The following is a 57,671-nucleotide window of genomic DNA, read 5'->3' as shown; positions in this document are numbered from 1 at the left end:
AAGCGGATGCTGGGGCGCAACGACAAACGCCTGCGCCCCCTCCCCCAGTAGAACAGAGCCGTAGCCGCTGAGCGCCGGGGGGTCGCCCAGCGCGCCGAGCAGAAGATCCGCCCGCCCTTCCACCAGCGTCTGCCAGTTTGCGCCGAGGGTATCGCGGCGGAATTCAAGACGGGTGGCGTGATGCTGGCGATAAAACGCCGCGATCGACGGGGCCAGCAGCGAGAACGGAAAGGTAGCGTCGACGTTGAGTATCAGCGCATTTTCCCAGCCCTGATGCAGCCTGACGGCCTGCTTTTCCAGTTCGCGGGCGGTGTGCAGCACGTCGCGCCCCTTTTCCAGCAGCATCTGCCCGGTACGGGTGAAGCGCGCCCGGTGGCCGCTGCGGTCGAGAAGTTGAATATTGAGATCGCTTTCCAGCTTATGAATGGTATAGCTCAGCGCCGACGGCGTTTTATAGAGCTTCGCCGAGGCGGCGGCAAAGCTGCCCTCTTTGTCGAGGGCATCAAGAATGACGAGCACATCCAGCAGTGGTTTCATCGCTACCCCCTTACGGTACGCGATTCACCGCTGGCGCATTACTCCATCGGCATCACCAGCGGGTCGGGGTACTGGTACTCAAATCCCAGTTCGTTGCAAATACGGCTGCCATCCACGATCTTGCCGCTACCGTTCTCCGGGTTATCAGAGAATACGGGGACGGGAAGCCCAAGCTCGCGGGCCATCTGCGGATAAAAGACGCCGCGCGCGGGATGCTTAGGCGCACATATATTATAGATGCGCCCGCCTTTCGGAGCCTGCAATAACAGTTCGATCGCGGCGATCACATCCTGGAGATGCACCAGATTGACGCCGTGCTGGCCGTCCGGCGCGGATTTCCCGGCAAAGAAGCGCCCCGGATGACGGGACGGCCCCACCAGCCCGGCGAGGCGCAGAATGTCCACCGAGGTGCCGGGAAGGTTATGCAGCCAGTCCTCCAACTCTTTCAGCACCCGTCCGCTGGCGGTTTGCGGGTTACGGGGGGAGTTCTCCTTTAGCGTGCCGCTGGCGTTGCCGTAAACCGACGTTGAGCTGGTGAATATGATGCGCGGCACGTGATGCGCCAGCGCGGTATCAACGATTTCCTGTACCGCCTGAAGGTAAAAGTCCTCGCCGGGACCGGTCCGCCGCGCCGGTAAAGTAATCACCAGCGCGTCGACGTTCATTAAGGCATCCAGATCCTCGGTGTCGCAGACCAGCTGCGGCTCCAGACGCAGCGGATAGCTGTCGATGCCGCACATCCGCGCCGCCTCCACGCCATCCTGCGTGGTCTTACTGCCGGTCACCTGCCATCCCCGCGACATCAACGACAGCGCAAGCGGCATACCCAGCCATCCTAAACCTACAATCGCGACCTTCTTCATCCCCTTGCTCCTGACTTTTCGCTGTGCTGACTTAAGGCTACGCCAGCCGGCGGCAACTGACAATTTCTTCGGTCAATATGAAATGAATTAATGATAGAAAAAAGCCCTTGCTTTATGCGAGTAAAGTGGTTTAGGTTAAAAGGCATCAAATGCATAGTCATTCACAGAGAATTTTATGAACAGCGTTCAATTTAAAAACCACCATCATCACCATCATCCTGACTAGTCTTTCAGGCGATGTGTGCTGGAAGACGTTTGGATCTTCCAGTGGTGCATGAACGCAAAGAGAGCCCCCGGAAGATTCGCTTCCGGGGGCTTTTTTTTGGACCGAATTCGGACAGATTCAGACAGGGTTACAGAGGAAAATAAGAATGTTAGACAACAGCCGTTTACGCATAGCTATTCAGAAATCAGGGCGTTTAAGCGAAGATTCACGCGAATTACTCAGCCGCTGCGGCATCAAAGTGAATCTGCACACCCAGCGCCTGATCGCGCTGGCGGAAAATATGCCTATCGATATTCTGCGCGTGCGAGATGACGATATTCCGGGCCTTATCATGGACGGCGTGGTCGATTTGGGGATTATCGGCGAAAACGTGCTGGAAGAAGAACTGCTGAGCCGCCGCGCTCAGGGCGAAGATCCGCGCTACTTCACCCTGCGCCGTCTCGACTTCGGCGGCTGCCGCCTGTCGCTGGCGACCCCGGCGGATGAACCCTGGGACGGCCCGGCGATGCTTAACGGCAAACGCATCGCCACCTCCTACCCGCACCTGCTGAAGCGCTACCTTGACCAGAAAGGCATCTCGTTCAAATCCTGCCTGCTGAACGGCTCGGTTGAAGTGGCCCCGCGCGCCGGTCTGGCTGACGCGATCTGCGACCTGGTCTCAACCGGCGCGACACTCGAAGCGAACGGCCTGCGCGAAGTGGAAGTGATGTTCCGCTCCAAAGCCTGCCTGATCCAGCGCGACGGCGAGATGGCCGATAGCAAACAGCAGCTGATTGACCGCCTGCTAACCCGTATTCAGGGCGTGATTCAGGCCCGCGAATCAAAATACATCATGATGCACGCGCCGACCGAACGCCTGGAAGAAGTCATCGCCCTGCTGCCCGGCGCCGAGCGCCCGACCATTCTGCCGCTGGCCGGCGACAAGCAGCGCGTGGCGATGCACATGGTGAGCAGCGAAACCCTGTTCTGGGAAACCATGGAAAAACTGAAAGCGCTGGGCGCCAGCTCCATTCTGGTCCTGCCGATTGAGAAGATGATGGAGTAATCCGGCGGGTCGGTCACGGGATAAACAGGGGAAACAACCATGAGCTTCAACACAATTATCGACTGGAACGGCTGTAGCGCAGAACAACAGCAACAACTCTTAACGCGCCCGGCCATTTCCGCCTCCGGGAGCATCAGCAAGACGGTGTCGGAGATCCTCACTAACGTCAAAGACAACGGCGATGCGGCCCTGCGTGAATACAGCGCGAAATTCGACAAAACCGACGTCAAGGCGCTGAAGGTTAGCGACGAAGAGATTGCCGCCGCCGGCGCGCGCCTGAGCGACGAGCTCAAGCAGGCGATGGCCGTGGCGGTCAAAAATATCGAAACCTTCCACAACGCGCAGCAACTGCAGGCCGTGGATGTTGAAACCCTGCCGGGCGTGCGCTGCCAGCAGGTGACCCGCCCTATCGCCTCCGTCGGCTTATATATTCCCGGCGGCTCGGCGCCGCTGTTCTCAACGGTGCTGATGCTCGCAACGCCGGCGCGCATCGCCGGCTGCCAGCAGGTGGTGCTGTGCTCGCCGCCGCCGATTGCTGATGAAATCCTTTATGCCGCCCAGCTGTGCGGCGTGCGCAATATCTTTAACGTCGGCGGCGCGCAGGCGATTGCCGCCCTGGCGTTCGGCACCGAATCGGTGGCGAAGGTCGATAAAATCTTTGGCCCTGGCAACGCCTTCGTGACCGAAGCCAAGCGCCAGGTGAGCCAGCGTCTTGACGGCGCGGCTATCGATATGCCCGCCGGGCCGTCGGAAGTGCTGGTGATCGCCGACAGCGGCGCCACCCCGGATTTCGTCGCGTCCGACCTGCTTTCCCAGGCCGAGCACGGCCCGGATTCGCAGGTGATCCTGCTGACGCCGGATAGCGAGATGGCCACCCGCGTCGCGCAAGCCGTTGAGCGCCAGCTGGCCGCGCTGTCCCGGGCGGAAACCGCCCGCGGCGCGCTTTCCGCCAGCCGCATCATCGTGGCGCGCGATATCGCCCAGTGCGTGGCGATTTCCAACCAGTACGGCCCGGAGCACCTGATTATTCAGACCCGTAACGCCCGCGAACTGGTCGACGGTATCACCAGCGCCGGTTCGGTATTTCTCGGCGACTGGTCGCCGGAATCCGCCGGTGATTACGCCTCCGGCACCAACCACGTGCTGCCGACCTACGGCTACACCGCGACCTGCTCCAGCCTCGGCCTGGCGGATTTCCAGAAACGTATGACCGTGCAGGAGCTGTCGCGCGACGGGTTTGCCGCCCTCGCCTCAACGATTGAAATTCTGGCCGCCGCCGAGCGCCTGGACGCCCACAAAAACGCCGTTACGCTGCGCGTCGCAGCCCTTAAGGAGCAAGCATGAGCATTGAAGATTTAGCCCGCGCCAACGTCCGCGCGCTGACGCCGTATCAATCAGCTCGCCGTCTCGGGGGTAAAGGCGACGTCTGGCTGAACGCCAACGAATTCCCTACCGCGGTAGAGTTCCAGCTGACCGAGCAGACGATGAACCGTTACCCGGAACCGCAGCCGAAAGCGGTCATTGAACGCTACGCACAGTATGCGGGCGTCAAGCCGGAGCAGGTGCTGGTCAGTCGCGGCGCCGACGAAGGTATTGAACTGCTGATCCGCGCGTTCTGCGAGCCGGGCCAGGACGCGGTGCTCTATTGCCCGCCGACCTACGGCATGTACAGCGTCAGCGCCGAAACCATCGGCGTGACCTGCCGCACGGTGCCGACGCTCGCCGACTGGCAGCTGGATCTGCCGGGCATCGCGGCCAATCTCGACGGCGTGAAAGTGGTTTTCGTTTGTAGCCCGAATAACCCGACCGGGCAGATTATCAACCCGAAAGATTTTCGTACCCTGCTGGAGATGACGCGCGGCAAAGCCATCGTGGTCGCGGATGAAGCCTATATCGAATTCTGCCCGCAGGCGACGCTGGCGACCTGGCTGAACGAGTATCCGCACCTGGCGATTCTGCGTACCCTCTCCAAGGCCTTCGCCCTGGCTGGCCTGCGCTGCGGTTTCACTCTCGCCAACGCCGAGGTGATTAACGTGCTGATGAAGGTTATCGCGCCTTATCCGCTCTCCACGCCGGTGGCCGATATCGCCGCCCAGGCGCTCAGCGCGGAAGGCATTGCCGCCATGCGGGCGCGCGTGGCGCAGATCCTCGCCGAACGCGATTATCTGGTAAGCCAGCTGCGCGGCATTGCCTGCGTTGAAGAGGTGTTCGATTCCGAGAGCAACTACGTTCTGGCGCGGATCGTCGCCTCCAGCGCGGTGTTTAAATCTTTGTGGGATCAGGGCATTATCTTACGTGACCAGAATAAACAACCTTCATTAAGCGGCTGTTTGCGTATCACTATCGGTACCCGTGCAGAGAGCCAGCGCGTCATTGACGCTTTGACTGCGGAGAATGTATGACCCAGAAGTTTCTCTTTATTGACCGTGACGGTACGCTGATTTCCGAGCCACCGGTTGATTTTCAGGTAGACCGCTTCGATAAGCTGGCGTTTGAGCCGCAGGTGATCCCGGCCCTGCTCAAGCTGCAGCAGGAAGGGTACAAGCTGGTGATGATCACCAACCAGGATGGGTTGGGAACCGCCAGCCTGCCGCAGGACGAGTTCGACGGCCCGCACAACCTGATGATGCAGATTTTCGCCTCCCAGGGCGTCAACTTTGACGAAGTGCTGATTTGCCCACATCTCCCGACGGATAACTGCGACTGCCGCAAACCGAAAACCAGGCTGGTGCTGCCGTGGCTGGAACAAGGGGTGATGGACACCGCCCACAGCTACGTGATTGGCGACCGCGCGACCGATATTCAGCTGGCGGATAACATGGGCATTACCGGCCTGCGCTATGACCGCGAACAGCTGGACTGGCCGACCATTTGCGAACAGCTGACCCGCCGCGACCGCTACGCCCACGTTGAGCGCATCACCAAAGAGACCCAGGTGGATGTGAAAGTGTGGCTGGACCGCGAAGGCGGCAGCAAAATCTCTACCGGCGTCGGTTTCTTCGATCATATGCTTGACCAAATCGCTACCCACGGCGGCTTCCGCCTGGAGGTTAACGTTGGCGGCGATCTGTATATCGACGATCACCACACCGTGGAAGATACCGGGCTGGCGCTGGGCGAAGCGCTGAAGCTGGCGCTCGGCGATAAGCGCGGCATCGGCCGTTTCGGCTTTGTGCTGCCGATGGACGAATGTCTGGCCCGCTGCGCGCTGGATATCTCCGGCCGCCCGCACCTTGAATATAAAGCCGACTTTACCTATCAGCGCGTTGGCGATCTGAGCACCGAGATGGTGGAACACTTCTTCCGCTCGCTCTCCTATACCATGGCGGTCACTCTGCACCTGAAAACCAAGGGCAAAAACGACCACCACCGCGTAGAGAGCCTGTTTAAGGCCTTCGGCCGCACGCTACGCCAGGCGATTCGCGTCCAGGGCGACACGCTGCCGTCTTCGAAAGGGGTACTTTGATGAACGTGGTGATCCTCGATACCGGCTGCGCCAACCTCAATTCGGTGAAATCCGCGGTGAGCCGCCACGGCTACGAGCCGCAGGTCAGCCGCGACCCGGATGTGGTGCTGCGCGCCGATAAGCTGTTTCTACCGGGGGTCGGAACGGCTCAGGCGGCGATGGACCAGCTGCGCGAGCGCGAGTTAATCGAACTGATTAAAGCCTGTACCCAGCCGGTGCTGGGCATTTGCCTCGGCATGCAGCTGCTGGGAAAACGCAGCGAAGAGAACAACGGCGTCGACCTGCTGGGCATTATCGAGCAGGACGTGCCGAAAATGACCGACCACGGCCTGCCGCTGCCGCATATGGGCTGGAACCAGGTGTATGCCAAAGCGGGCGATCGTCTGTTTCGCGGTATTGAAGACGGGGCGTATTTTTACTTCGTCCACAGCTACGCGATGCCGGTCAACGTCAATACCATCGCCCAGTGCAGCTACGGCGAGGCCTTCACCGCGGCGGTACAAAAAGATAACTTTTTTGGCGTCCAGTTCCACCCTGAACGCTCCGGTAGCGCCGGGGCGCAGCTGCTGAAAAACTTCCTGGAGATGTGATGATCATTCCTGCTTTAGATTTAATTGACGGCACGGTCGTCCGTCTCCATCAGGGCGATTATGGCCAGCAGCGCGACTACGGCAACGATCCGCTGCCGCGCCTGCAATCCTATGCCGCGCAAGGGGCCGAAGTGCTGCATCTCGTCGATCTGACCGGGGCGAAAGATCCGGCGAAGCGCCAGATCCCGCTGCTGAAAACGCTGGTTGCCGGCGTAAATGTGCCGGTGCAGGTTGGCGGCGGCGTGCGGACGGAAGAAGACGTGGCCGCCCTGCTTGAAGCGGGCGTGGCGCGCGTGGTGGTGGGTTCGACGGCGGTGAAGTCGCCGGAAGTGGTGAAAGGCTGGTTTAAACGTTTTGGCCCGCAGCATCTGGTGCTGGCGCTTGATGTGCGGATCGACGCGGAAGGCCGCAAGCAGGTGGCGGTCAGCGGCTGGCAGGAGAACTCCGGCGTGACCCTGGAAGAACTGGTGGAGAGCTATCAGTCCGTCGGCCTGCAGCACGTGCTGTGCACCGATATTTCCCGCGACGGGACGCTGGCTGGGTCGAACGTCTCGCTGTATGAAGAAGTCTGCGCCCGCTATCCGCAGGTGGCGTTTCAGTCTTCCGGCGGCATTGGCGATCTCAATGATATCGCCGCGCTGCGCGGAACCGGAGTGCGCGGGGTGATTGTCGGCCGGGCGCTGCTGGAAGGTAAATTTAACGTAACGGAGGCCATTCAATGCTGGCAAAACGGATAATCCCCTGTCTTGACGTTCGCGACGGCCAGGTAGTGAAAGGCGTGCAGTTCCGTAATCACGAAATCATCGGCGATATCGTCCCGCTGGCTAAACGCTATGCCGACGAAGGCGCGGATGAGCTGGTGTTCTACGATATCACCGCCTCCAGCGACGGCCGCGTGGTGGATAAAAGCTGGGTGTCGCGGGTCGCGGAAGTGATCGACATTCCGTTCTGCGTTGCCGGCGGCATTAAGTCGCTGGACGATGCGGCGCAAATCCTCTCCTTCGGCGCGGATAAAATCTCCATCAACTCCCCTGCCCTGGCGGATCCGACGCTGATTACCCGCCTGGCCGATCGGTTCGGCGTGCAGTGTATTGTGGTGGGCATTGATACCTGGTTTGACGCCGCGAGCGGCAAGTATCACGTCAACCAGTATACCGGCGATGAGAGCCGGACGCGGGTGACGCAGTGGGAAACCCTGGACTGGGTGCAGGAAGTGCAAAAGCGCGGGGCCGGCGAGATCGTCCTCAATATGATGAACCAGGACGGCGTGCGTAACGGCTACGATCTGGAGCAGTTAAGCAAGGTGCGCGCCGTGTGCCGCGTGCCGCTGATTGCCTCCGGCGGCGCGGGCACTATGGAGCACTTCCTGGAAGCCTTCCGCGACGCTAACGTCGACGGCGCGCTGGCCGCCTCGGTGTTCCACAAGCAAATTATCAACATTGGCGAACTGAAAACGTACCTGGCAGCACAGGGCGTGGAGATTAGGGTATGTTAAGTGAACAGCTGGATTGGCAAAAAACCGACGGTCTGATGCCGGTCATCGTGCAGCACGCCGTCTCTGGTGAAGTGCTGATGCTGGGCTATATGAATCAGGATGCGCTGGCGAAAACCGAAGAAACCGGCAAAGTAACCTTTTATTCGCGGACCAAACAGCGTCTGTGGACCAAGGGGGAAACGTCGGGCAATTTCCTCAACGTGGTGAGCATCACCCCGGATTGCGATAACGATACCCTGCTGGCGCTGGTCAATCCGATTGGCCCAACCTGCCATAAAGGCACCTCAAGCTGCTTTGGCGAAACCGGCCATCAGTGGCTGTTCTTATATCAGCTGGAGCAGCTGCTGGCGGAACGCAAGCACGCCGACCCGGAGAGTTCGTATACCGCGAAGCTGTACGCCAGCGGAACCAAGCGGATAGCGCAGAAGGTGGGAGAAGAAGGCGTGGAGACCGCGCTGGCCGCAACGGTGCATGACCAGTTCGAGCTGAAGAATGAAGCGTCGGATTTGATGTATCACCTGCTGGTGCTGCTGCAGGATCAGGGACTGAATTTGACGGATGTGGTGGAAAACCTGCGGAGCAGGCATAAGTAAGTTATCAAAGGGAGGCGGCATAACGCCTCCCTTGCAATATAACCCTCGCCAGCGCGCTGGTTGATATCACCTGTTTAGCGTCGTCATGGCTTTTTTCGCGCCGCTATCGCTTTGACGACCCTTAATGGTTTCGTCATTTTCCATGACAAAGATGAAACCAAATCGCTATAGCGCTGAGTCAGCTCCTGGAGCTCATTGTGGACGCTGAGTAATTTCTGCTGTTGCGTGTGATGCTCGTTCTCTAAACGCGTTTTTAGCTGTTCAAATTCGTGGATAAGCGTGGTTTTATCGCTCACTTGCGCCTTCAGGACATCAATTTCACTTCGCTGAGATAAAGTTGACTGTTTAAGCGAAGTGATTTCTTCCTGCAGCGTTGAATTCAACATATGTGCATGTTCAAGCTCGCGCAACACTCTGTCTTTCAGAGAAAAAATATACTCTTCCGCTGACTGATTAACGATCCGGCCATGCGCAGCTTTAATAAAGTCATCATAAAAGTCATCACGATCGATTTCTAAAGATAGGATGAACGACTTCACATCGTTGAAGAGCAGCTTAAAGGAAGGGCCCGAGATCGTATTTAAGTTCCACTCCAGAAAAACAACGGCGTAATTATTAAAATCACGACTTCTGGACGGCAGTAAATCACGATCTTTCATAAACGAACGTAGCGAAGTTAATGCCTCCAGCGCGCAGTGCCACGAGTGTGCCCTGGTGGCAGAAAGCGACTTCGCACGGTTGATCGTATGAGAGATTAAGATTTCATCAACCAGCGAGATGCGGTTTGCTAACAGCATGAAACCACTCACAAAGTACAGGTCGTTTGTGGTTCTCAGCGGTTGAAACTCCAGGCCCATTGCCAGAATAGCTTCGCGTCTGAAGAGCTTATCCCATGGCCACCATATAAAGGCTCTGAAAAAATCGTCAGCAATATCCCGTGAAGAGAAGACCTCTTTTTCAGGCAGTAAATCCTCCCGCGCGGACAAAGGCATGGGAGAATGAGTATTGGTTTGCAGATCGATTGACTGGCACCGACAGATAACAACATCCGTTTGCAGGGCCGTAGCCCGATCGGACATTCTCTTTAACATCTCTTTATCGGCGTAATCATCATCGTCGAGGAAAATAATGTATTCGCCGGTCGCTATACGTAAGCCGATATTTCGCGATTCGCCACCGCCGACGTTGCTCGGGTTGGTTATCACCCGGACTCGCGAATCCTCATCGGCTATTTTAGCGACAATATCCAGAGTATTATCGGTGGAATTATCGTTAACAATGATAATCTCAATCTCTTTTAAAGACTGGGTTAATACCGTATTAAGCGTTTCGGAAATATATTCCGCGGCGTTATGAACGGGGATGATAACGGAAACAATAACGTTACTTGATTCATCAGACATTCAATCACCTTCAAAATAAGAGGCACGCAATCATTAAACATAAATAATGCGTTTGCAGAGCAGTTACATAGCATAAAATATAACTGCTTCGGAGGTGTTTGATTTACATGAAGCTGTAATCTCTTGCGTTACATCATCCCTGAACCACATCATGATAAGTCTTTAAGGTCTTACTGATTATCATACCGCTAGAAAACTTATCCTGAACGCGTTGCCGTCCTTTGATGCCCATCTCTACTCGTGCTTTGGGATTGGCTAACAAGAATTCAAGCTTATCGGCCAGCTCCTGTGGCGAGTTACTTTTCACGATAATGCCGTTATCGTTATTAATGATCAGGCTATCGCAGCCGCCAACATCGTAGGCAATGCAGGCCCGGCCAACCGAGGAAGCCTCAAGCAGAATACGCGGGACGCCTTCTGAATAGATCGAAGGCAGTGCCACGATGTTCGACTCCTCGATCAAGTCACAGACGTTTGAACTGTGACCTAACCAGTTAATCAGCCCTTCTTTATGCCATTGCTGAATGACCGCAAGGGAAATGGCATCCTTATCGTTTTCAACAAGTATCCCGGCAACGTTTAGCGTAAAATGAATATTTCTGGATTCGAGGATTTTCTTGGCTTCAATTAAATCCCCGAGCCCTTTGCTCCACAGCATTCTGCTGGCAAACAGCACCACCGGAACATCACGCTCCTGCTCCAGAGAATATTTATAGATATCCGGGTTGATACCTGCGCCATCAATGACAATAGTCTGCTGATAGTCAATCCCAACAAAACCCGCAAGTTTTTTACGATCTTTATCATGTTCGAACATAAATATACTGCGCTTATTACTGGCAATATACTTATATGCCATGATAGTGATATTGCGCAATAGCTTAAGCAAGCCCGTATCACAAGAAAATACACGCCCGAGGCCGACAAAACTCACGATGACCGGGCGATTATTTGCCCTCGAAAGAAGCCCACCGATCAGACATGGCTTGATTGTAATACAGTGTAAAAGGTCGGGATTAATCTCTTTGATGATCCTTCGGGAGGCAAAAAAGGCCCGAAAGAAAGTTAATGCATTAAATGATTGAGCATCAAGTGGGACGTTATGACACTTAAAACCAAATGTTTTAAATTTATTCAGCACTTTACCATCGACAAAATGACTGATGATGTGAATCTCATAACCAGCATCTCGGGCGGCGATTGCACGATCTATCCAGTGCAAATCAAAATACCAATCCGAGTTTATGAAATAACACAGTTTTTTCATTGCTATATCCACTTAATGATTCTTACCGCTGATTCCTTTTACACCATGGATAACTCCACGACGCAAGCATTTAAAATATAACAATTTATTGCGTTGCCATGGCAATATTGACACATATTTAATCAACCGCAAAAGGATTGAGAGACGGCTAAAAATGGCAACTCGCGGAAAAATTCTCTTCGCCAGAATAAGATTTCGACTAAGGTAATAAACCTTCCATTCGGGAAAGACGCACTTCCCCTGAATACTTACATCGTGCGAGAAGACAACCTCAGGCGAATAACGAATCTCTTCGCCATCGAGCGTCAACTGATAGCCAAAGTAGAGATCGTCAAAATATAAAAACAACTCATCGTGAATATTGTGTATATTCTTTCGCAGCAAATCTCGCTGAATAATCATCCCGACAAAGGATACCGTTTGTACCGCGGTCGAACGGGAAATCAACGGTAGAAACTCGGCCGGTTTTTTGATGTAGCGTAATGTGTCGATAAACGATGACGGTACTTTAGCAAAAGGGATGTTCATCGAACAAGGTTGCCCCCGGAGATCTTTTACCAAAGCGGTGAACACCCGACAGTTAGCCTTATCCAGATGGGCAAATTTTTCCAGCGCATCGCTCTCGGGCCAGGCGTCATCATCGTAAAAGAAAACCCAGTCGCTATCGACGTTGTCGCATAAATATTGACTCCCGGCCTTAAAACCACCCGCCCCACCGGTATTAGAGGGTAGATTGAGGACAATCACGCGGGGGTCGCTAAGGGTGGCTAACCACTCCTGGGTCCCATCCGTGGAACCGTTATTGACAACCATTATCGCTGTAAAATTTAATTTCACTGTGTTGGCAATAGTTACTTTTAACTTCTCTAAACGATTATAAGTGACTATTAATGCGGAGCAATTCATCGCACAGAAACCGTGAACACTGGCATAGCTTCATGATTATCAAGGGAAGATAAGTACTTCTCGGCTGTATTTAATGCTTCTGCGATAGTGACATCCATATCCAGATATCGATAGGTTCCAAGGCGGCCAACAAAGGTAATGTTCTTTTCACTTTCCGCGAGGGACAAATACTTATCGAGTAAAGCCATCTCCCCCATCTGCCGAATCGGATAATAAGGAATATCATTTTCTCCGCACTCGCGGCTGTACTCCTTATAGCATACCGACCCTTCATGGGTTTCCCAGGGCGAAAAGTACTTATGCTCAGTGATACGGGTGTAAGGAACATCCAGTGAGCAGTAATTCATCACCGCGCAGCCCTGATAATCGCCCTGCCGGGTGAATTTTTCAAAATCCAAAGTACGATAGCCCAGGCGGCCATATTGATAGGAATAGAAGGCATCCAGCGGCCCGCTATAGAACACATGATCGTACTTTTCTCTCTCTTCAGCGTTGAACGACTGCTGAAGTTCGATAGTGATATTTTCATGATTGGCAATTGACTCAATCATTTTCGTATAACCCAGTTTCGGCATGCCCTGAAATCTGTGGTTAAAGTAATTATCATCGTAGTTAAAACGAACCGGCAGGCGCTTAAGAATCGACGCAGGAAGCTGTGATGGCTCCATCCCCCACTGCTTGATGGTGTAGCCTTTGAAGAACGCCTCATACAGCTCTTTACCAATAAAACGCAGGGCCTGTTCTTCAAACGTCTTCGGTTCCTCGATCGAACTGTCCCCTTTTTCTGCAATAAGCGCCCGGGCCTCATCTGGCGAACAGGTTTTGGCAAAAAACTGGTTAATGGTATGCAGGTTGATCGGCAGAGAGAACACTTGTCCGTTAACGGTTGCTTTGACGCGGTTCACATACGGCATCATCTCAGCGTGCTGAGTCACATAGTTCCACACTGTTTCATTATCGGTATGAAAGATATGCGGACCATAGACGTGGACCATAACGTCCGTTTGCGGATCGCGCGCGTCGTAGGAGTTACCGCCAATGTGGTCCCGCTGGTCGATAATTCTGATACGATGGCCTTGTTCAGCAAGCTGGCGGGCGATAACCGCACCAGAAAAACCAGCGCCGACAATTAAAATATTTTTACTGTTCATAATATTACTCCAGCAGCCTTAACCAAGAATTGAGCGTCTAACTTTATAATAGTATTTTGTTATCGTATTTCGCCTCGGTGAACCGACAGGAGCATATTTATTAAGGAAAGGCATCAACGCTTTTTTGATCCTGGTCTGAAGCAGAACAGGCGTTTGCCCTGCATTATGCGCAGGATTTGATGAATTAATCAAAGATAGCTGACGGAAATAGGCCTCTTTTTCCCATGGCGTGTTGATGACGTTTTCCAGGAAATCGTCATAAAAGTCAACCTTGTCCGTATTCCACGGTTTATTCTCCCCGGCATAGTGAATCATATTCGGGTTCATTCTGGCTTCTAAAAAGCGCATATATGTTGCGAACTGCAGATTGGGGAAAAAGTCATCGGTATTGCCATTACCATGATAGACATTCCACTCCAGCGGTAAAAATTCAACCCGGCCGTAGAAAACTTTGTTCATGATGTCCTGGTCAAGGAACCAGTACTTTTTCTCTTTCAGGGTTTTAATCAGCTCGGAGAAGGTATCTTCCTGCACCATTTGCGTAACGTTGAAAATGATAATCCCCGCCTGGAAATACTCATCAGGATTGGTCATTTTAAGCGTTTTTTGCAGATACTCGCCGGCGGGCATCACGCCATCAGCTGACTCCGACATCGCGCCAAACTTGACGAAGCCTTCCATGACGATATCTTTAACGGCGGCAACAAGGTTTGTGCCGAGTTCGACATTAAGCAAAGTCGCCAGATCGGCCTTCACCACAGTATCGGAATCGATAAAAATGACCTTCTCATATTCACGGAAAAGCTGCGGAATAAACAAGCGAGCATAGGTTGATGCACTAAAGTGCGCACGGGTATGTACGCCATCCAATTCAGTGAAGGCATTCACATCAAAAAATCGAAGTGAAAAGTTTGTATGGGCCGAAACCAGCCTGGTTAAGCGCTGCTTGTTAAGATTGCTAACCTTGTTTTCCAGCACAACAATATCGTAATGGGTGTTTTTATCAGAATGGCGAACGATAGAGTTGATTAAAGCCCCGCCGCTGATGGCGTAGTTATCATCAAAACTGATGACGATTGGCGCAGCGTGAGGAAAGACCGGCATCAGCTTGCCGTTGAAGGTCTCATTCGTCACGAAAGTGCGCTGTAGTTCCTTAACTTTCAGGGCACGATCTTGCTGCTGTTTTATAATGTAAATATTAAACAGGCGCTCTGCGATATGGCCGATAACACGCTTTTCCTGAGCGTTATAATTATTCATCGAGATGCGACTTTCAAGATGAGTCAAAATCGCGAAAAGCCACTCAGAATAGTCTACGAACATATCTTTGTGCATCACAAACATATTCGTGTAATAGCCATCAGTTGCATTATTAAACTGCTGAATAGCCGTTTTATAATCCGGATAAAGCTCTTCGACAATCTCCAGGGCAGCCAGATAGTCCTTAATATGTAAAAACTCCCCTTTCTCATAATGATCGAGGTTATTTTTACTTCCAGCAGAGGTCACTGACCACTTCTTCGGTAACAGCAGGTCAAACCCTGAAATACAATCCTGGATTGCCGTGTCGGTTAAACCAAACTGCTTTTCATAATCTGCATCAATAACGGGTGAATTAACTACGCCCCAATTATCTTCGGGAAAGCTCTGTTCTGAAGAAAAATTCAGATGTCGGCGATAATGCATAAAGCCGACATAATCAGAAAGAGATTCATTTTTCCAAACCCAATAATGTGCGGTTAACTCACAGTAAAAGGGGTTTTTAAACGAAATATTATCTCCTGTATCATCGCCAATACAGCCGATATCATTATAGGAGTTAGCTTTACCTACATGCAATGGTTTTATAATCGATGCATTAAGGAATGCGCTCGGCTTATGATGACAGGTATAGATCTTAATACTATTCATTTAATTACCAGATTTAGGCCATTGCTTGTTTATAAAGTTCGATGATTCTTTCAGCAGAACCGATTTCCCGGAGACGGTGATTTTCGATCCAGACAACCCGATCGCATATTTTTTCCACATCACTCATGTTGTGACTAACGAACAGTATTGTCACACCACGATTTTTGAACTCTTTAATCGTCTTAATACATTTGGCCTGAAATGAAATATCGCCGACGGCCAGCACTTCATCAATAATCAGAATATCAGGCTCAACTTGACTAATAACCGAGAAGCCAAGCTTCGCTAGCATACCGCTAGAATAGACGCGGATCGGCTCATCAATAAACTCCCCTAATTCGGAAAATTCAATGATGCGATCCATTCGCTGTTGAACCTCTTTACGCCGTAGCCCAAGAAGGGTGGCATTAAGATAAATGTTCTCACGGCCAGTCAATTCTGGATGAAAACCACCACCTAGCTCAAGCATTGAGGCCACTCGCCCACGAGTTGTGACCGACCCTTTCGTTGGCTTGATAACACCGGCAACCAGCCCCAAAGAAGTGCTTTTGCCTGCGCCGTTTCGCCCAATGAGCGCAACAGCCTCTCCTTTACCTACCGTAAAAGAGACATCCTGAATAGCAAGATATTTACGACCCTTCAGTAATTGAAAGGCTCTTTTAGGATGAAATATTAAATCTTTAATACCTGAGCCAATATGATGGTAAAGCGGATATTCTTTTGTCACATTATTAAAATCAATTACTGGTTCCATCACAAGATCTCTGCAAATCGATATTTTAATTTATTAAAAATACTTAATCCGATAACTGTCAGCACAATACCAGTCAAATATAACACTGAGATATGCTCGTAGTTTAAAACGCCATCCATAAATAAATTACGCCAGCTTAAAATCATACTCGCCAGAGGGTTATAGTCAATAACCCAGCTATATTTTGCTGGAATCATATCCGATGCGTATAAAATGGGAGTGCAGTAAAACATCAGCATAATACCGAGAGTCACAAATCTTTCTAAGTCTCTGAAGAAAAGATTCAAAGTAGAAAAAATAATTGATATGCCAAAGGTAAAAATCACCTGTCCGATAGCAATGAGCGGTATGCCCCAAAGCCATGAAAGCGAAGGACGCATACCGTACACAAAAAGAAAAGCGACAATGACAGGAATAGTGCATAAGAAGTGCAATCCTTCCATCATCACATTACTAAGTGGAATAACCGAACGCGGAAATACGGTTTTTTTGATAATTTGCGCATTAGCAATAAATGAGAAAAGCGAATTCGTCGCAGAACTTGCAAACCACTGCCAGGGGAAGAGACCCGTTATTAAGAAAAGGGTATAATTTGGAATCTGGACTCGCATGATCAATTTAAAGATAAAATAGTAGATCATCGCAAAAAGTAGGGGGTTGGCAATTGACCATAAATAACCAAATACACTACTCTTATAGCGTACTTTTAGATCTTTATTGGTGATAACAACAAGCAGGTCAAATAAATACCCTAGATTATACTTCATTTTTATACTCATAAATTATTCTACGAAATTTTAAGCATTGGGTTATGCACTTTAGAATTGCGAGTTGTCGCTGACTGACTAAATCAACTGCGATAGCTCTAACGCCCTGACTGATACACTGCCGATAGACGCCGTGGCTTTGGACATACAACGTGAAAACTTAAGTGCATAGGTTAAAGCAAGATTTCCCAATTTTTCTGTACGCTTTAATTCATTGGCAGCAGCCGACCATGGTAGCTCATCCAGGCTAAACGGAGACAAGTGAGAGGCTGACATAAAGATCGCCAGTTAAGACGCCGTTTCTGGACGTAAAGTAAAAACTGTTATTTTTCAGTCAGATACTCCTCCCCCATAGTATTACATGATAGCTTTCAATCACGCTACCGCCCTTGGCTATCGCAACCAAACTGCGTAATGATTCAACAACCCTATCTGTAAACATCTCTAGCGACTGCTTTTACGACAGCAGTAAACTGACACACCCTGTTCTTACGTCAAACGGCTCTCGCAGCGGCTATCGGGTAAGATTACTGCCCGTGACGCTGGGTGCTGCTCACTTGAAATTTAAAAAGATTCAAGCAGGCCCACACTCTCGCTGTTTGCTTAACCCCCATCCATCAGGAATTTCTCAATTAGCACGTTTAGCAAGCCCATTTTTTGAACTCCTGACGAGACTCTTCCCGGTTATCGCCCTATCCATCTTCTGTGAACCGGCGTAAACCGTACGCAATATTGATTGAAATGACGCCAACAATCAGTCTGGTGTCATATTTAACGCTGCGCACAGGATAGCTGATTAAACTGACAACACAATGGTCATGCAAATGAGTTGCCGCATTATAGCGCTGGTCCATGGGAATAAAAATGAAAATACGTTGCCAATCAATTCATATTGCAAATGATTCATGTCGTAAACATAATGTAAAGCAAATACAACAAAAAAACTAACATTTTGATTTTAAACGATAAAAAAAGACATCCCACTATCAATGTGAAAGAATTGTAAATTCATACATAAAATCAATTTTTATCTACGTTAACTTTCGAGGACTTAAGGAGTCGGAAACGCGAGATTATGACAAGACCTCACGCAATTGTTATCTTGCTAATCATCAAGCTTCGATAATGAATCTCATCTCCACCTCAGAATGCCAATGCAAAAGCTCTGATACGGGCGACATCGCTTAGCCATCTAATGCGTGAACATAATCAGCAACGGTAAAGCAGGTGATCCACACGGCAAGCCAGTGTAAAATCGACGAATATATAGCGGGATACAGTCACCCCAGAGGATGAATATGAAATTTTTAGTAACTGGAGCCGCAGGATTCATCGGCTTTCATACCTGCAAGCGCCTTCTGGAGGCGGGTCATGAGGTTGTCGGTCTCGACAACATGAACGACTACTATGACGTCAATCTTAAGCAGGCCCGTCTGGATTTACTGCAGTCTCCCCTGTTCAGTTTTCACAAAATCGATCTGGCGGATCGTGAAGGTATTGCCCGACTTTTTGCTAATGAGAAATTTAACCGGGTGATCCATCTTGCCGCTCAGGCTGGCGTTCGCTACTCCCTGGAAAACCCGTTCGCTTATGCCGACGCTAACCTGATTGGTTATCTGAACATTCTTGAAGGCTGCAGACACAATAATGTTGAGCATTTGCTTTATGCCTCATCCAGTTCGGTCTATGGCCTGAACCGTAAAATGCCGTTCTCTACCGATGATTCGGTTGATCATCCGGTTTCGCTGTATGCCGCCACCAAGAAGGCAAACGAGCTGATGGCGCATACCTACTCTCACCTTTATGGTATTCCGACCACTGGACTCAGATTCTTTACCGTCTATGGCCCATGGGGCCGTCCGGATATGGCGCTGTTCAAGTTCACAAAAGCCATGCTGGAAGGAAAGCCTATTGATGTCTACAACTATGGCAAGATGAAGCGCGACTTCACTTACATTGACGATATCGTTGAGGCGATTGTTCGGATGCAGGATATTATCCCGCAGCCCAATCCTGAATGGACTGTTGAGACAGGATCACCGGCAGATAGCTCAGCGCCATACCGGGTGTATAACATCGGTAATAGCTCACCGGTTGAACTGATGGATTACATCACGGCGCTTGAGGAAGCTGTGGGGATGGTTGCGGAGAAAAATATGATGCCAATACAGCCGGGCGATGTACTGGAAACCAGCGCAGATACCAAGCCGCTGTACGATGCGGTGGGTTTCAGACCGCAGACGACGGTCAGGCAGGGAGTGAAGAACTTCGTTGACTGGTATAAGGCGTACTATAAGGTCTAATCAACCCAGCATGGCGCAGGGTATTTAGCCGCAGTGGGATACGACTGCGGCTTTTTTATATCGAGAATTGTCATTCGGCAATCTTATCCATGCAGATGCTCGTAAAAACACTCTGTTAATACCTATCTCAGCGCAAAGCCCGCGCACCACACAATAACGAAACACAGAATTAACATAAACCAAACAAAATCATCAACAAACTCTGATATAAGCCACTTTCAATACAATCACTGAAGAGCATTCTCGTACGAAGGAAACAATCACCAGCTAATCAAGCTGGTACTATAGTCAGCTACAGCGCTATTGTTCAAACTACTGGTCGCGAAAAAGGGTTTTCCACTTTCCTCAAAAAAAACCACAAACACCATATAGGAATTTTCTTAAATTCAGGATATGTTAAGCAGGCAAAGGCATGCTTTTGCAGAGATATTAGTTCGCAGGCAAATGGATTTATAACATTCCTTTCATTCTGGTACGCATTATGGCAAACATAATTTTCTTAGCAGTTGCTGCCATCCTGTTGATTGTTTCAGTTTATTTTCTGATTTCTTATATTAAAGATCAGAAAAAGACCAAGCTGACTTTTAACAAACGAAAGTGGTGAAAAGAAAACTTAATATAATTATAATACAGGCATAGGAAATAATAATATAAGAATAAAACACTGCCAGCGGTGGGGATGTGTATTGTCTTTTCAGCTGGCATTGGTCGCCACGCCAAACTTAAAAGTTATGCTAATCGGGTACTAAGACCTTAGCATCAACATTATATCCTGGTGACCGTAAATGGCTTGTGCTTGCTATGCCTGCGCCCTTCCCTTGAAAGATCCCGCTCCCTCACCCGTGTCAATTTCAATCAGAACCTTAACTCGCCGCAAGGCAGCTCTCCTGAAAACCAGGGTTCCAGAAACAACAAAAGCCTGCAAGCAGGCTCTGTTTTACCTTCCGGCGCTTATCTCCAGCGTCTACATCACAGTGACGGTAGCTCTTCACAAGGTGAATTAAACATATCCGACCTCGATGGTTGGGACAAGATGATCGATTGAAGAATCTAAGCGAGGTCACGTTTTTTAGGGGGGTTGATCGGGTAAGAGGAGTAAGACGATTTGCCAGGCGAATAGCTGAAGAATTCAGGAGAGGGGAAAATTCTGGCCGACAGCTTATCTCCCGGCCAGAGGGGGTATTTAGTCACTGCCGAACAAATCGCGGGTATACACTTTGTCAGCGACATCCGACAGCTCTTCAGCCATTCGATTTGAGACAATCACGTCAGCTTCTTGTTTGAATGCGTCGAAATCGCGAACCACGCGGGAATTGAAGAACTCATCTTCCTGCATAACTGGTTCGTAGATAATGACCGGAATACCTTTGGCCTTGATACGCTTCATGATGCCCTGAATAGAAGAAGCGCGGAAGTTATCGGAGCCACTCTTCATGATCAGGCGATAGATACCTACGACTTTAGGCTTGCGCGCCAGGATTGAGTCAGCGATAAAATCTTTACGCGTGCGGTTAGCATCAACGATGGCACCGATGATGTTATTCGGTACAGATTCATAGTTTGCCAGAAGCTGCTTGGTATCTTTCGGCAGGCAGTAGCCGCCGTAGCCAAAGGAAGGGTTGTTATAGTGATTACCAATTCGCGGATCGAGGCACACGCCTTCAATGATCTGCTTACTGTTCAGACCCTGGCTTTCAGCATAGCTGTCCAGTTCATTAAAGTAGGCTACGCGCAACGCCAGGTAGGTATTGGCAAATAGCTTAATCGCCTCAGCTTCGGTGGAGTCAGTAAACAGCGTCGGGATATCCTGCTTAATCGCGCCTTCTTTCAGCAAATTAGCGAAACGCTCTGCGCGTTCTGAACGTTCACCAATGACGATCCGAGACGGGTGCAGGTTGTCATAGAGCGCGCGGCCTTCACGAAGAAACTCAGGAGAGAAAATGACGTTATCAATGCCCAGGCGCTCTTTAATATCACGCGTGAAGCCAACGGGAATGGTGGATTTAATTATCATTACCGCGTCTGGGTTAATCTCGGTGACATCACGAATAACGGCTTCAACGGTCGAAGTATTGAAGTAGTTCGTTTTCGGATCGTAGTCAGTCGGCGTGGCGATAATGACATAATCTGCATTACGATAGGCATCATGCTTATCAGTTGTCGCGCGAAAATTCAACGGCTTTTCCGCCAGATATTCCTGGATCTCCTTATCGACAATCGGAGAAATCTTTTGGTTAATCATATCAACTTTGGATTGAATGATATCCAGCGCCACCACTTCGTGGTTTTGCGCAATCAGGATGCCATTCGATAAACCAACATAACCGGTACCGGAAATAGTAATTTTCATTCGATCACACTTTAATCAGTTAACTGGACGGCGGCGTATTAGCCACCCTGGTAATCAACACTTGTGGCGGTTTTACTCTCAGAAAGATGGGAAGTCAAGAAAGAGCCATAAGGTGATGCATCATTCCACGCACCTACCCTATGGCTCTAAGCAGAATAATTTCTATTTCATTAAAGCTAATATTTCTTCTGTTTTAGCCTTCATTAATTCATCGTCTCCTTTTGACTCTACGTTAAGACGCACAACCGGCTCGGTATTCGAGCTGCGCAGGTTAAAACGCCACTCCGGATATTCAATACTGATGCCGTCGGTGGTATCCACGTTCACGGCATCCGGTTCATAGCGTTCACGGATGCGCGCAATTGCCGCCGCCGCATTCTCCAGCTTGCGGTTAATTTCCCCGGACGCCGGGAACGCCGCCTGCCGGTCCGCCACCAGCGCCTTGAGCGGGCTGTTCTTCAGACACAGTAGCTCCGCCACCAGCAACCACGGGATCATCCCGCTGTCGCAGTAGGCGAAGTCGCGGAAATAGTGGTGTGCGCTCATTTCCCCGCCGTAAATCGCATCTTCCTGACGCATCCGCTCTTTAATAAACGCATGCCCGGTTTTCGACATCACCGGTGTGCCGCCGCTGCGGGTCACCATATCCACCGTATTCCACGTCAGGCGCGGGTCGTGAATAATCCGGGCGCCCGGCTGCTTCTGCAGGAACGCTTCCGCCAGCAAGCCAACAATATAATAGCCTTCGATAAATTCTGCATCGTTATCAAACATAAAGCAGCGGTCGAAGTCACCGTCAAAGGCGATCCCCATGTCCGCGCCGTGCTCGCGCACCGCATCCGCGGTGTCCTGCCGGCACTCCGGCAGCAGCGGGTTCGGGATTCCATTCGGGAAATTGCCGTCCGCCTGGTGATGCACCTTGATAAAGGTCACCGGCACGCCTGCCGCCACAAAACGTTTCTCCACTTCATCAATCACGTGACCGGCAGCACCGTTGCCGGAGTTCACCACCAGCTTCAGTGGACGGGTGAAGCTGGCCAGGTTCACGTAGCCCATCAGGTGGTCCACGTACTCCTGCAGCACCGATATCTGACGCAGGGTGCCGCGACGGGACGCGTCCACCGGCGCAAACTGATTCTCTTCCGCCAGGCGCTGGATATCGCGCAGCCCGGTGTCGCCGCTGATGGGCTTCGCGTTTTCACGCACCAGCTTCATGCCGTTGTAGTTCATTGGGTTATGGCTGGCCGTCACCTCTATCCCGCCGTCCACGCCCAAGTGGAAGGTGGCAAAGTAAATCTCTTCCGTACCGCTCAGACCAATATCCAGCACGTCCGTTCCCGCATCCATCAGGCCGTTGGCCAGCGCCAGTTTCAGCGACTCGCTGGTCAGACGCACATCGCCTCCCACCACGATTGTTTCCGGCTTCAGAAATTCGCCATAGGCGCGTCCGATACGGTAGGCGATATCTTCGTTTAATTCTTCGCCCAGTTCGCCGCGGATATCATAAGCTTTAAAGCAGTTTAATTTTGCCATCTATTTAATCCTTAAATACAAATTAGCAACGACCATACTGGTCTTTAATACGGATAATGTCGTCTTCGCCCAGATAGGAGCCGGACTGGATCTCCAGCACTTCCAGCGGGATACGTCCCGGGTTCTCCAGACAGTGTTCGGCGCCAATGGGAATAAAGGTAGACTGATTTTCAGTCAGCAGGAACTGCTTACCGTTGACCGTTATCTGCCCCGTCCCTGCGAGGATCACCCAGTGCTCGGCGCGGTGGTGATGCATCTGCATGGAGAACGCCCCGCCCGGCTTGACGGTGATACGGTTAACATTGAAGCGCGGCGTCTGGACCACCACGTCGCTGCGACCCCACGGACGGTAGATTTCGCGGTGTCGTTTGTATTCGCTGCGCTGGTTGGCCTTCAAGTACTCCACGACCTTTTTCACGTCCTGAGCGCGGTTTTTATTCATCACCAGCACCGCATCCTTTGTACTGACGATCACAAGGTCCTCAACGCCGATAGCCGCCACCAACTTTTCGTCGCTGTTGATGTAGCAGTTCTGGCTATTGTGCACCCAGGCATCGCCGGTCAGCACATTGCCAAGCTCATCTTTCGGGCTGACGTCCCACAGGGCTGACCATGAGCCGACGTCGCTCCAGTCCGCGTCCAGCCCCACCACCACCGCATCGGCGGTCTTTTCCATTACCGCATAGTCAACGGATTCGTCGGGACAGGTGCTGAACACCTCATGCGGGATGCTGATAAAGTCGCTGCCGCTATCGGCCGCATTGACCGCAGCCGTGCAGACTTCGAGAATATCCGGGCGGAATTTTGCCAGCTCGGAGAGATACTTTTTCGCCCGGAACATGAACATACCGCTGTTCCAGTAATACTCCCCGGAGGCCAGATAGGCTTGCGCACGCTCCAGGTCAGGCTTCTCGACAAAGCGGGCGACCTGATAAGGCATATGTTCCCCTTCCCCCAGCGCATCGCCGCGCTGGATATAGCCGTAGCCGGTTTCAGGGGTGTTCGGAACGATACCGAAGGTGACCAGATGGTCAGCATGCGCATACTGCTCAGCAACGCGGATGGCGTCGTGGAAGACCTGCTGATTATTGATAATGTGGTCCGCTGCCAGGACAAGCATCAGCGGGTCATCGCCATTCTGCGTGGCCTGCAGCGCCGCGAGGGCGATGGCCGGGGCGGTGTTGCGGCCCACCGGCTCAAGAATGATATTCTTCGACAGCTTGTTGAGCTGTCTTAGCTGTTCAGCAACCAGAAAGCGATGCTCTTCATTGCAGATAACCATGGGTTCATGAATATCCAGGCCGGAGAGGCGCGAGATGGTTTCCTGCAACATGGAGTTCTGCCCGTACAGCCGGAGAAACTGTTTGGGGTAGAGTTCACGGGACATTGGCCACAGGCGGCTACCGGTGCCACCCGCCATAATCACAGGAAGTAACATGATAAAATCCTTAATAAATATAAAATATTAAATGTGACGTGATGGAAGTAATAACTTCTTTATTTGCAAGCTCAATTAAAAGTGCAAATAGAGAAATACCACATAAACAAGAAAGGTATAACCTATAATAGGTTCAATCAAAAAAATTAAATACGATTTGATATTTTTGAATTAAAAAACAACCTGGCTTTTGCCAGGTTGTTTGTCAGCTAGTTAATCTATCCACTCGGTGTGGAACACACCTTCTTTATCAGTACGCTTATAGGTATGCGCACCAAAATAGTCACGCTGCGCCTGAATCAGGTTAGCAGGCAAGACTGCGGAACGATAGCTATCGTAGTATGCGATGGCAGCAGAGAACGTCGGAACCGGAATACCATTCTGCACAGCATATGCAACTACATCGCGCAGGGCTTGCTGATAGTCATCAGCAATCTGCTTGAAGTACGGTGCCAAAAGCAGGTTAGCGATGCCAGCATTCTGCTCATAGGCATCCGTAATCTTTTGCAGGAACTGGGCACGAATGATACAGCCGGCACGGAAGATTTTCGCGATCTCACCGTAGTTAAGATCCCAATGGTATTCATCAGAAGCCGCGCGCAGCTGGGAGAAGCCTTGAGCGTAAGAGACGATTTTGCCCAGATACAGAGCCCGGCGAACTTTCTCAACGAACTCCGCTTTATCGCCTGCACTCTTAGCCTGCGGTCCGGTAAGGACTTTCGAAGCAGCCACACGCTGGTCTTTAAGAGAAGAGATGTAACGGGCGAATACAGATTCGGTAATAAGTGACAGCGGTTCGCCGAGGTCAAGAGAGCTCTGGCTGGTCCATTTACCGGTACCTTTGTTTGCTGCCTCATCGAGGATCACATCAACCAGGTATTTACCCTCTTCATCTTTTTTGGTGAAGATGTCTTTGGTGATGTCAATGAGATAGCTGCTGAGCTCACCTTCATTCCATTCGGTAAAGGTTTGGGCCAGCTCTTCATTAGAAAGCGCCAAACCACCTTTCAGTAAAGCATAGGCTTCAGCAATCAGCTGCATATCGCCGTATTCAATACCGTTGTGAACCATTTTGACATAATGACCTGCACCATCGGCACCGATATAGGTTACGCACGGCTCACCGTCTTCTGCAACTGCTGCAATCTGCTTGAGAATAGGAGCAACCAGCTCATAAGCTTCTTTCTGACCGCCAGGCATGATCGAAGGACCTTTAAGCGCGCCCTCTTCACCGCCGGATACGCCGGTGCCAATGAAGTTAAAACCTTCAGCTGAAAGCTCACGATTACGACGAATAGTATCCTGGAAGAAGGTGTTACCACCATCAATGATGATGTCACCCTTATCCAGATAAGGCTTCAGAGAGTCAATGGCACTATCAGTGCCTGCACCCGCTTTCACCATTAACAGGATACGGCGCGGAGTTTCGAGCGACTCAACAAACTCTTGCACTGTATAATGTGGGACCAGTTTCTTGCCGGGATTCTCGGCAATCACTTCTTCGGTCTTTTCACGGGAGCGGTTGAAAACGGAGACGGTATAACCCCGGCTTTCGATGTTGAGCGCAAGGTTACGCCCCATCACTGCCATACCGACAACCCCGATCTGTTGCTTGGACATTACATACTCCTGTCAGGTGTGGTCACTGCGACTGTTCGCAGCTTAAAAGTGAAGATTATGTTAGCGCAAAGCAAGTATGACGCATAGAGCATTTCATAAGAATATGTAAGCGTACTAATTAGACTTCATATGAAGTAAAACTTATTTTTCATGTTTAAGTAATAAGGAACTCAATTCTGTTTTATTTGTCCACTCATTAAAATAACCACTATTTTTACCATAAGAATTATCAATAATCTTACTATTCCGATTTACTAAACATGATAGAATGTGCCCATGCATTCGTGATGTGATTATAACATTATACTTAGAGAAATAGCGGGCACTTCTATTAACAACACGAGAAGAATGTTTATCCCATAAAAAATATATGATATTTTTCATGGTGCTAGAATTATATTTATTGGCTATCCTAGATATCTTTTTCAATAAAAATTCATATCTAAACTCATACGGATTAATGAAATCAACCCAATCCACACTTCGGATTTCATTATTATTCGCATAAGTTAATTGCAGGTCATTCTTTTCTTTATCCACACGAAGAAAATATAAAGCCTCATTATTTTCAACATTGCAAATCGGGAGGTTGCCATATAATTGATGAGCCATATCAGGCATTAAAAACACTTTGTCGCTGAAGCGTTGAAACAAATCAAAAGTCTTAGCGTCTCTAGCGAAAAGGATTACATCAGAATGTTTCCTGAATATACTAATGTCGTGATTTAATTTGTCTAAGTCTGAGAAATGCGCAGTTTGAGGAAATATAATGATTCTATTTTCTTTAAAATTTTCGACTAAACTTATGCGAAGATTTTGATGAACATCATATAAGTCACCAAAGTTACCCCCACCGTGGCATATCAGGGTAGTTTCAGCGTCTATACTCTTTTTTAATTCATCAACATTATAGTCAAGGACAGACCTATAAAATTTAACGTGAATATCATTATCGGCAAAAAACTGTTGAGTACCTTGAAAAATCAATAAATCGCCAACGTTATGGTGTAATGGATAATCTAAAAAAACAACATTATTTTTATTTTTTATGTACTTAACGATAGATGACAAGTGATCTTTTAAATTTAACATTTGTTTATTAGCCAGCATGTAAAACTCCAGGAAATTAACGAAGAATAATTTTCTTTGTTTTTATCAAAATAACTATAATGAAAGAATATGTAATTAGACCCACCCCTATCTCTAGGGTAATCGAGACAACATTTGATAGGAGGGATTTCTCTGAAAAAAATCTAAATATTACCATTGTAAATATCATTATAACTGTGACAACAAATGGTAGGAAAATTGGTCGCAATTGCTCAAAGGCTTTTATGTGTATTATCTTGTAAACAAGATAAATCCCAAGAGGAATTGTAATCAATACTCTCATTGAGGACCATGCCAACATTGTCTCATACAATGACAATTTTGCTGTAACCAATGCTGCAAGAATGGCTACGAATGCTGAAGTAAATGATAAAAAAAGAAATCTCCTTGACTCTCCGACAGCCTTCATTAGTTGGCTTACAAATATTCTAGAAAACATTATTGCGTTCATAATGGCAATAATTTGAATTATTGGAACCGCCTCAATCCATTGCGTACCTAATACAATAGGAACCCAGTATTGGCAAGTGAAGGCCAGTCCTACAAAAGCAGGCATCGAAACGATATTAAAAAGCTTCGTAGCATTGAAAAAGAAACTTGAAAGTTTTTGACGATCATCTTGAACCGATGAAAAAACAGGAAGAGCCATTCGACCAATAACAGTATTAAGTATATTTAGTACTGCGTCAGTTAATCTAGTAGAAATATTATAAATACCCAACTGCGTAGTGCCATGGAAATTTAATATTAGCAAACTAAAAACGCGAGTCAGAACAGTCCAAAGCAAGTTTTCCAACATTACGAAAAGACCAAACCTGCAAAGCTCAAAAAAATCTTTAAAACTAAAATAATACCCACGAGGTATTATTTTTCTAGATTGATAAAAAATTAAAATAAACGCCGTGAAATATTGAAAAAGATTTGCAAAAACAATACTCCATAAGCCATAACCATACAAAGCCATAGGGATAGCAATGACAAAGAAAACAATCCTCGAAATAAGGTTCCTTTTAGTTAAAACACTAACATCAAGGTTTTTCAATAACAATCCTGTAGGTAATATAACAAGTAATTGAAGAGCAGCGCCAACTCCCTCAAAAACTAATACTAAACCTACAATTTTACTTCCACCGATAAAATATAAATAGAAAGAGATAGATAAGCAAATACATAGCACAATAACAGCACTTGCACATGATCCCCAAAGAACTGTTAGTTGATGATTAATTGATAGGTTTTTCTTTTGAATAACGGCTTCAGATAGACCCAGACTAAATATTAAAACAAGTAATGCTGCAATTATCTGAGCTGCAGCAATTTGGCCATAATCCTCTGGTTTCAATATCCTGGCTAAAAAAATAATAGATATCACGCTTAAACCAGCAGAGCTTAGCGCTTCAAATGCAGACCAAAGTGCTGCATTTCTAATTTTATGTCTACTTATCAATTATCAAACCTTGTATGATTAATAAATGAACGAGCGTTAGCGAAATAAAATCAATCCTCAACGAGCATAAAACTTGATGCTTTGCCGTTTAAAATATCATTATAACCGAAACTTAGTTAAAGCAACTATATAATTGCGGATTTTCCAAATCGTTATTGTCGCTTTCTTTTTAACTTGGATTGTATATTTATTCTTAAAGAGAAACTTAATTTTCGAAAAAAATGAAACTTCATCCTCAACCTCCGAGTCCCCGTATTTAATTACTCTTTCTTTTTCAATCCAGCTATTACTTAAGTCTAAAGGATGATGAATAAAGGAAGCTAAGAAAATATCATCAATAATACCTTTTCTTTTAAAATAAGCCCACTCATCGGCCACGAAAAAAGATTCCTGAAATTCTGAAAGCATTTTCTCCGCAGTTACTCTGTGTAACATATAGCAGCAGGTTCTAAAAACATATTGCTCACCAGCAACAATTCGGTGGAATATTTGATTGCCAATATATTTAGTACCATTTATCGCACGCACAACCTTATGACGGTTATTAAGACCATCTTGCCCGCCTAAAATATAAACCGCCCCAGGTTTAAGACTACCGTAATCCAATGACTGAATAAACACCTTAAATTTATTGTCAATTATAGCATCATCTTCAAGAATGCATATCCATTCATCAGCAGATTCAAGCAAATCTTTATACACTGCTATGTGACTGAAAGTACAACCAATTTCACCGTCTGTTGGTTTCTTATCTTTGCGCTTTAAAAAAGAGCTGAGAGGAAGATCATTCTTAATTTGTGCTGGAATATCTTTACCATACACTGCATCAGAAAAAGAAAACTCTAAATTGTTCGAAATAAAATCACTCTCGATTTTGATACGTCGTTCTTTATCAAACGGCAAAGATACAACTTTAATTCTCATGTTACCCTCTTAAAAATCATGAGATAGTTTAGACTCGTACAGAAATTTATTTATCAGTCTTGGAACCAAAAAAGCTCTCTACTATTTTAATAGACTTATCATTATTTGAAAGCTGCTTACCTAAATATCCAAAAATTTTATTACGAACCTTAAAGTAAATCTTCTCCAATAAAGCACCAGTATACATTGTGTTATTAGTTTGATTTAAAGCATTATTAGTATGTTCGATTTCTTGGACTAAGGTTAATAGAAGGGGGTTACAAAACACCTGTGAATTCGATAATTCAATTATCTTACTGATCCAAATATCGTCAGTCTTAGGTATCAGCTCGCGGAAGTCGTTAAGCTCAAGGAACTCATCTTTTATATGCTTCCGCATTAAAATACAACCACCAACCCCGGTAATAATGAAGTCAGAAGAAAATAATTGCTGCTCAGAGCATACATGAAACATATTATAACTTTGTAGCTTCCCAAAAAAATTGTTTTTTTTCACTCTGACTCGCGAAGCTACAACATATTTGCGCTCTAACTTTTCAAAGGTGTTTAAAAGCCCTTCAAACCAAGCGTTAGCATATATAACATCATCATCAACATAAACAATCACATCTTCATTTGCAGATGAACGCAATGCGGGAATAATTTTTCGATAAGGTCCAATATTATCAACATAATGTACTCGGATAATGTCATGAATATGATTCAATTCATTAATCCAGTTCGGTAATGCAGCAATACCTTTATCAGCCATAAATGGCTCATGTGATATCCACAGATTGATTCTCTCTGGTAATAGACTTTGATGTAACAGAGACCACAATGTCGCAGAACATAAATCCAGTCGGCTATGAGTTGTAGTAAGGTTGATACTAATCATATAATTCTCTTTATTTTCTTCACAAATAAAGTCACAAGTATTTTCGCAATATCAGTTCTATATTTCCAAAGTTTACTATAGGCCTTGGGAGTGATAAACCAGATAGTAACAACTTTGAAGTTTTCGAGGCACAGGAATAAAAAAGAATGTAAAGACCATATTTGATACATTTGAATAGAACAGGTATCAAATTTTTTGCGCATATCGAAAGTGGCCTCCTCGAAGGCTCTAAATCGCTCTAAAATATATTGCAAATTTTTCGATGAATTAGTAAGAGAGCCGGCTGTTCTTTTTTGATAATATAAAACATCCTTAATAACACATATTCTATTTGCAGCCCCTACAAGCCTTAAAGTAAATAAATGATCCTCATGTGCGCTACGCTGTGTAAAAATAGCTTGAGAATGGATAGCTAATTCACGACGAAACACGTACGTCCATACTGCTGTCGTCCAGTTTCCAGACGTAAACATATCGTTTAAAAAAGCATTGCGATCAAGATATTCTTTATCATTCAAAAATGAAAGCTTATTAGCAATTTTTTCGAAGGGTGGGATTGATGATATTATTTCAGAACTAAAATACACCATATCAGGTTTGGTAGCTATAACATTAAGAATCTTATACAAGAAATTAGGGCTAATAATATCATCGGCATCAACAAAAAAAACGTATTCACCAATGGCTTTTTCCAACCCTCTCTGTCTGGCTTTAGCTGCACCGGAATTGTCGAAGTCATATAAAAAAAAATTATTCAACTTATGGGCTTTGAGACTTTCACGAATAACATTTGAAGTATTATCTTTAGAACCATCATTTATAAAAATAACCTCAATGTTTGGGTAGTTTTGTAGTACTAGCGAATTAAAAATATTAACTATATTACTTTCGCAATTATAGCAAGGTATGACTATTGATAAATCCATTAGTTTTCTCAAGAATTAAATCGATAAATAATTAAAACAACATTAGAAAAAACCCAGATTATTTTTAATAGGCACCATCTTTACGTAATACAACGCCAATAGTCTTAAATAAAATAGCAATATCATTCCACATAGACCAGTTTTTTACATACCAGGCATCTAGATAAACCCGAGTTTCATAATCTACATCACTACGACCACTTACCTGCCAAAGCCCCGTCATTCCAGGCTTGCTTAATAAATAATAGTCAACTTCATCGGAATAACGTTCTAATTCGGCTGTAATAATTGGCCGTGGTCCGACAAGACTCATCTCACCTTTAAGTACATTAAAAAGTTGTGGCAACTCATCCAGACTAGTTTTGCGCAAAAATTTTCCTATGCTTGTAATTCTTGGATCATCTTTCAATTTGAAGGTTGCATCCCATTCAGCTTTAGCATTTGGATCAGAACTTAATAGTTTGTCAAGAACCTCCTTAGAGTTGACAACCATAGATCTGAATTTAAGGCATTTAAATGACTTACCGCCTTTACCAATACGTTCGTGCCCATATATTGCCGGACCATTATCTTTTTTAACCTTTAATGCTATATATATAAGGAGCGGAGAGCTAATAGCAATGATTGAAAGAGAACCTACAATATCAAATAACCTTTTTATAATACGTGAAGACATTTTTGCTAGATTTTGATGAACTCTAAAAATCATAACCTCATGACTAAAAATGAACGACATATCAGTACTATCCAATGGCATACCCCGTAGAGTTGGAATTACGGATACATAACGATAGCCATTAATCATAAATACTCTTAGCCAATCATTGCGTAAATTTCCTTCATATGACTCTAGCGCAACAATAAATTGAGTTCTTTTATCGAATCTATCTATAAGTTCATTTGGTTTAACTTTCTCAATCGGAATGTTATTGATTTCATTCATAGAAACTGGCTTAGTTCCATCAGAAATAAAACTCACTACATTGAATCCTAAATTAGTTTCACTATTAATAGCTTTACACGCTTCTATCGCATTATCTCCATCGCCAATTATAATAGTGTCACGTTTCCATAGCCCCATACAATCCAAAAATTTCTTAGTTAACATTCTTAAGGATGGAACTAAGACTAGCACCATTATCCATGTCAGGCACCAAACGTAGCGAGAGAAATACCAATTGGCAAATGACATTACTGCAATTTCAATTACTGCAAATATCACTAATGTCCGAAGAATTTCTTTTAACTCAAACCAAAAGGTTTTACGATAGAAATAATGGCGCAAACGTACAGAGTACCAACCAACACAACATATCGCCATGCAAATATGAAACGTAATCCAATCATCAATATGGCCACTTTGAACTAAATATGCCCCGTTTAATATAAAAGTCTTAACAAAAGCAATTGCAATGTATATTGATAAAGTAAACCCAATAAAATCGGATAATGCTAATAAAACACTGGTCCAAAAATTTCTTGCTAGACGAGTCATATATTCTCACCAAACATAACCTTATAGGATGAAGAATATCCACACCTCAAGCTTGAGGTATATACGAATAATCTATGTACCTATAGATCAATTAGCCATTACTATAATCTAAACAATCTTTGTTTATATTATAGCTCTTAATAAATAACCTTTTTGATATTTTTAAATTCGTTCCATTTATTATCTATAAATTCTGAGATTTCATTTTGAAACCGATCAACCGAGAACCGTAATGCATTTTCACGACAATGCATAGGAACAAAAGCATGAACATTTGACTCGAATAAAGATACTGCTTCAATCAACGAGGGCACATCTTGCTTATCAAAGAAAATTCCAGTCGGTTTGTCTACACCATAAGGACGAACCGTTTCCAAAGCCCCTCCCTTTCCGAAAGCAATTACTGGGGTTCCACAGGCTTGAGCTTCAACAGGGGTGATGCCGAAATCTTCCTCTGCAGCGAAAACAAATGCTTTTGCTTTTTGCATATGCTCTTGCATTACACTATTAGATTGATAACCTAGTATTTTTATATTAGAAGTGGCCTTTGATTTAATTTTTGCCATTTCTGAGCCATCTCCAATAACAACAAGCTGTTTATCCGGCATCTGGCTAAAAGCTTCAACTATAAGATCCATTCGCTTGTATGGTACCAACCTTGAGGCGGTGAAATAGTAATTTTCTTTCTCCTCACATAAAGTAAAACGATTAACATCAACAGGAGGATATATTACAGTAGAACTTCTACCATATACTTTTTTAATCCGTCTTGCTATAAAATGAGAGTTTGCAATAAAATGATCAACGCCATTAACTGTTCGATAATCCCAAATTCGAATTTTATGCAAAAGCCATTTGGCAAGAAGTCCTTTAACCCCTTTGTCTAAACCAGCTTCTTTAAGATATTGATGCTGCAGATCCCATGCATAACGTATCGGTGAGTGTACATAGCATATATGTAGCTGATCAGGACCAGTAATCACCCCTTTTGATACAGCATGGCAACTTGAAAGAATAACATTATGTTTAGAAACATCTAGTTGTTCGATAGCTAAAGGCATTAATGGCAAATATTTATGATATTTTGACTTAGAGCCCGGTAATTTCTGTATGAAACTTGTTGTAGCTCTTTTATCTTTAAAAAGAGATCGGTCTTTATCTGACAAAAAATCAACGATAGAATATAAATCACATTCAGGATAGATCTCAATAAACTCTTTAATCACTTTCTCTGATCCAGCGTAAGTTACAAGCCAATCAGCGACTATCCCAATATTCTTGTCATGCATAACGTGTCCTTCATCAAACTGATGATATATTTAAAAAGAAATAAGAAGTTATCACAAGCCCTTCTTGAAGAAAAAACAACTAATGACTTAAGATCACTATCATTTATAATAAGAGAGATATTGTTCAGCAATAAACTCGGATTTAAATATATCAGCGTGATTCGTTGAATCTATAGGTTCTTTGCTTCGGGATAACCCTTTTGCAAATCCTTCGAATAAATTATTAGAAATAATAATGTTATCCATGATTTTTGAAAGTTCAGGTAAGGCGCCCGAGTTTGTTGTTATTACTATTTTATTGGCTAACGCACATTCAACAACAGTCCTACCAAATGGCTCGTTCCATTTTATAGGTAATACAACTAAATCGACGGAATTCAGGAATTCTTTTAAGTCCATATAACCTTTAATAATAACACCAGCAGAGCTAGCTAAATTGGAAAGTTCCTTTTCAGTTCCGTTATTTATAAAGCGCCCAGCGGCAATAAATTCATAATCCACATTATCTTTATATTTTTCTGCTAAGCTGCAGTATTCATCAAATCCTTTTTCATATGTCAATCGTCCTAAAAAACCGACTCTGTTTTTTTTGTTTGTAGGAGTTTCACTTTCTATTTTATCTACTGCATTATAAATTACGCCGCAATTTGCATTGGTAAAAAAGCCATTTTTTTTATGCAACTGAGATATAAAATTGCTAATACCAATATATGCATCTACCCGATGACTCATTTTTTTCTTAAAAAATGACCAAAGTTTGACTTCAAAACAATTTGCGGCCATATTTTTATCATTTTTAAATAGAGTACTATTAGGGTGAAATAAATAATAATCGCGCGAAGTGTGAACTAATTTAATATCAATTTTTTTTACAGCTTTCCAAACACAAACAGAAAAACCAGAGAGATTATTGGTATGAACAATATCAGGAGCATATCTCCTAATTTCCTTTCTCACTTGGTTATACATGAAAATATTATAAACGTCCAATAAATGCCAAAAAACTTTTTTATACGGAGAGTTCTTTTTTTCTGAATACGGCCAATAAACGTTCCTTAAAGGAAGGATTATAACGTCGACACCGTTAATCAGTCTTTCTTCTCTTGTTTTACTCTCACCCAACGTAACCACACATACTTTGTTACCCTGTCGCACTAATTCCTCAGCGAGTAATTGTACTGAGATTTCTGCGCCGCCTACCCGATATGGATAATAAAGGGCATTGAACATCATTATTTTCATTCTTTATCCTTAGATTTACTAACAGCATATTCATAATATTATTTTTTTAATTGCTGTTACTCTTCATATTTGACAAGAAAACCCCATCATCAAGTGAGATAGTATTTACATTACCACTACAAACCAATTGTGCTTTACTATTGTTTTTTATTTCTTGAATTAAACATTGACCGATTACAGATTTATTCTTCAAAAAGAATGTTGCAGCTTTTTTTTCTTGAAATTCATTCGTAAAGAACCCAAATCTATGCTCTTTATTATTATCATCATTTCCATCATCTTTTAGATCATACCACCATATTCCCTTAATATATTCTCGCGACTTTGCCATCATTGTGTATTTCATCGCGAAAAGAGCAGCCGTATCCTCTGTTACACCCCATCTGCCTTTATAGGTCGGGACGCCAATTTCTGTGATATATAATGGAATAGTTTTATTATATTTTTGCTTTAACTTATTTTCAAAGGCATCAATTATAGCTAAATTTCCTTCGGCGGATTCTTTAACAGGTGAACCTGTATTATAAGTATAAGGATGAAGAGAAAGGCCATCTATATAATCCATGAGTCCTCTATCTAACAAACCATCAATCCATTTCTTATCTTTTTCATTATTGGGATTGAACGAGCCTGTAACTATTATTGCGTTTGGATCAATCTTTTTTATAGCTTGAGAAGTTTCTTTTACAAGTTTAAAATAAATGTCGTCTGAAGGCCTATACTTTTGCAGTCTTGGTTGAATACCTGTACCTAAGAGCCATTCATTCCATATCTCATAGTATTTTACTTTCCCTTTATATCTATTCGCAATCCATGATGCATATTGTACAAAGTGATTAATATCTTTATCATCTCTAGGATATCCACCTCCGGTATACTTTAAGTGCCCATAATCTAATACAAGCATTGATGATATATCCCCAGCATTTTGTGAATTATTAAAGAGGTCATCATTTTTTTTTCTATATTTAGGGATCGTGTATGTGCCATCTCCATTATCTACATTAGTCCATGGTAACTCATCTCTTATAGAAGTAAATCCGTATTTTTTTACTAGCTCAATATAATAATTACTCTCCGCTGGATAATAAGAAATATGAGTACCTATACCTATTTCAAATTCCCGAGCATAAGACGAGTTGACAGAGAAACCAATTGTAAAAGCAATAGTAAATGCAACCTTTACTATTGCCTTATAGATATCTTGCAGTGAATTATTACTTTGCATTTTATCGTTCATGCAATCTCCGTTACTCATAAATATTATGGGAGTGAGTTTAAAGACGCTTCTGCTTTAGCTATGGTCTTTTTCCACGAGTATATCTTCGTCCTTTCAAAGCCCTTTTCTCGTAGAGAAGCACGGAGATCATAATTAAAATACAATTCTTCTATAGCTTTCGTAATTTGACTTTGATCGTAGGGATCGATGAGATATGCCGCATCTCCTGCAACTTCACCTAGAGATGTATTATTAGAAGTAATAACAGGTGTTCCACATGCCATAGATTCAATTACTGGTAAACCAAAACCTTCATAAAGAGACGGGAAAAGTAAGAATTCAGCACCTTTATAATATTCAGCTAATTTATTGTTAGACAATCGCCCTGAAAAAATAACTCTAGATTCAACATTATGAATTTTGGCCAAATCAATAAGTTTAGTTGAAGGATCTCCACTGAACACAAGTTTTACATCTTTATCAATTTGAGCATGAATAAACGCTGACATAGCTCTTTCTTCATTCTTATGTTCTTTTCTGTTCCCTACAATAAAAATGTATTTATATCCCGGGGAATGCGGTTTACAGTTTTGTGAAAACTCTTCAGAAACACCATTACCTACAACTATTATTTTTTCAGGTCTGACGCCTGACCATTCAACAATTCTTTTCTTTGAATAGTCTGATACAGTAAAAATTAGCGCACAATGTTTACATGCTCTCTTCAAAACAACCTTATAATATATTTTTTTTAAAAAAGAAGAGTTGTATGATAAATCAATATGATTTAAATCATGTATGGTAATTACACATCTTTTTAAAAAGAAAAATGGCGCATTATACCCTGGTGAGTAAAAATAATTACGATCCTTCAAAAGGAAGTAAGTTAATTTCAAGACATCAAATTTACCTGCAGGATTACCTTTTAATGGTAAATCTATAAAATTAATATTACCTTTCCGAATTTCATTTGCGAAACGTCCAATACCATGCTCACCGCACCATCTCGAATCAAAATTAAACTTTTTCATTTAGAAAATTTATCCGTTGAATATGTTCCAATTCTGTTGAACAATAAACTGAAACTAAATAAGAATAAATAAATATCAGTGGGTATAGGTAAAACCCAATCAAACCCGCACTAGATATTACAAACAAAGTTGCTATATAAAAGGAATGGCAGTAATAGGTTTTAGTTTTGAAAGATTTTGGCAACTTCCCAATAAACAATAATAAAGAAAATACAAAAAGCGTAAGACCTATTAATCCACAAAAACCATAAAATGCATAATATGTACTCTCTACCAAATAAGCCTCATTTCCGCCTTTGCCGAAGAGTACATATAGATAATAGCTTTCCATATCTTTCAATAGAATAGTGATTTGTGTTTGTCTTAGATCTATAGAACTTGTATCTGCGCCGAATATAAATCCATTAATTTTATCAACAAACAATATGCCAAATCGCCCCATATACATCCATAGTGAATCATAAACCAGATAGCCAACATAAATCGCTATGGCTCCTAAAAAAACTGGTATTGTTTTATATGTCCCTTTTAAAGAGAGCATCATCAGCCCCCCCAAACCAGCCAACATTATGTAACCCGTTGCTGTATTCTGCATTATGAGAACAATGATAAATATAATATTATATATAGTTTTTTGTTTTTTGTTTTTAATAAAGAATATAGTAAAGATAATTGCAGCAATTAAGACAAAGCTATCCATAGTTGGATAACCAATTGACAATCTACCTGCCCAGTTCCTGGAGTTTAAATTATTAGATAAGCCTGTTAAAATAAAGAATAGCGTAACAATGCAATACATAATTGTGAAATTAGCATAGCGTTTTGGGATTTTATAGTAAATATCGGGGTATAGGATGCTTAGAAAATACAAAGAATTAATCAAGCAATAGAGTGCCAGTAATTTTATCCATACACTCCAACCGCCGAACCCCAAACCAGCTCTTATAATTGTTGTATCAGCATATTTAGTGGTAGCAAAACTCACGAATAATAAGAACAATAAGAAAATGTTAAACCCTATTATCATTCCTTTACTTATCTTGGCTTTTTTCCTGATCATTAACATAAGTAAAAGAACAAAAAGTGTAATAGCAGCTAACTCTTTAATATATGAGATTGGATTATCAGGAAAAAACGTATCCCTTAAACCATCTAAAGTTGCAAATAGTAGCACTAGTGTAACAAGAAAATGAATAATTTTTTTCATGATTAAACTTATTTATATAGATGTTTGTTTTATCAGGCGACCCTTCACTTGCTGTATTAATTCTGCCTCTATTTATATAACGTTTTCGCTGTTAATTAAGGGGCAGTCTTGCCCCTTATTTTGTCGAAAAGTTATTTTTTTTCATCCGAGTATGAATACCCATAATGGTTATATCCATACCCATAATAACTGCTGGCTTTTTTGACTACACCATTGAGAATGCATCCTTTAACCGAAACACCGCTTTGTTCAAAGCGTTTAATACTAACATCAATTTCTTTAGCTGTATTTTCCTCAAAACGCGCAACTAATAGCGTTGTACCTACATAACGACCAATAATCGCGGCATCTGTAACAGCAAGAACAGGTGGCGTATCAATAATAACTAAATCATAATTAACACTGGCCCAATTAATCAACTCAGCAAAGTTTTTATGCATTAATAGCTCTGCTGGGTTAGGAGGCACAATGCCTCTCGAAATAAAATCAAAACCAGCAATAGCTATGCGCTGTACAGAATCCTGCACTTCCATTTTCCCTGACAAAACATCAGAAAGGCCTTTGTTATTATTTGCGTTGAATAACTTATGCACATATCCTTTTCGCATATCAGCATCAATAAGCAGTATTTTTTTCCCGGCTTGAGCGATTATAGCTGAAAGGTTAGTACTAATGAAAGTTTTACCTACGTTTGGGCTAGCACCAGAAATCATTAATACATTGTTGCGAGCCTCCATCATTGCAAAATGTAGGCTTGTCCGTAGACCACGTATCGCCTCTATAGCTAAATCAGCTGGATTATCAAGGGCAAGCAACGATTTATCTTCATGCTGGAATTTTCTTCCTTTTGCTTTCATCTTAGCAAGTGATTCAGAAACTGGTACACTTGCATAAACATTTATACCAATCTCTTCTAATTGCTCAGGTGATTCAATACCCCTTCGCAGGAATACGCGTAATATTACTATACCAACCGAGGTCAGCAATCCTAAAAATAACCCAATAATTACTATCAATGTTTTTTTAGGCTTTATGGGGTTAGGATCTGTGACTGCATCATCAATAATTCTTACATAACCAATAGCGCTTGATTTTGCTATGCTAAGTTCTTGCTGTCGGTTCAATAATTGCATATATACTGCACGACCAGACTCTACATCCCGACCGAGGCGTAGAACTTCTTGTTGTGTTGCGGGCATCGATGAAACACGTTTATTTAGTTTCGCCCGTTCTTGCAGAAGAGTACTTCTTTTCTCTGCCAGAGCTTTATAGGTAGGATGCTCTTTTGTATAAAGTTGAGATATTTCTGCTTCCCTAAAGGTCAGTGCATTAAGTTGATTGTCAACATTGACAATTTGATCGAGTACTGACTTTGCTTCCATCGTCAAATCAACGGAATCTTTTTGTTGCCTATAGGCGTTGAGTTTATCCTCTGCTTGATCCAATTCCATTCTTACTTGTGGTAATTGTTTATTAAGAAACTCTAAACTTTTCTCGTCCTGAGCAGCCTGCCGAGCTATGTTTTGACTAAGATAATTTGCACTAATACTGCGTAAGAGATCAGTTGTCCGAGACTGGTCCTCTCCTGTTAAGGTTAGGTTCAATATGCCAGATCCCTTACCTTGATCTGTGACGGTAAATATTTTCTGCAAATCTGATATTGCATTCAATCTTGTCAAGTATGTAATTGTGAAACTGTCACCTGCTTTTGCATCGATGTTATCGACAAGCAAAGAGATGCCCTTATCGTTAAGTAAGGTACCAACTTCACCGTTTATTATTATGTCACTGTCCTCCATTTCAACCTTGAAATGTCGGTTATCCACAATAGTTAATTTTAGCTTAGGCGTTTTCCCATCAATTGAATCTATATATAACCGGCTAACATTTATCTTAGCTGGTTTTTCGCCACTCAACCGGGACCATCCCTGGCCAAAGATTGGGAAATAATTTTGCTCAACTTTGGCTTGTAAATTTAAATCATCAACTGTTTTACCTAGTATCATTCTTGATTGCAAAAGAATAATTTCAGGTGCGGATTGTGGTTGACTATCCGGCAGCATTTGACTTAAATCATTTAGAAGTACATTTCCTTGTTTCTGCTCAATTTGTATTAACGAATCAGCTTGGTACACTGGCGTAGCAAAAAGCGCATATATAATTGCTATAGCCGTGAAAAATACAGATATTGTGATAATAAGTTTTCGATGATCAATCAACTCACCTATTATACGACCCAGATCGATTTCATCGGAGTCTTGTGTTTTTTTATTTGCAATAGAAGACATACGTACAATTCCCGTTTATTTAGCTACTTAGCTTTTCAGCCCATTGCTGGCATGATTGCTCAATCAACTGATAAACAAATTCAAAGGCCTCTTTCCCTTGTCTATAAGGATCTGGTATATCTTTTTGCCCTATCCAATGACCAAGTAACATTGTCTTCCCTCTCACTTCAGGAGAAATTCTACCTATTTGTTCAATGTGGCTTCTTTCCATAACCAGTATGAGATCATATTCCCTTCCCATTGCTGCAGTGTATTGCCTTCCAAGATGACCTTCTAATGATAGTTCATTCTTCATTGCTACTGCTTGTGCGCTCTTATCGGCTGGTTTATCAACTAAAGCACCAGTTCCCGCTGAATCAATTTTCTTATGGGGTAACTTCTTTCGTAATATTCTCTCCCCTATAGGGGAGCGACATATATTTCCAGTGCAAACAACTAAAATAGAATCAAACATTAGTTAGGCCATCTCTTGATGTATCGAATTGTTTCAGTCATATCATGCACCCCTGAAATAGTCGGAACTAATTGTGATATAACTCGATTCCAACGAACCAAAGGTGCAGTTGTTACATAGACGATATCATAAGGCTGTAAATGAAATTCAGTTCCTAAAACCATTGCAGATGCATCTTGTGCATTTAGCTGATAGACATTGGCGATTTTCCCTTGACCATCACCTTTCAACTGCCTTATTACAAATACACCGGTTGCATCGCTTGAACCTTGCGACATACCATCCGCACTGCCTAGTGCTTCCGCTAGTGTCATTCCACTTCGATCCATCTTCAACGTTGCTTGTTTCCCTACTTCCCCCATAACAAACACTTTTAAATCATCATTCCTCGGAACGAATAGTATGTCACCGGGATAAAGTAATCTATTCTGTGTCAAATCACCTTTTTGCATTAATGCATACAGCGAAATCTTACTGTCTTTTCCATTGTGAGTTAGCACGACATTCCGCCAATCGGCATCTGCAGATAACCCGCCAGCAGCATTTATGGCATCCATTACCGTTAGTGGTATATTTGTAATCGCCTGCTGACCAGATTTACTCACCTCTCCTGTGACATATGCTTTTTGAGAGCGGAAGGACGCGACACTTACATCAACTTGCGGACTTTCAATATAGGTTGTCAGCTTATTTGATATTTCTTGCCGTACTTGAGATATAGTTTTTCCGGCGACTTGGACCTTACCAATGTAGGGATAGAATATAGCACCATCAGAATTCACCCAGTTACCCGTATCACTAGCACTACGATATTGACCAGCGGGAGTAGTTAACTCTGGATGATCCCAAACCGTCACCATAAGTACATCGCCTACGCCGATACGGTACTCATAACTTTTCAGTAGATCGTCTAACTGCGGATTCGGACGAGCCATGACGGTTTCAGGACGAAGTTGATCAACTAAGCCCGGGGTCAACGGATAAACATTCACCAGTTTATCCAGGTCGTAATCGCTATCCGGCAACTCAACCACATTCTTACGAAGGCTATTTAACCCCTGACCCGGCATGATTGTACAGCCCGATAAAAAACCTATTGCTAATGCCAATGCCGAAAATCTAACAATTTTTTTCTTCATAATGTCACATCATCAGTAAACCAAAAGTTTCTAATTCCCAAACAGCAACCTATTTCCAAGGCTGCGTTAAGGCTATAAATTAAATGGGATTTCTATCCCCGCGCTCGCACCCACATCATCACTATCGCTATTGTCTGCGTCTGTGTACCAGAGAGAGGTATTCAGTCTTACCGATTTATACACATCCCCGCTCCATCCCAATTGCACACCTTTCAAGGTATCCGAACGAGGAAACGCCTTATTAATTGACTGGTTTTCAGGGTTAACCTTCGCATACGCTAAACGCGCGCTCCAACGTTGATTATTCTCGGTCACCAGCTCGACTTTCCCTGCAAACAGTTGGCCATCGCCTCCCATTGCATCCCCGAGTGAGTACCCCTGTTGATAGTAACCATTTTTGTAGATGTGGTGCGTATAGCTATAGTTGGTTCGGCTCATATTCGTCCGGGTATCATGAGCTTCAAGATACCAGTTGACTGCATCTTTACCCCAACCGTGGTGTCCTTCGATACCCCCAAGGAACATATTCGCTGAAGGTAAGAAACCAGATTCATCTTCACCAATCATCTGCCCATAGACACTAACCGGCCAGCCAAGCGTGGGTTCCAGTTTCAACTTAAAGTCGAAACCAGCAAGCTGATTGCCTGGTTCATTGGGATCGTTTGCTTCGGTATTATCTTTACCCGTCAGGCCATCCCAAAAATTACTAAACGACTCCGGTCTCCCCTCCCCTCCCCACTGCATAATGCGTGATGCGCCAAGCTCAAGGGACTGGAAAGGAGAAAACGTCAGACGACCGCCGATAATTTTGGTATGCGGTACGGCGGTATATTGATTCATCTGGCTGGCGGAAATCTGATACTGCCAAGGGCCAATCCAGCGCAGCCACCAGGTTTCCGGTGCGGCCTGTTCAGCACGCTGCATTAAAACGCCGGTCATCGGGCGCATCGCATCACCGCGGATCAGGCTGCCCTCGTAACCCGGTCCCCACCACTGCGGCATCTGGCCGAACGAGAGCCACTGGTTCCAGAACTTGACCGCGCCGTAGGCGCCATTAGCATTAAAACGGGAACCGTTGCTGATGCGTTCGTCACCTTCAACGTTGCCCTGTAGATGCACATCCCACCATTCGCCGCTGTTATTAAAGGCCAATGATAAAGAACTATCCGCAGGCTGATTCTGGCCAAATCCCTGCGGCGTTCCGGGTTTATCCGTTGAGGTATAGCCACTCACCCGGAAATCAGCTTTTAAGGAATCGAGGCGTTGGTTGATTCGAGCGAGAACAACCTGTTCAGAAGAGTAAGAGGGTTTTGCTTTCTTAAGTGCCCGATTAATCTCTTCCTGGCTCAGAGGCCAGGTCGACAGGCTGAGATGAATAACGCCGCGATCGGAAAGCCACGCCAGATCGTTGCGCAGTTCGTTGTCATTCATCACTAACCCGGAGGCATAGGCAAGTGAGCTGGCAGAAGTAAGCAGCCCTAATGCGAGTGCGATTCGCGCAATTTTTATCATTGTACAAGATCCATTTAAAGCCCCGTTTCCGCAAGCTGGCGCGACAAGGGGAACACAGATAGATGCAGCGCCCTCTGACGCCAACCTTTGCTATTTTTGGTCTACAGGTTTGAGCAAAGAAAACGAAAGCATGTTATCGGATTCTCAGGTCAATGCCCGCTTTTGATTCACAGGCTATCTGCAGTACACAATGTATGCGAAATTGTTATTGAAGGCCATTCCTTACGCTTTACACCCGCAGTTTCTCCTGCCCGCCCCCAAACTGAACGCTCTGAGCTGGCGCCAACACGCAAGTATATACAGGTTGTGAAGATAATCACCTGTATGAAGTCCACTTTAGGAATTTCGGTCGCATGAAATGAGATGTGATATAGAGAAAACGTCCGTCCGCAGGTACGCTACCGCCCTTGGCTTAACAGCTACCAATGCACTGCACTTCTTTCCCTTTAAATTCAATCGCAGATTTCGATAAATCGGCGATTAATCCATCAAAACAAACAATTTCGCGGCCATAAGTCTACGAGATTCTGCCCTCAATTGGGAGCGTAATCTTAAATTATCAGATACGCTGGCAGCGCTATGAACTGCTCGTCGATAAGGTTATTGTTTTCCGTCCATCGCATACAAACGCCAACAGTACCGTACAGCCAAATAATTTCAACCCTATGATTTTGTTGCTTTTTCACCACAAAAAGTGTGTTGACTTAGTTTCAAATTAATTATAGTTAGTCAACTACAAAAATTAATAGTGAAAAGAATTATGCCAGCATGCTGTTATCATTAATAAATTCGATATATAGCCAGAAAACTTATTTAGGAAACATCCTGGCTGGTTATCGTTATGCTAATTATTGTGCAGAATTGCCCATCACAGATTTATTTCATGGATATGAAATATCGCAGCGGCAGACCATTTCACCTTAAATTTCATCTTGCATACAATGTGAACAGCACATGAATCACTCTGAATCCTTCAACTCGCCCACGCACCCCTGAGTCAGTAAAATTCCTTATGCAGGTCGGCACGGGTAAAAGGTTTCTCCAGTGGACCAATTTTCACCGCGATCTCGCCCAACAGCGATTGGGTTGGCGCCTTCGCCCCGGTATTCAGCAGAAGCGCCGGGATAATGACCATGCTCGCCAGGCCGCCAAACGATAGCTGCGCTGTATGAGTATCGCGAACGCGCGACTGCAGCAGCAGAAAGGCTGCGCTCCCTGCGGCGCCCAGCAGCAAGCCGGCAATAACTTCCGAAGTTGAATGTGCATGAACCATCAAACGGGAATAGCCTACCAGCCCGGCTAGTGCATATCCGAATACGACGGCTGTAAAACGAAGAGCTGGTGTGGCACGCGCGCACAGCAGCCATAAGAGGATTGGCCAGAAAGCGGAAGAGAGTGCGGTGTGCCCGCTAAAGCCGGTGAAGTCCAGCTCGCGAATCCCGATACCCCAGCCCATAAATGCCAGTTTTGATGCGCAGACAATTGCGCCAGTTATACCGAACAGCAGAGCCCAGTGCCAGGCCAGCTGCTTTGAGTCTTTTCGCAGAAAAAGAACGATAAACAGTACGGCCGCACTGGGTAACAGTACGGTGCTATCGCCAAAAAAAGTGACAACCTGCCAGTTCATTTCTTTTTCATCCTTTGACGATCTCTCCAGTCCGTAACGTCTTTTCCGCGACATTGGTGTGGGCATACACAATCAGTAACTTCACATTATTATGCATGCGTTACCGTTGTTTAATGCGCAAACATGATCTCAGTCAAGTTTTATTTTCGTCTCACGCCTTGACTAAGGGCCACTTACTTAAGAAAAGTCTTAGTAAGTAATTATCAGCAAAGAGTAAATTTAGCTAGTCCGACCATTTCAGCATGATACGTGTTCTTCTACTACCAGAAGTCTCCGAACATTGCCTCATGTTCGCAAACGCTACAATATAACAAGAAAACCGCTAACTCATTGTATTAAAATGGATACTAATCAGCGATACCTGCTGTACTTAACGGTGTGAACGGCCACGAATTGTCTGTTCTTCATCAGAAAACTCGGACCGCTCACTCTCATCCGCTAAAAAACTATGCGCTTAAACTATGCCAGCAGCTTCTTAATGCTCTCGCGGAATTTTGCCCCTTCTTTATGGTTACGCAGACCGTAGCTTACAAAAGCCTGCATGTAGCCCATTTTTTTACCGCAGTCATAGCTATCGCCAGTCATTAACATCGCATCGACCGACTGCTTTTTCGCCAGCTCGGCGATGGCATCGGTTAACTGGATGCGTCCCCAGGCGCCCGGCTCGGTACGCTCCAGTTCGGACCATACATCGGCAGAGAGCACATAACGCCCCACCGCCATCAGGTCAGAATCCAGGGTTTGCGGTTCATCAGGTTTTTCGATGAATTCAACGATTCGGGCCACCTGCCCTGCCGATTCCAGAGGATCTTTAGTCTGAATAACAGAGTACTCGGAGAGGTCGCCTTCCATTCGTTTGGCCAGAACCTGGCTACGGCCCGTTTCATTGAAACGCGCTACCATCGCGGCAAGGTTATAGCGCAGAGGATCGGCGCTGGCGTCGTCCAGAATGATATCCGGGAGCACAACCACAAAGGGGTTATCGCCAATCAGCGGGCGCGCGCAAAGAATGGAGTGGCCTAACCCCAACTGCTGGCCCTGACGTACGTTCATAATGGTTACGCCAGGAGGACAGATAGCCTGCACCTCCGCCAGAAGCTGACGTTTTACGCGTTGTTCGAGCAATGCTTCCAGTTCATAGGAGGTGTCGAAATGGTTTTCTACCGCATTCTTGGATGAATGCGTTACCAGCACGATTTCCTTGATTCCCGCAGCTACAATTTCATCAACAATATACTGCACCATAGGCTTGTCGACGATCGGCAACATCTCTTTCGGAATGGCCTTAGTGGCGGGCAACATATGCATCCCTAATCCTGCTACCGGTATAACTGCTTTCAAACTCACCATTTTCATATCCACCCGTATGGTTATAAACCTTTTGATCCTGTCAGTTTGTATCTATCACTGGCATTTATCAGTGATGATACACGGTTGATCCCTGCCATACTGTCCGTCAAATTCTGAAATTACACGTATAATTTAAGAATACACGTAAAGTCTACATACCAATAGACAGATTTAAGAAAATTCTTATACGCAATATTTCGAAGTAAATATCTAATATTTACAATATGTTAGGCAAAAAAAACCGTTCCATTCAATTCATAAGATTGAGTAATGACGTTCATCGTTCCTCCATCATTCCTCTTTTAATACCTTGTTATCTTTCACAATGAGTTGATACAGAACAAGTGACTGCAAAAAAATAAAAATCCAGACCATATAATCGATTATAGTGTTAATAAAATTATTTAACGCACAAAACCGTCTGAACGGCAGCAAATTACTCGTCACAACGGGTTTCAGCAGCAGCGACGTCTTCCCCGCTAACCCCTGGTGCCTTTTACTGGCAACAAATTATTCCCACTGCTGTTTTTGCCGCTCTGCGTCCCCCGATAACGCGCATCACATCCTCCGGGAAAAATTGATCTCCGACAAGCCACGACATTAAGTAGTATAAATATCTAAATTCCAGGAAATTGTTGTTATATACATCAAATCTATTGATAGACTTTACCGTTTGCCGGAGACCGCCCTGGTATAGCCATTCAGCGCCTGCGCGGAATCCGGCATAAAATCAGGCGGGCCATTTCAGCCTATATCGATGAAAATTCGCACGATGACAAATAATAACCAGCCGATATGCTTGTGGTTGAATATGGTTATATCCTGCGCAAGTGGCTATTTTATTTACAGGTATTACGAAGCCCCGTTTGGCGACCGAGGTAATTAACAGCAGAAAATATTGCATTTTATCTATGGCTTATCCATGATCGGTACATGGCACTCTTAGGTTGTAAAGGTTTTAACTGAATATGGAATGGATTGCCGACCCCTCGATCTGGGCCGGGCTCATCACGCTTGTCGTTATTGAGCTGGTACTCGGTATTGATAATCTGGTCTTTATCGCCATTCTCGCGGAAAAACTCCCTCCCGCGCAGCGCGACAGGGCGCGCGTGACCGGTCTGCTGCTCGCAATGGTGATGCGCCTGCTGCTACTGGCGTCGATCTCATGGCTGGTTACTCTCACCAGGCCGCTGATTACGTGGCACGATCTGAGCTTTAGCGCTCGCGATCTCATTATGCTGTTTGGCGGGTTGTTCCTTCTCTTTAAAGCCACCGTTGAGCTCAACGAACGGCTGGAAGGTAAAGATAGCGATAACCCGACCCAGCGCAAAGGCGCCAGGTTCTGGGGAGTGGTTGCGCAAATCGTGGTGCTTGATGCCATCTTCTCTCTCGATTCGGTGATAACCGCGGTCGGCATGGTTGACCACCTGGCGGTAATGATGGCTGCGGTGATTATTGCCATTAGCCTGATGCTGATGGCCAGCAAGGCCCTGACCCGCTTTGTTAACAGTCATCCGACAATCGTTATTCTCTGCCTGAGCTTCCTGTTAATGATCGGTTTTAGCCTGATTGCCGAAGGCTTTGGCTTCCCTATTCCCAAAGGATACCTGTACGCCGCCATCGGCTTCTCGGTCATGATTGAATCCTTCAATCAGCTGGCGATCTTTAACCGTCATCGCTTTCTCTCGGCCAACCTGACGTTACGCCAGCGAACCACTGAAGCGGTAATGAATCTGTTGAGCGGCCACAAGGAGAATAACGAGCTGGATAGCGATACCGCTTCGCTGGTTGCCGATCGCGACGATAACCCGCTGTTTAATCCACAGGAGCGGCGGATGATTGAGCGGGTACTGAATCTCAATCAGCGCACCGTCAGCAGTATCATGACCTCGCGTCATGATATTGAACATATTGATCTCAGCGCTCCGGAAGAGGAGATCCGCGCCTTACTCGACAAGAATCAGCATACCCGCCTGGTGGTTACCGGCGGCGATGATGACGAAGATATGCTTGGCGTCGTGCACGTGATCGATCTGCTGCAGCAATCGTTACGACATGAACCGCTCAACCTGCAGGCCCTGATTCGTCAGCCGCTGGTGTTCCCGGAGACGCTACCGCTGCTTCCGGCGCTGGAGCAGTTCCGCAAAGCCAGAACCCACTTTGCCTTTGTGGTTGATGAGTTTGGCTCCGTCGAGGGCATTGTCACGCTCAGCGACGTTATGGAAACTATCGCCGGTAATTTGCCTAATGAAGTAGAAGAGATTGACGCTCGCCACGATATTCACAAAAACGGCGACGGTAGCTGGACGGTCAACGGGCATATGCCGCTGGAAGACCTGGTCCAGTATGTCCCCCTGCCGCTGGATGAGAAACGTGAATACCATACGGTCGCCGGTCTGCTGATGGAGTACCTGCAGCATGTGCCGCAGGAAGGTGAAGAAGTGAACCTTGACGGCTACGTTCTGCGCACGCTGCAGGTGGAGAGCCATCGGGTGCAAAAAGTACAAATAGTGCCGCCAGCGCATAATGAAGATGAACTGGACTATGAAGTGTAATGCTCTTTTCAATGAATATTCTAAAGCCGCACGAACAATGGCAAACCGGTTTTTGAGGAGCCGTTGACATTACTGCCGGGCGGCGGCTGACGCCTTACCCGGCCTACAAATCCACGCCCGCAACACATAACGCCTTCCCCGTAGGCCCGCGCAAGCAAAGCGCCGCCGGGCAATGCCACATGTCGCACTTTGTCAGCAAAGACGCTGGCCATGGATTATCATCCGCCGACAACAACCGCCAGACTCACAGCTTATCCAGCAGCTTCTTCACATCCTTGCCATCCTGAGTGTTTTTATTGCGTTCGGCCCATTCACTAAGCCGTTTTTTCGCTTCATCCTGCAGCTGCTTGCGGAGTATCTGGTCCACCTGCAGACTGTAGCTCAGCGTCTGCCAGTTGCCATAAATTCGCAATGGGATCGCCGTCTGCTTGAGCCTATCGATGAGTTTGCTCTCGCCCTTCCAGCCGCCCAGTACCCGGACGTTGAAGCGCATATCGCAGTCTTCTTTCAGCAGATTGAGTTCACCCTGCCCGGTTAACGCCATCAGTTCAGATTGCCCCTGCATACCCTTTAAGGTCACCTGTCCATTATCCAGCGCAAACTCGGTGCTGACGGAGTCCAGCCTGGTCGCATTATCGTAGTTTTCCTGCGCCTGAACGTTGGTGCTGCGCTCGACGGCCTGCTGGACTAGCTGCTGGAAATTAAGCCCTTCAGTGCGCGTATCCGTCATCTGAATTTGCGCCTGCCCCTGCCAGCTGCGGCGGAACTCGTCGGCATCAATCTTGCCGCCGGAGAACTCGCCGGTCAGCGAGAGCTTGCCGGTCAGGTTTATCGAATAATTGAACGCTTTCAGAATCGAGCCGATCTCAACGTTGTCGAGCTGCGGCTCGAAGGAGGCTCGCGGCGTTTCACCTCGCGCGTCCAGCGAGCCGGGGAGCGAGAGTCGCCCGCCGTCCAGGTTCCCCTGCATCTGATGAATCGTCAGCAGCCCCTGCTGGTTGCTGATATCGCTTTTCACTTGGGTAAAATGCATGCCTCGCCACTGCAGCTGCTCGGCCGTGATGCTCAGCCGGGCGTTAAAACCGCGCAGCGAGTTGTAATCCTGCTGAATACCGTTATCCGCAATAACCGGGCGTAGCTGCCTGGCCTGGCTTTGCCCCTGCTGGTTAACGCCATTATTGTCAGATGCTGAGGGATGAGACAGCAGGCTATCGAGGTTGAGCGTGCCCGCCTGAAGATTCAGCGTCCAGTCAGGCTGTTGGCCCAGCACCACGCTGCCGTTGCCGGCAACGGTACTGCCGTTAGCCGTTAAGTTCAGCTTATCGAAGCTGAGCTTTTTCGCATCCTCGAACCAGCTGGCCTGCATGCTGGCCTGGCCGCTAATCCCTTCAGGGGGAAGCTCCGCGCCGCGAAGCTGCCAGTTCAGTTGTGAAATGTCCGCCTTCAGAGAATGAGGATAATCACCGCCCTGCACCTGGGCGGAGAAGGAAAGCGCCAGATCGCGCTGATCGCGGTTCACCCGGCCAGAGAAATCGACCGTTGCGCGATGGCTGCTATCCTGCTCCATCTGCAGGCGGATATCGCGCACCGTCACCTGCTCGCCATCTTCATGCTGAAAAAACAGCACGCTATCGGCAATCTGCAGCTTCTGGACATCATACGACCAGCCGCGATCCTCCGGAACCTGAGGCAGCGTGTTGTCGTGCGGAACGACCGGCGCTCCTTTGCTGCGCACGGCTTCGGTTTTGGGAGTCAGCTGGATCACCGCCCCCTTCAACATCACCTGCTTAACCTGCAGCTGATGCGAGATCAGCGGCAGCAGCCCGACGTCAAGGCGCATATTATCCGCGCGAATGACCGGTTCTGCCGCGCCGGGCGCGGTCAGGGTCATGCGGCCTGAGAGAATGCTGAGCTGCGGCCAGACGTGCCAGCGCAACGGCCCATTGAGTTCAAGCTGATAGCCGCTACGATCCGCCACCTCTTTAACCATATAGGCGCGAAAATCGTTGGGGTTGACCAGCAATACCAGCGCGGTAAGACCGGCGACAACTACCGCCAGTAAGATCATCAGCGTGGTCAGAATTCGTCTCATGGCATCCTCAGCAAACCGCTAAAATTATCAATCCTTGTCGATTCGACTCGCTACCGCGCCCTGCTGGTCGCGATATTTCGCATCTTCGCGGCGGTTATAAGGACGCACCGCCGGGCCGGATAAGGGTTCAAAACTTAACGCGCCGATCAGCATCCCTGGACGCAGCGCCAGCGGCAGCTTACCCGAATTATAGAATTCCAGAACGATACAGCCGGACCAGCCCGGATCGATGCGGTGCGCGGTAACGTGCACCATCAAGCCCAGACGCGCTAGCGAAGAACGGCCATCCAGCCAGCCGACGAGATCCGGCGGCAGGGTAACCGATTCAAAGGTCACCGCCAGCGCCAGCTCGCCCGGATGCAGGAAGAACGCCTCACCATCCGGCAGAACAATCTCTTCGCTCATCACCCGATCCAGCGCCGCGCTGACTTCCGCCTTCGGCCCGCTCAGGTCAATAAAGCCCGCCGTGTGCCCGCGGAAAGTCCGAAACTTATTCCCCAGCCGAACATCGACCGTCGCGCCATTAATGCGCTCAACGGGCGGGCGCGGATTAATGGCCAGTCGCCCCTCATCCAACCAGGCTTCTATATCTCGGTCGCACAGACGCATGAACGTTCTCCTTTAAGGCATTGCGCCCCTACGCCTTCCGGGGATAAGGGCAAATTGGCTTCTCTTTGCACGTTACACAATTCGTTCGTGTTATTCAAAGAACTGACTGATTTTGGCCTTCAGAATATCGATGGCGATACGGTTCTTACCGCCGCGAGGCACAATAATATCGGCATACTGCTTGGAAGGGTCGATAAACTGCAGGAACATCGGGCGCACCGTTTTCTGGTACTGCGCCATCACTGAATCCATCGAACGTCCGCGCTCGTTGACGTCTCGCTTGATGCGGCGCATCAGGCAAATGTCCAGCGGGGTGTCGACAAAAATGGAGAAGCTGAGTTCGTTGCGCAGGCGAGCGTCGGTCAGCAGCAGAATCCCTTCAAGAATGATGACTTTCTTCGGTTCGATATGGATAGTTTCCGGCATACGGGTATGTTCAACGTAGCTGTATACCGGCAACTCTATCGGCTGGCCGCTTCTCAGCATCTGCAGATGCTGAAACAGCAGACTATGATCCATGGAGCTTGGATGGTCATAGTTGGTTTTTACACGCTCTTCCATCGACAGATGACCTTGATCCTTGTAATAGCTGTCTTCCGGAATAACGCCGATATGTTCATCGCCGACCTGTTCACGTAATTCACGATATAGCGTACTGGCGATAAGGCTTTTGCCCGAAGCCGATGCGCCGGCGATGCCTATAATGACGCACTGATGAGACGTATCAGTCATAAATTTTTGCGACCTGATTAACCTGGGAATGTAGGAAGGGTGGCGGTTGACCGCCAAACGCCGCAATTATAGGGATTTCAGCGCGTCGATACCAGTGCTAAGCGCCTCTCGGGTCTATTCCTCCTCCGGCGACCAGCCTTGCGTATACCAGATATGCAATAAAGCGTACGAGCGCCAGGGGTGCCAGCGGCTGGCGTAGCGCGCAATCCGGCTCGGCGTCATGCCGGGAAAACGCTGTTTAATCAGATAATCATCCGCCAGAAAGATATCCGGCGCCTGCCAGCCGCGCAGCGCGAAATAGTTCGCCGTCCAGCGGCCAATGCCGGGCAGCGTCTGCAGCTGCTTTATTCCAGCGTCGATATTATCCGGCGCCCGGAGGGGAAGTTCGCCGCTGATGGCCGCCCGCGCCAGGTGAATCAGCGCCTCCGCCCGCCGCAGGGGCATGCCCAGCGCCTTCAGCGCCAGCGGATCGGCCTGCGCCAGCCGCTGCGCGCTCGGGAACAGATAAAAGCCCGGCGCATCGGTCAACGGTTCCCCGAAGGCAGCCACCACTTTCCCGGTCAGCTTTGCCGCCATGGCCACGCTCACCAGTTGGCCGAGCACCGCGCGTACCGCTTGTTCAAACGCATCCAGGGATCCCGGCAGGCGCAGCCCCGGCCTTGGCAGCGCGAGGTTTCCCAGCGTCAGGGCGATCCGCTGCGGGTCGCAGGACAAATCAAATAAGCGCGCAACCCGCGCCAGGCACTCTTCCGCGACCGGCTGTAGCCCGGCGGAAAGCGTCACCCGCATGCCCTGCGCGGCGTCATCCGGCGTCACCGCGATCAGCCCGGCGTGGCCATTGAGGGCAAAGCTGCGGCAGTAGCTGTTGTCGACAAAAGTTTCAATCCCCTGCACGGTACGCGCCTCAAGAAAATGAAACATCCATTGCCAGTCGTAGGGGGGATGCCAGGGTAGCAGCGTCATCATTTCTCCTTTTTTAGCGCTTCAATCATAGCGGCTCTGCGCCGCGGGCGCCTTGCTTTTAAATTCCAGTTGTCGCAGTGCCGTCAATCCGCTAAAGTCGCCCCCCTTCTTCACCGGCATGGGGATTTTGCAGGCTATGTTTATTGGTTTTGACTACGGTACCGCTAACTGTTCGGTGGCGGTAATGCGCGAGAATACGCCGCAGCTGTTGACGCTGGAAAACGGCAGTTCACTGCTACCATCCATGCTTTGCGCGCCGACCCGCGAAGCGGTCAGCGAGTGGCTCTACCGCCATCACGATGTCCCGCCCAACGGGGATGAAAACCAGGCGCTGCTGCGTCGCGCCATTAGCTTCAACCGCGAGGAAGATATCGACGTACTCGGCAACAGCGTGCAGTTTGGTCTCGCTTCGCTGCATCAATACGTTGAAGATCCAGAAGAAGTCTACTTCGTGAAGTCGCCGAAATCCTTTCTCGGCGCCAGCGGGCTCAAGCCGCAGCAGGTGGCGCTGTTTGAAGACTTAGTGTGCGCCATGATGCTGCATATCAAACGCCAGGCGCAAACGCAGCTGCCGGAAACCATCGACCAGGCGGTTATCGGCCGGCCGATTAACTTCCAGGGACTGGGCGGCGATGACGCCAACGCCCAGGCGCAGGGCATTCTCGAACGTGCGGCAAAGCGCGCGGGCTTCCGCGACGTGGTGTTTCAGTTTGAACCGGTCGCCGCCGGTCTGGATTTCGAAGCGACGCTGAGCGAGGAAAAACGCGTGCTGGTCGTCGATATCGGCGGCGGTACCACCGACTGTTCACTGCTATTGATGGGGCCGCAGTGGCGGGAAAAAGCCGATCGCCAGCAAAGCCTGCTTGGCCACAGCGGCTGCCGGGTCGGCGGTAACGACCTTGATATCGCCCTGGCCTTTAAATGCCTGATGCCGCTGCTGGGTATGGGCGGCGATACCGAAAAAGGCATCGCGCTGCCGATTCTGCCGTGGTGGAATGCGGTGGCGATTAACGACGTCCCGGCGCAAACCGATTTTTACAGCGCCGCCAACGGTCGCCTGCTTAACGATTTGCTGCGCAGCGCCCGCGATAGCGAAAAAGTCGCGCTGCTGCTGAAGGTCTGGCGTCAGCGTCTGAGCTATCGTCTGGTGCGTAGCGCGGAAGAGAGCAAAATCGCCCTGTCCGCGCAGCCGAGCGTCACCGCCGGGCTGCCGTTTATCAGCGACGAGCTGGCGACAGCCATCAGCCAGCAGGGTCTGGAAGCGGCGCTGGATCAGCCGCTGGCCCGCATCATGGAGCAGGTTCAGCTGGCGCTGGATAACAGCAATGACAAGCCGGACGTGATTTACCTGACCGGCGGCAGCGCTCGCTCGCCGTTGATCAAAAAAGCGCTGGCGGCACACCTGCCGGGCATTCCGGTGGCCGGCGGCGATGATTTTGGCTCGGTCACCGCCGGGCTGGCCCGCTGGGCGCAGGTGGTGTTTCGTTAATCAAACGGTACGATCCCGGATTGCGGCTGACGCCTTATCCGGGCTACCGACCAGGGTTTGGTAGGCCGGGCAAGGCGACAGCCGCTGCCCGGCAACAATACGAACACAATATCAAAACCGCGCTCTGTTATTTCCCTTCACGCCGTGAAACATAATCCCGCCGCTGTTCGCCGGTATAAATCTGCCGCGGACGATAAATCGTCAGCGGCGCTTCGTGCATTTCGTTCCAGTGCGCCACCCAGCCAAGCGTTCTGCCCACGGCGGTAATCACCACAAACATCGATGAAGGCAGCCCCATCGCCTTGAGGATCACCGCAGTATAGAAATCCACGCTCGGCGACAGGCCATTTTCAACAAAGTACGGGTCGGTCAGCGCCACCTCTTCGAGGGCCATCGCCACCTGCAACGGCATGTCGGACATCCCCAGCTCTTCCAGTACCCGATGACAGGTCTCGCGCAAAATAGCGGCGCGCGGGTCAAGATGACGGTAGCGAGAGTTACCGAATCCCAGACGACGGAACGTCTGCGGGTCGCGTTTCGCTTTGCTCAGGAACGCCGGAATTTGATCGACGGTGTTGATCTCCTCCAGCATCCGCATACTGGCTTCGTTCGCCCCACCGTGGGCCGGTCCCCACAGAGACGCGAGCCCGGCGGCGACGCAGGCAAAGAGATTCGCCCCGGAGGAGCCCGCCGCCCGGACGGTGGTCGTCGATGCGCACTGGCCATGGTCGGCGTGCAGCACCAGGATCTGGTTCATCGCCTGCTCAATCACCGGATTCAGCTGATACTGTTCCGCCGGAATAGCAAACAGCATATGCAGGAAATTCCCCGCATAGGAAAGATCGTTGCGCGGATACTGCGCCGGTTGCTCAATTGAAAACTTATAGCTCATCGCCGCGAGCGTTGGCATTTTCGACAGCAGGCGGGTGGCGGCCAGCGCGCGGTGCTCAGGATTTTCAACGTCCAGCACATCGTGATAGAACGCCGCCAGGGTGCCTACCAGGGCGCACATTAAGGCCATCGGATGCGAGTCGCGACGAAAGCTGCTGCACATGCGGGCAATCTGCTCATGCACCAGGCTATGGCGGGTAATCGTGTTTTTGAAGTCCTGATAGCTGGCTTCCTCAGGCGCATCTCCGCGCAGCAGAATCCACGCCACTTCCAGGAAGTCGCACTGGCGCGCCAGCTGATCGACCGGATAGCCGCGGTGCAGCAGAATGCTCTTTTCGGTATCGATCCACGAGATGGCCGACTTACAGCCTGCGGTGTTAGCAAAGCCGGGGTCGAAACTGCATATCCCCGCGGAAGCCAGCGGACGAATATCCATGCCGAGGTAGCCCAGGGTCCCCGAGACCGTACTCAAAGGAATTGACTGTTGTTCATCCAAAGAAAGCGTTAGCGATTTCGTCGTCATCCTGTCAGGCCCCCTTCCACAACGAGTGATGAATTAACCCGGGCGTTTCTCCGGGCGCAACGGCCAACATAACCAGAGTCGTCCGGCGATTCTTTGATATGGATAACCAAAACATTCATAAAACAGCGTTATTATCAGCGGTTTTATGTTGATTACCTTTAATAATTACCGATAAAAATAGCGCGTAATCGCTTGTTCACCCTGCGGTTTACCTGCCATTACGCGCGCTCGCTACGATAATATCCGCTGCATGGCAGCAAACTTATCGTATTTGTTTTATCAATCCTTCGTCCGTTTCGCTTTCACTTCACGGTACCAGCGCGGGTGATGCTTCTTCGCCCAGGTCTTCGTCACCCAGCCTTCCACCATCGCGGTAATGGTGCCCTTCACCCACAGCGCGGCGTAAATATGCACCATGATCACCACGATCAGCGCGACCGCCGAGAAGGAGTGCAGCATCAG

At 46.9% G+C, this 57,671-nt stretch carries 48 protein-coding genes, 1 pseudogene and 1 other annotated feature (1 of these 50 running past the window's edge); of the genes and pseudogenes, 13 read left to right on the top strand and 36 right to left on the bottom strand.

Translation table 11 applies throughout. The features are described 5' to 3' along the window. Together CMQ96_RS25990 and CMQ96_RS25985 are read right to left on the bottom strand one after the other, a co-directional pair. Nucleotides 1–537: the 5' portion of a LysR family transcriptional regulator gene (locus tag CMQ96_RS25990; protein WP_098067551.1), read on the bottom strand. It extends 354 nt beyond the left edge of the window; only the first 537 of its 891 coding nucleotides appear in the window; the start codon lies at nucleotides 535–537; its stop codon lies off the left edge, out of view. Nucleotides 538–575: 38 nt separating this feature from the next. Further along, complete coding sequence (locus CMQ96_RS25985; protein WP_049099674.1) at nucleotides 576–1,400, bottom strand: SDR family oxidoreductase; 825 nt, start codon at nucleotides 1,398–1,400, stop codon at nucleotides 576–578. Nucleotides 1,401–1,575: 175 nt separating this feature from the next. Here CMQ96_RS25985 and hisL point away from each other — a divergent pair, with 175 nt between their 5' ends. From hisL to hisIE, 9 genes are all read left to right on the top strand, one after another. After that, nucleotides 1,576–1,626, top strand: coding sequence for a his operon leader peptide (hisL, locus tag CMQ96_RS28505; protein ID WP_009654477.1), 51 nt, complete (start codon nucleotides 1,576–1,578; stop codon nucleotides 1,624–1,626). After that, nucleotides 1,602–1,724 (top strand) — a sequence feature (His leader region). Its footprint overlaps the gene before it by 25 nt. A gap of 47 nt (nucleotides 1,725–1,771) precedes the next feature. After that, nucleotides 1,772–2,671, top strand: a complete 900-nt coding sequence (gene hisG / locus CMQ96_RS25980) for an ATP phosphoribosyltransferase (protein ID WP_004138766.1) — start codon at nucleotides 1,772–1,774, stop codon at nucleotides 2,669–2,671. A gap of 39 nt (nucleotides 2,672–2,710) precedes the next feature. Continuing rightward, entirely contained in the window at nucleotides 2,711–4,015 is a 1,305-nt protein-coding gene (hisD, locus tag CMQ96_RS25975) for a histidinol dehydrogenase (protein WP_024360019.1), read from the top strand. Then, entirely contained in the window at nucleotides 4,012–5,073 is a 1,062-nt protein-coding gene (gene hisC, locus CMQ96_RS25970; RefSeq protein ID WP_004138764.1) for a histidinol-phosphate transaminase, read from the top strand. Before hisD ends, hisC begins: the two co-directional genes overlap by 4 nt. Further along, nucleotides 5,070–6,137: a bifunctional histidinol-phosphatase/imidazoleglycerol-phosphate dehydratase HisB gene (hisB, locus tag CMQ96_RS25965; RefSeq protein ID WP_024360021.1), complete on the top strand. Its 1,068-nt coding sequence runs from the start codon at nucleotides 5,070–5,072 to the stop codon at nucleotides 6,135–6,137. The genes hisC and hisB overlap by 4 nt, the downstream gene beginning before the upstream one ends. Then, nucleotides 6,137–6,727, top strand: a complete 591-nt coding sequence (gene hisH, locus CMQ96_RS25960; RefSeq protein WP_004122439.1) for an imidazole glycerol phosphate synthase subunit HisH — start codon at nucleotides 6,137–6,139, stop codon at nucleotides 6,725–6,727. Before hisB ends, hisH begins: the two co-directional genes overlap by 1 nt. After that, nucleotides 6,727–7,464, top strand: coding sequence for a 1-(5-phosphoribosyl)-5-[(5-phosphoribosylamino)methylideneamino]imidazole-4-carboxamide isomerase (gene hisA, locus CMQ96_RS25955; protein ID WP_049089485.1), 738 nt, complete (start codon nucleotides 6,727–6,729; stop codon nucleotides 7,462–7,464). The genes hisH and hisA overlap by 1 nt, the downstream gene beginning before the upstream one ends. Further along, nucleotides 7,446–8,222, top strand: a complete 777-nt coding sequence (hisF, locus tag CMQ96_RS25950) for an imidazole glycerol phosphate synthase subunit HisF (protein WP_004122444.1) — start codon at nucleotides 7,446–7,448, stop codon at nucleotides 8,220–8,222. The genes hisA and hisF overlap by 19 nt, the downstream gene beginning before the upstream one ends. Further along, nucleotides 8,216–8,815 carry a bifunctional phosphoribosyl-AMP cyclohydrolase/phosphoribosyl-ATP diphosphatase HisIE gene (gene hisIE, locus CMQ96_RS25945; protein ID WP_004122447.1) on the top strand — a complete coding sequence of 200 codons (600 nt, stop codon included), beginning with the start codon at nucleotides 8,216–8,218 and terminating at the stop codon, nucleotides 8,813–8,815. Before hisF ends, hisIE begins: the two co-directional genes overlap by 7 nt. Nucleotides 8,816–8,898: 83 nt before the next feature. Here the strand turns inward: hisIE and CMQ96_RS25940 are convergent, their stop codons facing one another. From CMQ96_RS25940 to CMQ96_RS25910, 7 genes are all read right to left on the bottom strand, one after another. Then, nucleotides 8,899–10,218: a glycosyltransferase family 2 protein gene (locus CMQ96_RS25940; protein ID WP_098067550.1), complete on the bottom strand. Its 1,320-nt coding sequence runs from the start codon at nucleotides 10,216–10,218 to the stop codon at nucleotides 8,899–8,901. Between the two features lie 133 nt (nucleotides 10,219–10,351). Further along, nucleotides 10,352–11,497 (bottom strand): glycosyltransferase family 4 protein, encoded by a 1,146-nt coding sequence (locus CMQ96_RS25935; RefSeq protein ID WP_024360025.1) that lies wholly within the window; start codon nucleotides 11,495–11,497, stop codon nucleotides 10,352–10,354. Continuing rightward, a complete protein-coding gene (locus CMQ96_RS25930) occupies nucleotides 11,498–12,391 on the bottom strand; it encodes a glycosyltransferase (protein WP_098067549.1) in 894 nt (297 codons plus the stop codon). Next, nucleotides 12,388–13,542, bottom strand: a complete 1,155-nt coding sequence (gene glf, locus CMQ96_RS25925; RefSeq protein ID WP_024360027.1) for a UDP-galactopyranose mutase — start codon at nucleotides 13,540–13,542, stop codon at nucleotides 12,388–12,390. The genes CMQ96_RS25930 and glf overlap by 4 nt, the downstream gene beginning before the upstream one ends. A gap of 18 nt (nucleotides 13,543–13,560) precedes the next feature. Beyond that, a complete protein-coding gene (locus tag CMQ96_RS25920; protein ID WP_098067548.1) occupies nucleotides 13,561–15,453 on the bottom strand; it encodes a DUF4422 domain-containing protein in 1,893 nt (630 codons plus the stop codon). A gap of 13 nt (nucleotides 15,454–15,466) precedes the next feature. After that, nucleotides 15,467–16,207, bottom strand: coding sequence for an ABC transporter ATP-binding protein (locus CMQ96_RS25915; RefSeq protein ID WP_004138732.1), 741 nt, complete (start codon nucleotides 16,205–16,207; stop codon nucleotides 15,467–15,469). Beyond that, nucleotides 16,207–16,974 (bottom strand): ABC transporter permease, encoded by a 768-nt coding sequence (locus CMQ96_RS25910; RefSeq protein ID WP_004138730.1) that lies wholly within the window; start codon nucleotides 16,972–16,974, stop codon nucleotides 16,207–16,209. Before CMQ96_RS25910 ends, CMQ96_RS25915 begins: the two co-directional genes overlap by 1 nt. 1,298 nt (nucleotides 16,975–18,272) lie before the next feature. On the opposite strand from CMQ96_RS25910, the gene CMQ96_RS25905 reads away from it, so the two are divergent. Beyond that, on the top strand, nucleotides 18,273–19,277 hold the full coding sequence (locus CMQ96_RS25905; RefSeq protein WP_024360028.1) for an NAD-dependent epimerase: 1,005 nt from the start codon (nucleotides 18,273–18,275) through the stop codon (nucleotides 19,275–19,277). 481 nt (nucleotides 19,278–19,758) lie between these two features. Beyond that, nucleotides 19,759–19,881 carry a small membrane protein gene (locus CMQ96_RS28500; RefSeq protein WP_004138729.1) on the top strand — a complete coding sequence of 41 codons (123 nt, stop codon included), beginning with the start codon at nucleotides 19,759–19,761 and terminating at the stop codon, nucleotides 19,879–19,881. A gap of 579 nt (nucleotides 19,882–20,460) precedes the next feature. Here the strand turns inward: CMQ96_RS28500 and ugd are convergent. The 21 genes from ugd to galF all read right to left on the bottom strand — a co-directional run bounded on the left by ugd (nucleotide 20,461) and on the right by galF (nucleotide 47,361). Continuing rightward, nucleotides 20,461–21,627, bottom strand: a complete 1,167-nt coding sequence (ugd, locus tag CMQ96_RS25900; protein ID WP_004122472.1) for a UDP-glucose 6-dehydrogenase — start codon at nucleotides 21,625–21,627, stop codon at nucleotides 20,461–20,463. A gap of 162 nt (nucleotides 21,628–21,789) precedes the next feature. Next, nucleotides 21,790–23,160 carry an O9 family phosphomannomutase RfbK gene (rfbK, locus tag CMQ96_RS25895; protein WP_049087572.1) on the bottom strand — a complete coding sequence of 457 codons (1,371 nt, stop codon included), beginning with the start codon at nucleotides 23,158–23,160 and terminating at the stop codon, nucleotides 21,790–21,792. Between the two features lie 22 nt (nucleotides 23,161–23,182). Then, on the bottom strand, nucleotides 23,183–24,598 hold the full coding sequence (locus CMQ96_RS25890) for a mannose-1-phosphate guanylyltransferase/mannose-6-phosphate isomerase (protein WP_098067547.1): 1,416 nt from the start codon (nucleotides 24,596–24,598) through the stop codon (nucleotides 23,183–23,185). A gap of 213 nt (nucleotides 24,599–24,811) precedes the next feature. Further along, nucleotides 24,812–26,218, bottom strand: coding sequence for an NADP-dependent phosphogluconate dehydrogenase (gene gndA, locus CMQ96_RS25885; RefSeq protein WP_098067546.1), 1,407 nt, complete (start codon nucleotides 26,216–26,218; stop codon nucleotides 24,812–24,814). A gap of 141 nt (nucleotides 26,219–26,359) precedes the next feature. Next, entirely contained in the window at nucleotides 26,360–27,328 is a 969-nt protein-coding gene (locus tag CMQ96_RS25880) for a polysaccharide pyruvyl transferase family protein (protein WP_098067545.1), read from the bottom strand. Nucleotides 27,329–27,344: 16 nt separating this feature from the next. Then, nucleotides 27,345–28,775, bottom strand: a complete 1,431-nt coding sequence (locus CMQ96_RS25875; RefSeq protein ID WP_098067544.1) for an oligosaccharide flippase family protein — start codon at nucleotides 28,773–28,775, stop codon at nucleotides 27,345–27,347. Between the two features lie 99 nt (nucleotides 28,776–28,874). After that, the gene (locus CMQ96_RS25870; RefSeq protein WP_098067543.1) at nucleotides 28,875–29,699 is read right to left on the bottom strand and encodes a glycosyltransferase family 25 protein; all 825 of its coding nucleotides are present in this window, start codon (nucleotides 29,697–29,699) and stop codon (nucleotides 28,875–28,877) included. A gap of 46 nt (nucleotides 29,700–29,745) precedes the next feature. Continuing rightward, entirely contained in the window at nucleotides 29,746–30,450 is a 705-nt protein-coding gene (locus tag CMQ96_RS25865) for a glycosyltransferase (RefSeq protein ID WP_224253491.1), read from the bottom strand. A gap of 122 nt (nucleotides 30,451–30,572) precedes the next feature. Further along, on the bottom strand, nucleotides 30,573–31,502 hold the full coding sequence (locus tag CMQ96_RS25860; RefSeq protein ID WP_098067541.1) for a glycosyltransferase family A protein: 930 nt from the start codon (nucleotides 31,500–31,502) through the stop codon (nucleotides 30,573–30,575). Between the two features lie 64 nt (nucleotides 31,503–31,566). Next, nucleotides 31,567–32,997 carry an undecaprenyl-phosphate galactose phosphotransferase WbaP gene (wbaP, locus tag CMQ96_RS25855; protein ID WP_098067540.1) on the bottom strand — a complete coding sequence of 477 codons (1,431 nt, stop codon included), beginning with the start codon at nucleotides 32,995–32,997 and terminating at the stop codon, nucleotides 31,567–31,569. A 137-nt stretch (nucleotides 32,998–33,134) separates the two neighbouring features. Further along, nucleotides 33,135–34,286 carry a glycosyltransferase family 4 protein gene (locus CMQ96_RS25850; protein WP_098067539.1) on the bottom strand — a complete coding sequence of 384 codons (1,152 nt, stop codon included), beginning with the start codon at nucleotides 34,284–34,286 and terminating at the stop codon, nucleotides 33,135–33,137. 99 nt (nucleotides 34,287–34,385) lie between these two features. Beyond that, on the bottom strand, nucleotides 34,386–35,528 hold the full coding sequence (locus tag CMQ96_RS25845; RefSeq protein ID WP_098067538.1) for a glycosyltransferase family 4 protein: 1,143 nt from the start codon (nucleotides 35,526–35,528) through the stop codon (nucleotides 34,386–34,388). 46 nt (nucleotides 35,529–35,574) lie between these two features. After that, nucleotides 35,575–36,768 (bottom strand): cellulase family glycosylhydrolase, encoded by a 1,194-nt coding sequence (locus CMQ96_RS25840; RefSeq protein ID WP_176519011.1) that lies wholly within the window; start codon nucleotides 36,766–36,768, stop codon nucleotides 35,575–35,577. Nucleotides 36,769–36,791: 23 nt separating this feature from the next. Then, the gene (locus CMQ96_RS25835) at nucleotides 36,792–37,778 is read right to left on the bottom strand and encodes a glycosyltransferase family 1 protein (RefSeq protein ID WP_098067536.1); all 987 of its coding nucleotides are present in this window, start codon (nucleotides 37,776–37,778) and stop codon (nucleotides 36,792–36,794) included. Further along, nucleotides 37,765–38,985: a hypothetical protein gene (locus tag CMQ96_RS25830; protein WP_098067535.1), complete on the bottom strand. Its 1,221-nt coding sequence runs from the start codon at nucleotides 38,983–38,985 to the stop codon at nucleotides 37,765–37,767. The genes CMQ96_RS25835 and CMQ96_RS25830 overlap by 14 nt, the downstream gene beginning before the upstream one ends. 131 nt (nucleotides 38,986–39,116) lie before the next feature. After that, nucleotides 39,117–41,273, bottom strand: a complete 2,157-nt coding sequence (locus tag CMQ96_RS25825; protein WP_098067534.1) for a polysaccharide biosynthesis tyrosine autokinase — start codon at nucleotides 41,271–41,273, stop codon at nucleotides 39,117–39,119. A 19-nt stretch (nucleotides 41,274–41,292) separates the two neighbouring features. Further along, a complete protein-coding gene (locus CMQ96_RS25820; RefSeq protein ID WP_098067533.1) occupies nucleotides 41,293–41,727 on the bottom strand; it encodes a protein tyrosine phosphatase in 435 nt (144 codons plus the stop codon). Then, nucleotides 41,727–42,866, bottom strand: a complete 1,140-nt coding sequence (locus CMQ96_RS25815; protein ID WP_098067532.1) for a polysaccharide export protein — start codon at nucleotides 42,864–42,866, stop codon at nucleotides 41,727–41,729. Before CMQ96_RS25815 ends, CMQ96_RS25820 begins: the two co-directional genes overlap by 1 nt. 72 nt (nucleotides 42,867–42,938) lie before the next feature. Then, nucleotides 42,939–44,378, bottom strand: a complete 1,440-nt coding sequence (locus tag CMQ96_RS25810) for a capsule assembly Wzi family protein (RefSeq protein ID WP_098067531.1) — start codon at nucleotides 44,376–44,378, stop codon at nucleotides 42,939–42,941. 997 nt (nucleotides 44,379–45,375) lie between these two features. After that, the gene (locus CMQ96_RS25805; protein ID WP_064410832.1) at nucleotides 45,376–46,005 is read right to left on the bottom strand and encodes a phosphatase PAP2 family protein; all 630 of its coding nucleotides are present in this window, start codon (nucleotides 46,003–46,005) and stop codon (nucleotides 45,376–45,378) included. Between the two features lie 459 nt (nucleotides 46,006–46,464). Continuing rightward, on the bottom strand, nucleotides 46,465–47,361 hold the full coding sequence (gene galF / locus CMQ96_RS25800) for a UTP--glucose-1-phosphate uridylyltransferase GalF (RefSeq protein ID WP_024360046.1): 897 nt from the start codon (nucleotides 47,359–47,361) through the stop codon (nucleotides 46,465–46,467). A 962-nt stretch (nucleotides 47,362–48,323) separates the two neighbouring features. Here galF and CMQ96_RS25795 point away from each other — a divergent pair. After that, on the top strand, nucleotides 48,324–49,910 hold the full coding sequence (locus tag CMQ96_RS25795; protein WP_024360047.1) for a TerC family protein: 1,587 nt from the start codon (nucleotides 48,324–48,326) through the stop codon (nucleotides 49,908–49,910). A 244-nt stretch (nucleotides 49,911–50,154) separates the two neighbouring features. Here CMQ96_RS25795 and asmA read toward each other — a convergent pair whose 3' ends face one another. The 4 genes from asmA to alkA form a co-directional block, all read right to left on the bottom strand. Then, complete coding sequence (gene asmA, locus CMQ96_RS25790) at nucleotides 50,155–52,002, bottom strand: outer membrane assembly protein AsmA (RefSeq protein ID WP_049088543.1); 1,848 nt, start codon at nucleotides 52,000–52,002, stop codon at nucleotides 50,155–50,157. Between the two features lie 27 nt (nucleotides 52,003–52,029). Then, a complete protein-coding gene (gene dcd / locus CMQ96_RS25785) occupies nucleotides 52,030–52,611 on the bottom strand; it encodes a dCTP deaminase (protein ID WP_004122535.1) in 582 nt (193 codons plus the stop codon). A 90-nt stretch (nucleotides 52,612–52,701) separates the two neighbouring features. Further along, entirely contained in the window at nucleotides 52,702–53,343 is a 642-nt protein-coding gene (udk, locus tag CMQ96_RS25780; RefSeq protein WP_004122537.1) for a uridine kinase, read from the bottom strand. A gap of 114 nt (nucleotides 53,344–53,457) precedes the next feature. Beyond that, nucleotides 53,458–54,306 (bottom strand): DNA-3-methyladenine glycosylase 2, encoded by an 849-nt coding sequence (alkA, locus tag CMQ96_RS25775; protein ID WP_004138693.1) that lies wholly within the window; start codon nucleotides 54,304–54,306, stop codon nucleotides 53,458–53,460. A gap of 136 nt (nucleotides 54,307–54,442) precedes the next feature. On the opposite strand from alkA, the gene yegD reads away from it, so the two are divergent. Continuing rightward, the gene (gene yegD / locus CMQ96_RS25770; RefSeq protein ID WP_098067530.1) at nucleotides 54,443–55,795 is read left to right on the top strand and encodes a molecular chaperone; all 1,353 of its coding nucleotides are present in this window, start codon (nucleotides 54,443–54,445) and stop codon (nucleotides 55,793–55,795) included. Between the two features lie 127 nt (nucleotides 55,796–55,922). Here the strand turns inward: yegD and CMQ96_RS25765 are convergent, their stop codons facing one another. Further along, a complete protein-coding gene (locus CMQ96_RS25765; protein ID WP_098067529.1) occupies nucleotides 55,923–57,209 on the bottom strand; it encodes a citrate synthase in 1,287 nt (428 codons plus the stop codon). A gap of 279 nt (nucleotides 57,210–57,488) precedes the next feature. Further along, nucleotides 57,489–57,671: pseudogene (locus CMQ96_RS25760) on the bottom strand (formate dehydrogenase cytochrome b556 subunit); the annotation flags it as partial.

The organism is Klebsiella sp. MBT K-1, assembly GCF_002556465.1.
Taxonomy (GTDB): Bacteria; Pseudomonadota; Gammaproteobacteria; order Enterobacterales; family Enterobacteriaceae; genus Klebsiella; species Klebsiella grimontii.
Note: the sequence above shows the minus strand (reverse complement) of the source record. Positions and strands in the feature narration are given on the sequence as shown.

Bases quoted from the DNA above. Each gene is read 5' to 3' on its own strand.
- CMQ96_RS25985 (WP_049099674.1), bottom strand. From the start codon at position 1,400: ATGAAGAAGGTCGCGATTGTAGGTTTAGGATGGCTGGGTATGCCGCTT.
- hisG (WP_004138766.1), top strand. From the start codon at position 1,772: ATGTTAGACAACAGCCGTTTACGCATAGCTATTCAGAAATCAGGGCGT.
- hisD (WP_024360019.1), top strand. From the start codon at position 2,711: ATGAGCTTCAACACAATTATCGACTGGAACGGCTGTAGCGCAGAACAA.
- hisC (WP_004138764.1), top strand. From the start codon at position 4,012: ATGAGCATTGAAGATTTAGCCCGCGCCAACGTCCGCGCGCTGACGCCG.
- hisB (WP_024360021.1), top strand. From the start codon at position 5,070: ATGACCCAGAAGTTTCTCTTTATTGACCGTGACGGTACGCTGATTTCC.
- hisH (WP_004122439.1), top strand. From the start codon at position 6,137: ATGAACGTGGTGATCCTCGATACCGGCTGCGCCAACCTCAATTCGGTG.
- hisA (WP_049089485.1), top strand. From the start codon at position 6,727: ATGATCATTCCTGCTTTAGATTTAATTGACGGCACGGTCGTCCGTCTC.
- hisF (WP_004122444.1), top strand. From the start codon at position 7,446: ATGCTGGCAAAACGGATAATCCCCTGTCTTGACGTTCGCGACGGCCAG.
- hisIE (WP_004122447.1), top strand. From the start codon at position 8,216: ATGTTAAGTGAACAGCTGGATTGGCAAAAAACCGACGGTCTGATGCCG.
- CMQ96_RS25940 (WP_098067550.1), bottom strand. From the start codon at position 10,218: ATGTCTGATGAATCAAGTAACGTTATTGTTTCCGTTATCATCCCCGTT.
- CMQ96_RS25930 (WP_098067549.1), bottom strand. From the start codon at position 12,391: ATGAATTGCTCCGCATTAATAGTCACTTATAATCGTTTAGAGAAGTTA.
- glf (WP_024360027.1), bottom strand. From the start codon at position 13,542: ATGAACAGTAAAAATATTTTAATTGTCGGCGCTGGTTTTTCTGGTGCG.
- CMQ96_RS25920 (WP_098067548.1), bottom strand. From the start codon at position 15,453: ATGAATAGTATTAAGATCTATACCTGTCATCATAAGCCGAGCGCATTC.
- CMQ96_RS25915 (WP_004138732.1), bottom strand. From the start codon at position 16,207: ATGGAACCAGTAATTGATTTTAATAATGTGACAAAAGAATATCCGCTT.
- CMQ96_RS25910 (WP_004138730.1), bottom strand. From the start codon at position 16,974: ATGAAGTATAATCTAGGGTATTTATTTGACCTGCTTGTTGTTATCACC.
- CMQ96_RS25905 (WP_024360028.1), top strand. From the start codon at position 18,273: ATGAAATTTTTAGTAACTGGAGCCGCAGGATTCATCGGCTTTCATACC.
- CMQ96_RS28500 (WP_004138729.1), top strand. From the start codon at position 19,759: ATGGCAAACATAATTTTCTTAGCAGTTGCTGCCATCCTGTTGATTGTT.
- ugd (WP_004122472.1), bottom strand. From the start codon at position 21,627: ATGAAAATTACTATTTCCGGTACCGGTTATGTTGGTTTATCGAATGGC.
- rfbK (WP_049087572.1), bottom strand. From the start codon at position 23,160: ATGGCAAAATTAAACTGCTTTAAAGCTTATGATATCCGCGGCGAACTG.
- CMQ96_RS25890 (WP_098067547.1), bottom strand. From the start codon at position 24,598: ATGTTACTTCCTGTGATTATGGCGGGTGGCACCGGTAGCCGCCTGTGG.
- gndA (WP_098067546.1), bottom strand. From the start codon at position 26,218: ATGTCCAAGCAACAGATCGGGGTTGTCGGTATGGCAGTGATGGGGCGT.
- CMQ96_RS25880 (WP_098067545.1), bottom strand. From the start codon at position 27,328: ATGCTGGCTAATAAACAAATGTTAAATTTAAAAGATCACTTGTCATCT.
- CMQ96_RS25870 (WP_098067543.1), bottom strand. From the start codon at position 29,699: ATGAGAATTAAAGTTGTATCTTTGCCGTTTGATAAAGAACGACGTATC.
- CMQ96_RS25865 (WP_224253491.1), bottom strand. From the start codon at position 30,450: ATGGCTGATAAAGGTATTGCTGCATTACCGAACTGGATTAATGAATTG.
- CMQ96_RS25860 (WP_098067541.1), bottom strand. From the start codon at position 31,502: ATGGATTTATCAATAGTCATACCTTGCTATAATTGCGAAAGTAATATA.
- wbaP (WP_098067540.1), bottom strand. From the start codon at position 32,997: ATGACTCGTCTAGCAAGAAATTTTTGGACCAGTGTTTTATTAGCATTA.
- CMQ96_RS25850 (WP_098067539.1), bottom strand. From the start codon at position 34,286: ATGCATGACAAGAATATTGGGATAGTCGCTGATTGGCTTGTAACTTAC.
- CMQ96_RS25845 (WP_098067538.1), bottom strand. From the start codon at position 35,528: ATGAAAATAATGATGTTCAATGCCCTTTATTATCCATATCGGGTAGGC.
- CMQ96_RS25840 (WP_176519011.1), bottom strand. From the start codon at position 36,768: ATGAACGATAAAATGCAAAGTAATAATTCACTGCAAGATATCTATAAG.
- CMQ96_RS25835 (WP_098067536.1), bottom strand. From the start codon at position 37,778: ATGAAAAAGTTTAATTTTGATTCGAGATGGTGCGGTGAGCATGGTATT.
- CMQ96_RS25830 (WP_098067535.1), bottom strand. From the start codon at position 38,985: ATGAAAAAAATTATTCATTTTCTTGTTACACTAGTGCTACTATTTGCA.
- CMQ96_RS25825 (WP_098067534.1), bottom strand. From the start codon at position 41,273: ATGTCTTCTATTGCAAATAAAAAAACACAAGACTCCGATGAAATCGAT.
- CMQ96_RS25820 (WP_098067533.1), bottom strand. From the start codon at position 41,727: ATGTTTGATTCTATTTTAGTTGTTTGCACTGGAAATATATGTCGCTCC.
- CMQ96_RS25815 (WP_098067532.1), bottom strand. From the start codon at position 42,866: ATGAAGAAAAAAATTGTTAGATTTTCGGCATTGGCATTAGCAATAGGT.
- CMQ96_RS25810 (WP_098067531.1), bottom strand. From the start codon at position 44,378: ATGATAAAAATTGCGCGAATCGCACTCGCATTAGGGCTGCTTACTTCT.
- CMQ96_RS25805 (WP_064410832.1), bottom strand. From the start codon at position 46,005: ATGAACTGGCAGGTTGTCACTTTTTTTGGCGATAGCACCGTACTGTTA.
- galF (WP_024360046.1), bottom strand. From the start codon at position 47,361: ATGAAAATGGTGAGTTTGAAAGCAGTTATACCGGTAGCAGGATTAGGG.
- CMQ96_RS25795 (WP_024360047.1), top strand. From the start codon at position 48,324: ATGGAATGGATTGCCGACCCCTCGATCTGGGCCGGGCTCATCACGCTT.
- asmA (WP_049088543.1), bottom strand. From the start codon at position 52,002: ATGAGACGAATTCTGACCACGCTGATGATCTTACTGGCGGTAGTTGTC.
- dcd (WP_004122535.1), bottom strand. From the start codon at position 52,611: ATGCGTCTGTGCGACCGAGATATAGAAGCCTGGTTGGATGAGGGGCGA.
- udk (WP_004122537.1), bottom strand. From the start codon at position 53,343: ATGACTGATACGTCTCATCAGTGCGTCATTATAGGCATCGCCGGCGCA.
- alkA (WP_004138693.1), bottom strand. From the start codon at position 54,306: ATGACGCTGCTACCCTGGCATCCCCCCTACGACTGGCAATGGATGTTT.
- yegD (WP_098067530.1), top strand. From the start codon at position 54,443: ATGTTTATTGGTTTTGACTACGGTACCGCTAACTGTTCGGTGGCGGTA.
- CMQ96_RS25765 (WP_098067529.1), bottom strand. From the start codon at position 57,209: ATGACGACGAAATCGCTAACGCTTTCTTTGGATGAACAACAGTCAATT.